The organism is Kitasatospora sp. NPDC058218, assembly GCF_042882445.1.
In the GTDB taxonomy this organism is placed as follows: Bacteria; Actinomycetota; Actinomycetes; order Streptomycetales; family Streptomycetaceae; genus Kitasatospora.
In genome coordinates this window covers 1-57,671 of sequence record NZ_JBHVWC010000015.1, presented here as the reverse complement: position 1 = coordinate 57,671, position 57,671 = coordinate 1, and the positions used below count along the sequence as shown (strand labels likewise).

At 73.4% G+C, this 57,671-nt stretch carries 47 protein-coding genes (1 of these 47 running past the window's edge); 34 read left to right on the top strand and 13 right to left on the bottom strand.

Annotation, left to right across the window (positions count from 1 at the left end):
- A protein-coding gene (locus ACFVYI_RS11915; RefSeq protein WP_387883777.1) for an alpha/beta fold hydrolase crosses the window boundary here: on the bottom strand, positions 1-1,178 show its 5' portion. The gene continues 136 nt to the left of window position 1, outside the view; the window shows 1,178 of its 1,314 coding nt (coding positions 1-1,178); its start codon is at positions 1,176-1,178; its stop codon lies off the left edge, out of view.
- Positions 1,179-1,956: 778 nt separating this feature from the next.
- Between ACFVYI_RS11915 and ACFVYI_RS11910 the strand changes: the two genes are divergently transcribed.
- The 7 genes from ACFVYI_RS11910 (at position 1,957) to ACFVYI_RS11880 (ending at position 12,395) form a co-directional block, all read left to right on the top strand.
- Entirely contained in the window at positions 1,957-4,110 is a 2,154-nt protein-coding gene (locus ACFVYI_RS11910; protein WP_387883935.1) for a glycogen debranching N-terminal domain-containing protein, read from the top strand.
- Between the two features lie 132 nt (positions 4,111-4,242).
- A complete protein-coding gene (locus ACFVYI_RS11905) occupies positions 4,243-5,001 on the top strand; it encodes an NUDIX domain-containing protein (protein WP_387883775.1) in 759 nt (252 codons plus the stop codon).
- A 334-nt stretch (positions 5,002-5,335) separates the two neighbouring features.
- Positions 5,336-6,958: an ATP-binding cassette domain-containing protein gene (locus ACFVYI_RS11900; RefSeq protein ID WP_387883772.1), complete on the top strand. Its 1,623-nt coding sequence runs from the start codon at positions 5,336-5,338 to the stop codon at positions 6,956-6,958.
- A gap of 3 nt (positions 6,959-6,961) precedes the next feature.
- On the top strand, positions 6,962-7,867 hold the full coding sequence (locus tag ACFVYI_RS11895; RefSeq protein WP_387883770.1) for a hypothetical protein: 906 nt from the start codon (positions 6,962-6,964) through the stop codon (positions 7,865-7,867).
- A 274-nt stretch (positions 7,868-8,141) separates the two neighbouring features.
- The gene (locus tag ACFVYI_RS11890) at positions 8,142-9,020 is read left to right on the top strand and encodes a FadR/GntR family transcriptional regulator (protein ID WP_387883768.1); all 879 of its coding nucleotides are present in this window, start codon (positions 8,142-8,144) and stop codon (positions 9,018-9,020) included.
- A 564-nt stretch (positions 9,021-9,584) separates the two neighbouring features.
- A complete protein-coding gene (locus tag ACFVYI_RS11885; RefSeq protein ID WP_387883766.1) occupies positions 9,585-11,234 on the top strand; it encodes an RNA polymerase sigma factor in 1,650 nt (549 codons plus the stop codon).
- A gap of 330 nt (positions 11,235-11,564) precedes the next feature.
- Complete coding sequence (locus ACFVYI_RS11880) at positions 11,565-12,395, top strand: S1 family peptidase (protein ID WP_387883933.1); 831 nt, start codon at positions 11,565-11,567, stop codon at positions 12,393-12,395.
- A gap of 228 nt (positions 12,396-12,623) precedes the next feature.
- Here ACFVYI_RS11880 and ACFVYI_RS11875 read toward each other — a convergent pair whose 3' ends face one another.
- Positions 12,624-12,857, bottom strand: a complete 234-nt coding sequence (locus ACFVYI_RS11875) for a hypothetical protein (protein ID WP_387883763.1) — start codon at positions 12,855-12,857, stop codon at positions 12,624-12,626.
- 538 nt (positions 12,858-13,395) lie between these two features.
- On the opposite strand from ACFVYI_RS11875, the gene ACFVYI_RS11870 reads away from it, so the two are divergent.
- The 6 genes from ACFVYI_RS11870 to ACFVYI_RS11845 all read left to right on the top strand — a co-directional run bounded on the left by ACFVYI_RS11870 (position 13,396) and on the right by ACFVYI_RS11845 (position 20,421).
- A complete protein-coding gene (locus tag ACFVYI_RS11870; protein ID WP_387883762.1) occupies positions 13,396-15,507 on the top strand; it encodes a type IIA DNA topoisomerase subunit B in 2,112 nt (703 codons plus the stop codon).
- 154 nt (positions 15,508-15,661) lie between these two features.
- Positions 15,662-16,147 carry a DUF1453 domain-containing protein gene (locus tag ACFVYI_RS11865; RefSeq protein ID WP_387883760.1) on the top strand — a complete coding sequence of 162 codons (486 nt, stop codon included), beginning with the start codon at positions 15,662-15,664 and terminating at the stop codon, positions 16,145-16,147.
- A 42-nt stretch (positions 16,148-16,189) separates the two neighbouring features.
- Positions 16,190-17,350 carry a sensor histidine kinase gene (locus ACFVYI_RS11860; protein ID WP_387883758.1) on the top strand — a complete coding sequence of 387 codons (1,161 nt, stop codon included), beginning with the start codon at positions 16,190-16,192 and terminating at the stop codon, positions 17,348-17,350.
- Positions 17,347-18,078, top strand: coding sequence for a response regulator (locus tag ACFVYI_RS11855; protein ID WP_387883757.1), 732 nt, complete (start codon positions 17,347-17,349; stop codon positions 18,076-18,078). Before ACFVYI_RS11860 ends, ACFVYI_RS11855 begins: the two co-directional genes overlap by 4 nt.
- Positions 18,079-18,355: 277 nt before the next feature.
- Positions 18,356-18,754 (top strand): DUF485 domain-containing protein, encoded by a 399-nt coding sequence (locus ACFVYI_RS11850; RefSeq protein ID WP_387883754.1) that lies wholly within the window; start codon positions 18,356-18,358, stop codon positions 18,752-18,754.
- Complete coding sequence (locus tag ACFVYI_RS11845) at positions 18,751-20,421, top strand: cation acetate symporter (protein WP_387883752.1); 1,671 nt, start codon at positions 18,751-18,753, stop codon at positions 20,419-20,421. The genes ACFVYI_RS11850 and ACFVYI_RS11845 overlap by 4 nt, the downstream gene beginning before the upstream one ends.
- Before the next feature lie 126 nt (positions 20,422-20,547).
- On the opposite strand, the gene ACFVYI_RS11840 is transcribed toward ACFVYI_RS11845, so the two are convergent.
- Positions 20,548-21,237: a response regulator gene (locus ACFVYI_RS11840; protein ID WP_360630137.1), complete on the bottom strand. Its 690-nt coding sequence runs from the start codon at positions 21,235-21,237 to the stop codon at positions 20,548-20,550.
- A complete protein-coding gene (locus ACFVYI_RS11835) occupies positions 21,237-22,889 on the bottom strand; it encodes an ATP-binding protein (RefSeq protein ID WP_387883749.1) in 1,653 nt (550 codons plus the stop codon). The genes ACFVYI_RS11840 and ACFVYI_RS11835 overlap by 1 nt, the downstream gene beginning before the upstream one ends.
- A 393-nt stretch (positions 22,890-23,282) precedes the next feature.
- On the opposite strand from ACFVYI_RS11835, the gene ACFVYI_RS11830 reads away from it, so the two are divergent.
- Genes ACFVYI_RS11830 through ACFVYI_RS11820 form a run of 3 tightly spaced genes read left to right on the top strand, consistent with a single transcriptional unit; the run spans position 23,283 to position 26,093 of the window.
- Positions 23,283-24,116 (top strand): ABC transporter ATP-binding protein, encoded by an 834-nt coding sequence (locus ACFVYI_RS11830; protein WP_387883746.1) that lies wholly within the window; start codon positions 23,283-23,285, stop codon positions 24,114-24,116.
- A 4-nt stretch (positions 24,117-24,120) separates the two neighbouring features.
- Positions 24,121-24,978 carry an ABC transporter permease gene (locus ACFVYI_RS11825; protein WP_387883930.1) on the top strand — a complete coding sequence of 286 codons (858 nt, stop codon included), beginning with the start codon at positions 24,121-24,123 and terminating at the stop codon, positions 24,976-24,978.
- Between the two features lie 38 nt (positions 24,979-25,016).
- Positions 25,017-26,093, top strand: a complete 1,077-nt coding sequence (locus ACFVYI_RS11820) for an ABC transporter substrate-binding protein (RefSeq protein ID WP_387883744.1) — start codon at positions 25,017-25,019, stop codon at positions 26,091-26,093.
- A 45-nt stretch (positions 26,094-26,138) separates the two neighbouring features.
- On the opposite strand, the gene ACFVYI_RS11815 is transcribed toward ACFVYI_RS11820, so the two are convergent.
- Positions 26,139-27,041 carry a sucrase ferredoxin gene (locus ACFVYI_RS11815; protein WP_387883742.1) on the bottom strand — a complete coding sequence of 301 codons (903 nt, stop codon included), beginning with the start codon at positions 27,039-27,041 and terminating at the stop codon, positions 26,139-26,141.
- 183 nt (positions 27,042-27,224) lie between these two features.
- Positions 27,225-29,675, bottom strand: a complete 2,451-nt coding sequence (locus ACFVYI_RS11810; protein ID WP_387883739.1) for a DNA topoisomerase (ATP-hydrolyzing) subunit A — start codon at positions 29,673-29,675, stop codon at positions 27,225-27,227.
- A gap of 270 nt (positions 29,676-29,945) precedes the next feature.
- On the opposite strand from ACFVYI_RS11810, the gene ACFVYI_RS11805 reads away from it, so the two are divergent.
- The 3 genes from ACFVYI_RS11805 to ACFVYI_RS11795 all read left to right on the top strand — a co-directional run bounded on the left by ACFVYI_RS11805 (position 29,946) and on the right by ACFVYI_RS11795 (position 34,192).
- On the top strand, positions 29,946-31,319 hold the full coding sequence (locus ACFVYI_RS11805; protein ID WP_360630155.1) for a pitrilysin family protein: 1,374 nt from the start codon (positions 29,946-29,948) through the stop codon (positions 31,317-31,319).
- Positions 31,316-32,707 (top strand): M16 family metallopeptidase, encoded by a 1,392-nt coding sequence (locus ACFVYI_RS11800; protein WP_387883736.1) that lies wholly within the window; start codon positions 31,316-31,318, stop codon positions 32,705-32,707. Before ACFVYI_RS11805 ends, ACFVYI_RS11800 begins: the two co-directional genes overlap by 4 nt.
- Before the next feature lie 291 nt (positions 32,708-32,998).
- Complete coding sequence (locus ACFVYI_RS11795) at positions 32,999-34,192, top strand: RtcB family protein (protein ID WP_387883733.1); 1,194 nt, start codon at positions 32,999-33,001, stop codon at positions 34,190-34,192.
- Between the two features lie 73 nt (positions 34,193-34,265).
- On the opposite strand, the gene ACFVYI_RS11790 is transcribed toward ACFVYI_RS11795, so the two are convergent.
- The gene (locus ACFVYI_RS11790; RefSeq protein ID WP_380575344.1) at positions 34,266-34,547 is read right to left on the bottom strand and encodes an HPr family phosphocarrier protein; all 282 of its coding nucleotides are present in this window, start codon (positions 34,545-34,547) and stop codon (positions 34,266-34,268) included.
- 219 nt (positions 34,548-34,766) lie between these two features.
- Here ACFVYI_RS11790 and ACFVYI_RS11785 point away from each other — a divergent pair, with 219 nt between their 5' ends.
- The 4 genes from ACFVYI_RS11785 to ACFVYI_RS11770 all read left to right on the top strand — a co-directional run bounded on the left by ACFVYI_RS11785 (position 34,767) and on the right by ACFVYI_RS11770 (position 40,238).
- Complete coding sequence (locus ACFVYI_RS11785) at positions 34,767-37,631, top strand: GNAT family N-acetyltransferase (RefSeq protein WP_387883731.1); 2,865 nt, start codon at positions 34,767-34,769, stop codon at positions 37,629-37,631.
- Between the two features lie 94 nt (positions 37,632-37,725).
- A complete protein-coding gene (locus tag ACFVYI_RS11780) occupies positions 37,726-38,325 on the top strand; it encodes a DUF5998 family protein (RefSeq protein WP_329489885.1) in 600 nt (199 codons plus the stop codon).
- A gap of 38 nt (positions 38,326-38,363) precedes the next feature.
- Positions 38,364-39,548, top strand: coding sequence for an alkaline phosphatase family protein (locus tag ACFVYI_RS11775; RefSeq protein WP_387883728.1), 1,185 nt, complete (start codon positions 38,364-38,366; stop codon positions 39,546-39,548).
- A 33-nt stretch (positions 39,549-39,581) separates the two neighbouring features.
- The gene (locus tag ACFVYI_RS11770) at positions 39,582-40,238 is read left to right on the top strand and encodes a thymidine kinase (RefSeq protein WP_360630170.1); all 657 of its coding nucleotides are present in this window, start codon (positions 39,582-39,584) and stop codon (positions 40,236-40,238) included.
- A gap of 65 nt (positions 40,239-40,303) precedes the next feature.
- On the opposite strand, the gene ACFVYI_RS11765 is transcribed toward ACFVYI_RS11770, so the two are convergent.
- Positions 40,304-41,059, bottom strand: coding sequence for a VOC family protein (locus tag ACFVYI_RS11765; protein ID WP_387883726.1), 756 nt, complete (start codon positions 41,057-41,059; stop codon positions 40,304-40,306).
- A 155-nt stretch (positions 41,060-41,214) separates the two neighbouring features.
- Here ACFVYI_RS11765 and ACFVYI_RS11760 point away from each other — a divergent pair, with 155 nt between their 5' ends.
- A complete protein-coding gene (locus ACFVYI_RS11760; RefSeq protein ID WP_387883723.1) occupies positions 41,215-42,075 on the top strand; it encodes a sulfurtransferase in 861 nt (286 codons plus the stop codon).
- A gap of 106 nt (positions 42,076-42,181) precedes the next feature.
- On the opposite strand, the gene sepH is transcribed toward ACFVYI_RS11760, so the two are convergent.
- Complete coding sequence (sepH, locus tag ACFVYI_RS11755; RefSeq protein WP_387883721.1) at positions 42,182-43,258, bottom strand: septation protein SepH; 1,077 nt, start codon at positions 43,256-43,258, stop codon at positions 42,182-42,184.
- A 517-nt stretch (positions 43,259-43,775) separates the two neighbouring features.
- On the opposite strand from sepH, the gene ACFVYI_RS11750 reads away from it, so the two are divergent.
- On the top strand, positions 43,776-44,675 hold the full coding sequence (locus ACFVYI_RS11750; protein ID WP_387883719.1) for a hypothetical protein: 900 nt from the start codon (positions 43,776-43,778) through the stop codon (positions 44,673-44,675).
- A 53-nt stretch (positions 44,676-44,728) separates the two neighbouring features.
- Here the strand turns inward: ACFVYI_RS11750 and ACFVYI_RS11745 are convergent, their stop codons facing one another.
- Both ACFVYI_RS11745 and ACFVYI_RS11740 read right to left on the bottom strand, forming a co-directional pair.
- The gene (locus ACFVYI_RS11745; protein WP_387883717.1) at positions 44,729-46,051 is read right to left on the bottom strand and encodes a D-arabinono-1,4-lactone oxidase; all 1,323 of its coding nucleotides are present in this window, start codon (positions 46,049-46,051) and stop codon (positions 44,729-44,731) included.
- A 113-nt stretch (positions 46,052-46,164) separates the two neighbouring features.
- Positions 46,165-47,421, bottom strand: a complete 1,257-nt coding sequence (locus tag ACFVYI_RS11740) for an MFS transporter (RefSeq protein WP_387883715.1) — start codon at positions 47,419-47,421, stop codon at positions 46,165-46,167.
- Between the two features lie 128 nt (positions 47,422-47,549).
- Between ACFVYI_RS11740 and ACFVYI_RS11735 the strand changes: the two genes are divergently transcribed.
- Both ACFVYI_RS11735 and ACFVYI_RS11730 read left to right on the top strand, forming a co-directional pair.
- The gene (locus ACFVYI_RS11735) at positions 47,550-48,692 is read left to right on the top strand and encodes a ferrochelatase (RefSeq protein ID WP_387883712.1); all 1,143 of its coding nucleotides are present in this window, start codon (positions 47,550-47,552) and stop codon (positions 48,690-48,692) included.
- Between the two features lie 35 nt (positions 48,693-48,727).
- Entirely contained in the window at positions 48,728-49,564 is an 837-nt protein-coding gene (locus ACFVYI_RS11730) for an inositol monophosphatase family protein (protein WP_387883928.1), read from the top strand.
- A 198-nt stretch (positions 49,565-49,762) separates the two neighbouring features.
- Here the strand turns inward: ACFVYI_RS11730 and ACFVYI_RS11725 are convergent, their stop codons facing one another.
- The gene (locus ACFVYI_RS11725) at positions 49,763-49,948 is read right to left on the bottom strand and encodes a hypothetical protein (RefSeq protein ID WP_030301315.1); all 186 of its coding nucleotides are present in this window, start codon (positions 49,946-49,948) and stop codon (positions 49,763-49,765) included.
- 468 nt (positions 49,949-50,416) lie between these two features.
- Here ACFVYI_RS11725 and ACFVYI_RS11720 point away from each other — a divergent pair, with 468 nt between their 5' ends.
- From ACFVYI_RS11720 to ACFVYI_RS11705, 4 genes are all read left to right on the top strand, one after another.
- Positions 50,417-51,070 carry a response regulator transcription factor gene (locus ACFVYI_RS11720; RefSeq protein ID WP_329489897.1) on the top strand — a complete coding sequence of 218 codons (654 nt, stop codon included), beginning with the start codon at positions 50,417-50,419 and terminating at the stop codon, positions 51,068-51,070.
- 104 nt (positions 51,071-51,174) lie between these two features.
- The gene (locus tag ACFVYI_RS11715) at positions 51,175-52,488 is read left to right on the top strand and encodes a sensor histidine kinase (RefSeq protein ID WP_387883710.1); all 1,314 of its coding nucleotides are present in this window, start codon (positions 51,175-51,177) and stop codon (positions 52,486-52,488) included.
- Between the two features lie 255 nt (positions 52,489-52,743).
- Complete coding sequence (locus tag ACFVYI_RS11710) at positions 52,744-53,727, top strand: acyl-ACP desaturase (protein ID WP_387883707.1); 984 nt, start codon at positions 52,744-52,746, stop codon at positions 53,725-53,727.
- A 503-nt stretch (positions 53,728-54,230) separates the two neighbouring features.
- Positions 54,231-54,530, top strand: a complete 300-nt coding sequence (locus ACFVYI_RS11705) for a DUF4193 domain-containing protein (RefSeq protein WP_280668631.1) — start codon at positions 54,231-54,233, stop codon at positions 54,528-54,530.
- Between the two features lie 371 nt (positions 54,531-54,901).
- On the opposite strand, the gene ACFVYI_RS11700 is transcribed toward ACFVYI_RS11705, so the two are convergent.
- The gene (locus ACFVYI_RS11700; RefSeq protein ID WP_387883704.1) at positions 54,902-55,351 is read right to left on the bottom strand and encodes a DUF3093 domain-containing protein; all 450 of its coding nucleotides are present in this window, start codon (positions 55,349-55,351) and stop codon (positions 54,902-54,904) included.
- Positions 55,352-55,486: 135 nt separating this feature from the next.
- Between ACFVYI_RS11700 and ACFVYI_RS11695 the strand changes: the two genes are divergently transcribed.
- From ACFVYI_RS11695 to ACFVYI_RS11685, 3 genes are all read left to right on the top strand, one after another.
- Entirely contained in the window at positions 55,487-56,065 is a 579-nt protein-coding gene (locus tag ACFVYI_RS11695; RefSeq protein WP_387883926.1) for a PaaI family thioesterase, read from the top strand.
- Positions 56,062-56,529 (top strand): dUTP diphosphatase, encoded by a 468-nt coding sequence (dut, locus tag ACFVYI_RS11690; RefSeq protein WP_387883701.1) that lies wholly within the window; start codon positions 56,062-56,064, stop codon positions 56,527-56,529. Before ACFVYI_RS11695 ends, dut begins: the two co-directional genes overlap by 4 nt.
- A gap of 69 nt (positions 56,530-56,598) precedes the next feature.
- Positions 56,599-57,405, top strand: a complete 807-nt coding sequence (locus ACFVYI_RS11685; protein WP_387883699.1) for a DUF3710 domain-containing protein — start codon at positions 56,599-56,601, stop codon at positions 57,403-57,405.
- The last annotated feature ends 266 nt before the right edge of the window (positions 57,406-57,671 follow it).

Genomic DNA, 57,671 nt, shown 5'->3' with positions numbered 1-57,671 from the left:
GCGGTGTCGACGTACATGTCGTCGTGGTAGACCGCCGCCACCACGGGCACCTCGTTGGCGGCCAGTCGGGCCGGGTCGTACAGGTCGGGCCAGTCGGTGCGGGCCGCGAGCAGCTCCGCCGTCTCCTTCAGCGGGCGAAGCGCCGGGTCGGTGTCGAACATCCAGGGGTAGATCATCTCTCCGGTGAACAGCACCGGAGCCCCGGACTCCAACGCCGCCCGGGCGTCGAACTCGGGGAACTCCTTGCGGACGCGCTCGGCCGACCAGGCGGTACCCGCCCGGTCCACGGACTGCTGGCCGTAGATCGGCTCGTGCAGTACGGCGTACAGCGGCCCCTCGGCGAAGGAGACCTTCGCCTGGACGCCGGCCAGGAAGGTGTCGGACAGCTCGGGCCCGTCGGGGCCCTCCACCCAGGCCTCCTCCAGGAGGTAGTGCAGGCTCCCGGAGCCGCTGCCGCCGCCGAGCATCAGGCCGAGGGCCTGGAACGCCTCGACGCTGAGCAGTCCGCCGTCGGGCAGGGTCGCGGGCGAGGCCGCCAGGTGAGCGGCGATCCCCCGGACGACCTCGACGTCCTGCGGGAACCGGGCGTAGTGCTCCTCGTTCTTGCGGACGACCCGGGGGTAGGCCGCCCGGTAGACATCGTCGGCCGAGCTGCGCAGACCCGCGAGGCCACCGGTGATGAAGGCCTCGTGCAGCCCCCCGGGCGCGATCGAGAGGTAGGTGAGGAGGCAGAAGCCGCCGAAGCTCTGTCCGAGCACGCTCCAGCGCCGGTCGTCGCCGAGCAGCCGGCGGCGGATCAGCTCGGCGTCCCGCACGATCGAGTCCGCGCGGAAGTACGCCAGGTAGTCCGCCTGTTCCGGGGCGCCGCCGCGCCGGGCGAGGGTCTGCCGGGTCGCGGGCGTGGACCGCCCGGTGCCGCGCTGGTCGAGCAGGAGCACCCGGTAGTCGTCGAGGGCGCGCTCCAGCCAGCCGTCCCGGCCGAGCGGGCGCCCCGCCTTTCCGCCCGGTCCGCCCTGGAGGAAGAGCAGCCAGGGCAGGTCGTCCTTCTCACGGCGCGCGGCCACCACCTCGCGGGCGTACACCTCGATCTGCTCGCCCTGCGGGGCGGTGTGGTCGAGAGGCAGGCGGAAGACGTGGTCGGTCGTGACAATCCCGGGCAGCCGGCTGGCGGTGGACATACAACTCCTCGGTATGTGTCTGGTTCACAGCGTCACGTCGCCGCTCACGGTGTTGCCGGTGCGGGCGCCGCAACCCCCGCACCGTATCCTGACGGCGGTCGGACACGGGTTCGACGGTTGCCGTTCACGACCGTCCGCCCGAGGAGCCGCGCGAGGCTGTAAGACGGCCGCGGCACACGCGGTTCGGCCCGGAGCACCGCCGGCCCGGAGCCGCGGCGGCCCGGCGGTGGCGGCGGCACGACTGCCCGGTCCTCCGGCGTGGCAGGCCGAAGCAACAGATCGAGCGTTACCTGCGGCCGGTCGGCGGCGTTCAACCCGGGGGCACTGTGCCCGGACGGACACCGGGCTCCCGGCGACGGGCTGCGCCGTGGCGAGCCGAGTCCCGCGCCGCGGCACGGCGGCGGCCGGGAGACCGGACGGCGGGGCGATCGGCGCACCACCCGCCCGGCCGACGGGCGGCCGACAGGTTGCGGCCGTTCCGCACCCGTCGACGGCGGGTTCGGGGCGCCGATCTGGACACGGTGTCACCGGTGCCACCGAACGAGGGCCATGACGAAGTGCCGGGCGCCACGGCGTGCCCGGAAGAGGCGGGCCCGGTACCCCAGCGGTACCGGGCGTCGCATGGCACGGCCCGGCGACGGGTACGGCCAGACACGGCAGAAACGCCGACGGGAACCCCCGTCGGCCAGGCATCATCAGCACGCGATCGAGCATGCTCGCGGCCCACCGGCCCCACCGGCCACCGGACCGCCGAGGGGAGGAGAGTCCGGTGACCGCCATGAGGCCACCACAGGCCATGCCGGCCGAGAGCGTGGTCGGTGCGCCGAGACCGGTCGGCCGTTCCGACCAGGTACCGCCGGGCGCGCCCGGCGGCCCGGCCCGGTCGACGGCGCCGCCGCGCCCGCAGCCCGCCGCCGTCCACCACGCGGTGCTCTGCGTCAACGCCCCCGCCATGGCCGCCTCCGGTCCGGACGGGCAGCTGCGCGGTCACGGCCTCCACGGCTTCTACCGGTCCGGCGTCCGGGTACTGGCCCGGATGGAGCTGCGGATCGGCGGCATGGAGCCGCTGCCGCTCCAGGGCACCCTGACCACGGCGGCGCAGGCCCGCTTCCTCGGTGCTGTCCGGATCCCCGGCGACCTCGACCCCGATCCGGCGCTCACCGTCGAGCGCCTGCGCCATGCCGACGGGGTCGAGACCGTCACCGTCCGGAACACCGGCAGCCGGCCCGCCCGGCTGCCGCTGGAGATCGCCCTCGGCACGGACCTCGGCCCGGTCGGCGAGATCGCCGCCGGACACCGGCCCCCGGACCTGCCCGGACAGGTGCAGTCCGCCGGGCTGCGCTGGGCCGGCCCCACCCACAGTGCCGTCGTCAGCGCCAAGCCGTCGCCGCACGCCGTCCTGGCCGGTGCCGGGGTGCTGCGCTGGGACCTGGAGGTGCAGCCCGGCGCCCGCTGGTCGGTCGAACTGCGCACCGAACTGGAGAGCACCGCCCCCGGCCCGCGGCCGCCGGGTGGCCGGGGCACCGGAGTGCCGCTGCCCTGGGCGGAGCCGGAGGTCCGCAGCGACGACCACCGGGTCGAGCTCCTGGTGCCCCGCGCGCTGGACGCCCTCGGCGGCCTGCTGTTCGCGGACCCGGACCGCCCGACCGACCTCTACCCGGCCTCCGGCGCGCCCTGGCGCTTCGGTCTCGCCCCGGCCGACGCGCTCTGGGCGGCCCGTCTGACGCTCCCGCTGGGCACCCGTCTGGCGGCCGGCACCCTGCGGGCGCTGGCCCGCCGTCAGCAGCTCGGGCTCGCCGCCGGTCAGGGCGGACCGGGCCAGCAGGCGCCCGGTCAGCCCGGCCGTCGCCCCGAGGGGCTGCTGCCCGGGGCGCTGCGGCACGGCGGCCCGGAGCTGCCGCCCACCTGCACGGCCACCGAGGCGACGCTGCTGTTCGTCACGGTGCTGGCCGAGGCCTGGCGCTGGGGCCTGCCCCGGCACGAGGTCGCCGAGCTGCTGCCGGCCGCCGAGCGGGCGCTCGGGGCGCTCCGGGAGGGCCTGGTCGACGGCTTCGTCACCGACCTGAGCCGTCCGGTGGAGGAGCGTGCCGCCCACCCGGTGGCGGCCCGGGCCGAGGTCCAGGCCCAGGCACACCGGGCGGCGCTGCACGGCGCCGAGCTGTTGGAGGCCTTCGGCCGCCCCGGCGCCGAGGAGTGGCGCGGCTGGGCGGCCGCGCTGCGGGGGCGCTTCCGCGAGCGGTTCTGGATCGACGACCTCTCCGGCGGGCGTCCGGCGGCGGGCCTCCTGCCAGGCGGCCAGCCGCTTCCCGCCGTCGCCTCCTCCTTCGTCCACCTCCTCGACCCGGGTCTGTGCGCCGACGGTGGCCGGCACGAGAGCCTGCTCGACCGCGAGCAGACCAGGTTGCTCGCCCAGCGCCTGGCCGCGCCCGAGCTGGACAGCGGCTGGGGACTGCGCACGCTCAGCGCCAAGTCGCCCCGGTTCAATCCGCTGGGTCACCGCAGCGGGGCGGTGCGCGTGCACGAGACCGCCCTCGCGATCGCCGGGCTGGCCGAGGCCGGTCACGAGAACGAGGCCGGCGCGCTGCTGGAGGGCCTGCTCGGCGCGGCCGCCCACTTCGAGGGCCGACTGCCCGAGATGTACGCGGGGGAGCAGCGCGCCCCCGGTTGCCCGCCCGTGCCGCACCCGGCCGCCTGCCACCCGGCAGCGGTCTCGGCGGCCGGAGCCGTGCACGCGGTGTTCGCCCTCGCCGGGGTCCGCCCCGACGTCCCGGGTGGGCGGGTGCTGGTCCGGCCGGCCAGTACGGCGCCGCTCGGCGAGCTGCAGCTGACCGGGCTGCGGGTCGCGGGCGAACCGTTCTCGGTGCGGGTGAGCCGGATCGGCGTCGCGATGGTCGAGGAGGCGTCCGCGGAGCTCCAGCTGGTCGCCCGCTGAGGTGCCCGAGCCGTGCCCCGGTCGGGCGGAGCCGCCCGCCCTGCCCGACCGGCCGTAGGGCCGCGTACGGTCGCGGCACGCTTCGTGCGCGGGCCTGTGCTTATCGTCAGAGAGACGACTATGATCGTCGCCATGTCGCGTTATGACCCGTCGGCCTTCCCCCCGTTCGCTGTCACGGTTGACCTGGTGGTGCTGACGGTGCGGGACCACGCGCTGTGCGCCCTGCTGGTCCGGCGGGGCGAGCCTCCCTTCCAGGGCTACTGGGCCCTGCCCGGCGGCTTCGTCCGCCCGGACGAGGGCCTGGCCGAGGCGGCCTCCCGGGAACTGGCCGAGGAGACCGGTCTGCGCGCCTACTCCGCTCCGGGGCACGACGCGGCGAGCTCCGGTACGGCCGGCGCGCACCTGGAACAGCTCGCGACCTACGGTCACCCGCAGCGCGACCCCCGGATGCGGGTGGTCAGCGTGGCCTACCTCGTCCTGGCACCGGACCTGCCGACTCCCCGGGCCGGTGGCGACGCCAGCGGTGCCCGCTGGGCACCGGTCGCCGAACTGCTCGGGCAGAGCCCGGTCGACGGTGTCCCGCTCGCCTTCGACCACGGGCTGATCCTGGCCGACGGCGTCGAGCGAGCCCGCTCCAAGATCGAATACTCCTCGCTGGCGACGGCCTTCTGCCCCACCGAGTTCACCGTCGGTGAACTGCGCCGGGTCTACGAGGCGGTGTGGGGCGTGGTGCTCGACCCGAGGAACTTCCACCGCAAGGTCACCGGCACCCCCGGCTTCCTGCTGCCCTCCGGCGGCACGACCACTCGCCAGGGCGGCCGTCCGGCACAGCTGTTCACCGCCGGCGGGGCCACCGTGCTCAACCCGCCGATGCTGCGCCCGGAGTCCTGAGACGCCGCGCCCGTCCGACCACCGCCCGCTCCCGCGCCGGGAGCAGCGGGCCGGGGCCCGTGCGCCGGAACTCCGGCGCCGGAACCCCCGCGCACCCGAACCCCGGCACCGGAACCCCGGCACCCGAAGTCCCGCGCCCGATCGGCACCCCCGTGGCTCCGTCGCAGGATCGGATTGTCCCCTGATCGGGTGAGGTGCGCGGGCGGTGGGCCCGTGCCGCTCCCGTAATGCCCGGAATCGCCGCTCCGGCCCCCTAATGTGCTGGCGCGGGGCCGTGCGGGCACGGTCCGCGCCGCGCAGACCAGGTCGGCCGAGGGCACGGGAGCAGCCAGCGATGATCCAGATCACCGGACTGACCAAGGTCTACCGCAGGGGCGGTCCGCCGGCGGTGCTCGATCTGACCTTCGACGCCCGGCCGGGCGCGGTGACGGTCCTGTTGGGCCCCGAGGAGGCGGGCAAGTCCACCGCGCTGCGGCTGATGCTCGAACTCGAACGGGGCCAGGGCGTCACGCTCTTCGGCGGCCGCACCTACCGCCGGCTCCGGCGCCCGGAGCGTGAGGTCGGCGTCCTGCTGCCCGGCGCCGGCGGAGCCGGGGGAGCGATCGCGGGGCACCCCGGTCGAAAGGCCGTCAGCCACCTCAGGATGCTGGCGGCGGCCGCCGGAGTCCCCGCCCGCCGGGCCGACGAACTGCTGGAGCAGACCCGGCTGGCCGCCGTGGCCGGGCAGCGGCTGCGGGCCTTCTCGCCCGGCATGCACCGGCGGCTGGCCCTCGCCACGGCACTGCTCGGGGACCCGGGCACCCTGATCCTCGACGCACCCACCGAGGGGCTGTCACCGCGCAACGTGGAGTGGTTCCACTCCTTCCTGCGCTCGTTCGGGGTCGCGGGCGGCACGGTCCTGGTGACCACCCGTACGCCGCAGGAGGCCGCCCTGTTCGCGGACCGTGTGATCACGCTCGACCAGGGCCGCCTGGTGGCCGATCAACCGGTGGCGGAGTTCTGCCGTACCCGGCTCAGTCCGGAGGTCGCCGTGCGCGGACCGCAGATGGCCCGGCTGGCCGACCTGTTGTCGGGCCAGGGCGCGGCGGTGCGCCGCGACGGCGGGGCCGGCCTGGCGGTGTCGGGGATCGGCCGCACCGAGATCGGTGAACTCGCCTACCGCCACGGCATCCTGCTGCACGAGCTCGCCGACCGGGTGGTCGAGCAGCCCGCGCCTCGCGCCACCCTGCCCACGGCCTCGGGGCGTTCGGGGCGGCTCCACGTCACGTCGACGCCGGGTGAGCCCCGCCCGGCCGGGTCCATGTCCGCTCGGGTGACCGAGCCCCGCCCGGCCGAGGCCCGTTCCGTGAAGCCGCAGCCGCAGCCGCAGCCGCAGCCGCAGCCGCAGCCGGAGAGGGTGGCGGGCTCGGAGCCGGCGACGGGTGCACCGGAGGCCGAGCCGACGGCGGAGCCCCGGGAGCCCCGGCCGGCCGGGGCGGCACCGGGAACGGGCGCTCTGCCGGTCCTCGCGCTGCCTTCCTCGTCAGCCGTGGCCGCGGCTGCCGGCACCGTCGCCGTCGCGGCCGCGACGGCGCTGTCGGCGGTCACGGCCCGCGCCGCCCGGCCCGCGCCCCAGCAGGACCAGCAGCCCCGGCCGGATCGGCACCCCACCCGGCCCCGCCGGCCCGAACCGGGGGCCACCGGGACCACCGGCAGCATCGGGACCACCGGCACCGGCGAGGACCTCGAGTCCGCGGACACCTCTCCGAGCGTCGCCGTGGACCGCCTGTTCCGGGACGGCCTGCGCGGACTCGTCCGGTCCGGCGGCAGCCCGGCCCCCGAGCCCCGCACCCGGCACGAGGAGGCGGCCGCCGGTGACCTGCTGACCACCGACACCGTTCGCCTCGGCCGCCTGGACCCGGCGGCCACCCCCGCCACCCCCGCCACCCCCGCTGTCCCCGACCACCGGAGCGAGTGAACCGTGCGTGTACTGGCCTACGAGCTGCGCCGGCTGCGCGGCCTCCGCTCCACCTGGCTGCTCCTCGCCGCCGTGCTGCTCTGCGACGCCGTGGTGGCCGCGGTGCTGGCCGCCCAGACTCCCGCCGGCCCGCTGGCCGGGTCGGCGGGAGTGCGGCTGCTGACGGCGACCGTGCCGCTGATCCCGCTGCCGTTCGCGGCGCTCGGCGCCGGCGTGCTGGGCGCGCTCTCCTACGGCCACGAGGTGCGGCACCCGGGGCTGGCCGCCTCGCAGGTGTCGTACCTGCGCCGGGTGCGGCTGCTGCTCGCCAAGCTGGTGGTGATCGGCCCGGTGGCCGCGCTGTTGGCGCTGGCCACCCTGCTGGTCGACACGGTGGCCGTGCACTTCGCGCTGCCGGGCGGCGTGGAGGTGGCCGCCTGGTCGGACCCGGCCGCCCTGTCGGGTCAGGTGTCCGAGGCGCTGTCCTCGGCCGGTCTCACCGGGCTCGCCGACCTGCCGGGGGCGTTCTCCCCGGCGGCGCTCGTGGTCGGTCACGGTGCGCCGGCCGCCCTGTTGGCCTTCGTCCTGCTGGTGGTCGTGGCGGGCTGGACCGGGGTGCTGACGGCCTCGCTGACCCGCAGCGCCGCCGCCGGGGTGCTGCTGCTCTGCGCGCTGCCGCCGCTGTTGGAGTCCGGAGTGGCACTGCTGTTGCGGCAGACGGGTACGGCCTGGCCGGCCCGCGCGACGGAGTTGCTGCCGTTCCAGTCCGGCGTCGAGTGGGCGTACGGATGGGTGTATGGCGGGGACCGCCGGGTTGCGGAGAGCGGTTCGGTGCTGACCGACCCGGCGCTGCTGGCGGCGGTGACGGCGCCCGCGTTCGTGCTGCTGCTCGCCTCCCTGCTGGTCCAGGCCCGGCGCCGGGCACTCTGAGGCCACGGACGGGTGTCCGGAGGCGCCCTGGCGCCACTCCTGCGGGGCTCCCGTCGGAGGTCGTCGAAAGACTCGCCGAAGGCCGGGAGGGGCACCGGAAGGCCCTTGCGCGGCCGGGGCCTTCACTGACGGTCCGCCAAGATCGACCAGCAGTGGCCGTAATGTGCGGTTCTTCCTGATAAGAAGTCAATTATCCAGTCACGGTCGATCACCCTTTCGTGTGCTTTTCACGAGAATTCTCAAGCTGCGCCCGCCGATCGCCGACAAAGGACCTGTGAGTACCCTTGCGCACCCCACCATGACCCCCGCCCGTTCCGCCGAAGGTGCCATCCCCGGCGCCGGCGATCTGGACCGCTTCTCGTACGCCGACCGGCCGACCCCGCCGGCGCCCCGCTGGGAGGGCGCCGAGTCGGATCTGGCCCGGGTCGGCCGCAAGACCACCAGCAGTCGCGGCCGAGGCCTGCACGGCCAGCTCGTGCAGCAGCTCGGTCAGATGATCGTCTCGGGCGACCTCGGCGCCGACCGCCCGCTCGTCCCCGAGGAGATCGGCCAGCGTTTCGAGGTCTCCCGCACCGTCGTCCGCGAGTCGCTGCGGGTGCTGGAGGCCAAGGGCCTGGTCAGCGCCCGGCCGAACGTCGGCACCCGGGTCCGCCCGGTCGGCGACTGGAACCTGCTCGACCCGGACATCATCGAGTGGCGCGCCTTCGGCCCGCAGCGCGACGAGCAGCGCCGGGAGCTGTTCGAGCTCCGCTGGGCGATCGAGCCGCTGGCCGCCCGCCTCGCCGCCGGCCACGGCCGCGAGGACGTCCAGCAGCGGCTGGTCGAGCTGATCGAGATCATGGGCCACGCCTCCGCCCAGGCCGACCTCTCCACGTTCTCGCGGGCCGACGCCGAGCTGCACGCCCTGGTCCTGCAGATGGCGGGGAACCGGATGCTGGAGCACCTCTCCGGGATCGTCTCCTGCGCGCTGCAGGTGTCCGGCGGCCCGGCCACCGCCTGCGAGCGGCCCTCGGAGGCCTCGGTCAGCCTGCACGCCCGGCTGGTGGACGCCCTCGGCACGGGTGACGGCACCGCCGGCGAGGCCGCCGTGCGGGCGCTGCTCACCGTCCACCCCGAGATCGAGCCGTCCGTTCCCGCCCCTCGGGAGCACTGAGTCGCCCACCCGGCGACCGAGCGACCCCGCGAACCACCCGGCCCTCCGGCTGCACCGCACGGCGCAGCCGGAGGGCTTCTTCGCGCCCGCCGGGCCCCGCCGGGCCGCCGCCCCGCCCGCGGGCAGCCGCGAGCCCCGGCCGCTCCCGGCCACCCGGCCGCCTCGACCTCCGCAGCCGCGCCGCCGACCCGTCGTGATCTTCCGGATCGTCACGCCCCGCGGAAGCCGCGGGCCCGCAATGTCCTGCCCATGCCAAGAGCTTTCCCGCGAGTGAGGGATGATGGAAGCCGGCCCCGGGCCGCGGACGCCGAGTGGTGTGACCCGCGACACGAAGGCCATGCGTAACACTTGACGAGTAGCAGCGATGTGTCCTGAGCGGAAGCAGCTCCGGAATACCCCAACATGTCAGAATGCTGTGTTGGTCTGCGGCGCTGCTGCCGTCCTGCAAACCCAGTCCTCAAGCCCGAGTCGGTCGGAATCGACACCGCGCGTCCGATGCGCGATTTCCTTCCCCGCCCGCTCGGGCGGCCGGTACGGGTTCGAGTCCACTCATCGTCCGAGAGGTTGTTCGTGTCGGCCAGCACATCCCGTTCACTTCCCCCCGAGATCGCCGAGTCCGCGGCTCTGCTGGCGCTCATCGAGCGGGGCAAGGCCCAGGGGCAGATCGCCGGTGACGACGTGCGCCAGGCGTTCGAGGCGGACCAGATCCCGGTCACCAAGTGGAAGAACGTCATGCGCAGCCTCAACCAGGTTCTGATTGAGGAGGGGGTGGACCTTATGGTCAGCGCGGCCGAGCCGGCCGGTGCCAAGCGCAAGAGCGTCGCTGCCAAGAGCCCCACCAAGCGCACTGCCACCAAGGCGGTCACCACCCGGAACCCGGCCGCTCCGGCGGCCCCGACCAAGCCCCCCGTGCGCATCGCGCCCGGTGCCACCATCTCCGCTCCGGCGGTCGCGGCTGCCGCCGCCCCGCTCGGCACGGTGTCCGCCGAGATCACCACCGAGGGGACGGGCACGCTCTCCGCCGAGGCGAAGGCGCCTGCGGCGAAGAAGGCCGTCCCGGCGAAGAAGGCGGCCGCCAAGAAGACCGCCGCGCCGGCCAAGAAGACCGCCGCCAAGAAGACCGCCGGTACCAAGACGGGCAAGGGCGACGAGGAGCTCGGCGGCGAGGAAGAGCTGCTCGAGGACGCCGCGCTGCCCGGCGACAAGGCGGGCGAGGAGGCGGAGCCCGAGGAGGAGTCGCAGGGGTTCGTCCTCTCCGACGACGACGAGGACGACGCTCCGGCCCAGCAGGTCGCCGTCGCCGGCGCCACCGCCGACCCGGTCAAGGACTACCTGAAGCAGATCGGCAAGGTCCCGCTGCTCAACGCCGAGCAGGAGGTCGAGCTCGCCAAGCGCATCGAGGCCGGTCTGTTCGCCGAGGACAAGCTCTCGGCCGCCGACAAGCTGGCTCCGAAGCTCAAGCGCGAGCTGGAGATCATCGCCGAGGACGGCCGCCGCGCCAAGAACCACCTGCTGGAGGCCAACCTCCGCCTGGTCGTCTCGCTGGCCAAGCGCTACACCGGCCGCGGCATGCTCTTCCTGGACCTGATCCAGGAGGGCAACCTCGGTCTGATCCGTGCGGTCGAGAAGTTCGACTACACCAAGGGCTACAAGTTCTCCACGTACGCCACGTGGTGGATCCGCCAGGCGATCACCCGCGCGATGGCCGACCAGGCCCGCACCATCCGTATCCCGGTGCACATGGTCGAGGTCATCAACAAGCTGGCCCGCGTCCAGCGCCAGATGCTCCAGGACCTGGGCCGCGAGCCCACTCCGGAGGAGCTGGCCAAGGAACTCGACATGACCCCGGAGAAGGTCATCGAGGTCCAGAAGTACGGCCGCGAGCCCATCTCGCTGCACACCCCGCTGGGTGAGGACGGCGACAGCGAGTTCGGTGACCTGATCGAGGACTCCGAGGCGGTCGTGCCGGCCGACGCGGTGTCCTTCACCCTGCTCCAGGAGCAGCTGCACTCGGTGCTGGACACCCTGTCCGAGCGTGAGGCGGGCGTCGTCTCGATGCGCTTCGGCCTGACGGACGGTCAGCCGAAGACGCTGGACGAGATCGGCAAGGTGTACGGGGTCACCCGTGAGCGCATCCGCCAGATCGAGTCCAAGACCATGTCGAAGCTGCGCCACCCGTCGCGCTCCCAGGTGCTGCGCGACTACCTGGACTGATCCGCGACCAGCGGGGCCTGCGCCGGACCGAACGGTCCGGTCGGGTCCGGCGATCCGCATCGTGAGAAGGCCCGGAGCCCTGTGCTCCGGGCCTTCTCGCGCGTCCGGTCGCTCGCTCGGCGGCCGGGTGCGTCAGCGTCCGGGTGGCGGTTGTCCCTCGTCCGGGTGGCGGTGCGGCGGGATCCGGTCGCAGGCCGTAGTCGATCACCTACGCTGTGCCGGTTGCCTGCTGCCGAGCCAACTGGAGACACGGTGCTGCCCAACCCGGATCGCGCGGACCTGCCGACCGTCGCCTCGCCACCCGGACGAGCGGCGACCGCCACCTCGCCGGTGCGCCTCCGCCGCCGGGTCGCCGTCCTGGGCCTGCTCGCGGCGCTGCCCGTGACGCTGGTCGCGTTCGGCCCGGCGGCCGCACCGGCGCAGGCCCAACGGCGGATCGTCGGCGGCGCCGCCGCGAGCACCGCCGACCATCCGTGGATGGTGGCGGTCGCCAGTCGCCAGCAGTTCGGCAACGGCCGCTCGGGGCAGTTCTGCGGCGGCGCGCTCGTCACCCCGACCAAGGTCGTGACGGCCGCACACTGCTTCTACGACGAGTCCAAGGGCCAGCGGGTGGAGCGGCCGGGGCTGAAGGTCGTGGTCGGGAGGGACGATCTGCGCGGCTCGGCCGGCCGTGAGGTGCCCGTCCAGACGGTCTGGATCCACCCCGACTACGCCTTCGCCGCCAACATGAACGACGTGGCGGTGCTCACCCTCTCCGAGTCGCAGGGCGTCCGGCCCGTGATCGACCTGGTCGGCCAGGGGGAGACGGAGTCGTACCGCGCGGGCAACCGGGCGCAGGTCTACGGCTGGGGGGACACCTCCGGCACGGCCAACTACTCGCCCACGCTCCGTGGCGTCGATGTGGCGATCATCCCGGACCAGACCTGTGCGCAGGCCTACCCCGGTGGCTCGGACGGGCGCTTCGACGCCCGGGGCATGGTCTGTGCCGGTGAGGAGAAGGGCGGGAAGGACGCCTGCCAGGGCGACAGCGGCGGCCCGCTGGTCGTCGGCGGCCGGCTCGCCGGACTGGTGTCCTGGGGCACGGGCTGCGCGGAGGCGGCCCACCCGGGCGTCTACACCCGCATCGGCACGGTCTCCGACGCGGTACGCTCCGCCCTGTAGTCGAGCGGTCACGTTCTGACGCGGTGTCGTCCGATCCGGCGGCGGTGCGTCGGGTCGGACCGGGCGGTGGACGTGTGGCGCGGTCCGACCGACGGCGGCAGTCGCGGCCGAAGAAACAGCAGAGCCGGGCGACCGGCCCCCGAAGGGGACCTGCCGCCCGGCTCACCGGTCGCGCGTGGTGCGCGCCCGGACACAGCTCGTGGCCTGCTGCTGCTGTGGCGCCCGGTATCAGCGCTCTTCGTCGGCGGCCGTGGCGTTGGTGGTGTTGCTGAGCCGGCCGCTCTCGTCCTGTATCTCCACGGCGATCTTCTTGAGCTCGGGCTCGAACTTCCGGCCGTGGTGGGCGCAGAAGAGCAGCTCTCCGCCGCTGGCGAGTACGACGCGCAGGTAAGCCTGGGCGCCGCAGCGGTCGCAGCGGTCAGCCGCGGTGAGCGGGCTCGCAGGGGTCAGAACAGTAGTCACGTCGCCTCTTCTCTAGCTCGACGAGCTGTCGTACCAGGGTCAACATCCAACCAGGCCGAAAACGTTCCCGCTCGTGGCTTTTCTTCTTTGAGGATTCTGCTGTGTTGATGAGGACGTGCCCCGGGGGCCGGTGGTTCATGCGTACCGAGTCCCAGGATCCGCCTGTCCCTCGAACGCCCGATCGGGACGGGGTGCGAGGTCCGCGTAGCATAATCCTCTGCTGGGTTGGAGCATAAGCCCCGTCCTGGGCCCCGGTAGCCTGCATAACGGCAGTTCCGGAGCCTGCGCCCGGTCCCACGATCCGCCAGGACCGCTGGTACCGGGAGGAGATGGCGCTCCCGTGCGCGGAATCCGGCGCGGTGCTTGTTCGCGCAGCGCGTACAAGCTGCGCGGGACCGGCCCGCCGTGCTGCGCACCCAGCGGAGCGGCGTGCGCACGCGGTGGAACGGCTGTCGGTGCGGTGTGCTGCACTGGCGGACGTTCCGGCTCGTGCCCGGATGTGACCGATGAGACAGAACTTCACCGAGGAGAGTGCCGCGTGAGTGCCGAGACAACCGTGCCGTCCGCACTGCTGGCCGGGGACGACGGCTCCAACTACACCGCTCGGCACCTGCTCGTCCTGGAGGGTCTGGAGGCGGTCCGCAAGCGCCCCGGCATGTACATCGGCTCCACCGACAGCCGGGGCCTGATGCACTGCCTCTGGGAGATCATCGACAACTCCGTCGACGAGGCCCTCGGCGGCCACTGCGACCGCATCGACGTCGTCCTGCACGACGACTCCTCGGTGGAGGTGCGCGACAACGGCCGCGGCATCCCGGTGGACGTCGAGCCCAAGACCGGGCTCTCCGGTGTCGAGGTCGTGATGACCAAGCTGCACGCCGGCGGCAAGTTCGGCGGCGGCTCCTACGCGGCCTCCGGCGGCCTGCACGGCGTCGGCGCGTCCGTCGTCAACGCCCTCTCGGCCCGACTGGACGTGGAGGTCGACCGCAGCGGCCACACCCATGCGATCAGCTTCCGCCGGGGCACCCCCGGCATCTTCACCGAGGGCGGCCCGGACGCCCCCTTCGAGCCGGCCAACGGCCTCAGCAAGGTTCGCAAGGCGCCGAAGACCCGCACCGGCACCCGGATCCGCTACTGGGCCGACCGGCAGATCTTCCTCAAGGACGCCAAGCTCTCCCTGGAGCACCTGCACAACCGGGCCCGGCAGACCGCCTTCCTCGTCCCCGGCCTGACCATCGTCGTCCGTGACGAGCGGCTGACCGAGAGCGACCAGGTCGAGGAGTCGACCTTCCGCTTCGACGGCGGCATCGCCGAGTTCTGCGAGTTCCTCGCGCCTGACAAGCCGGTCTGCGACGTCCTGCGGCTGCACGGCGAGGGCACCTTCAAGGAGACCGTCCCCGTCCTGGACGAGGTGGGCCACATGACGCCCACCGAGGTCACCCGCACCCTCGGGGTGGACATCGCGCTGCGCTGGGGCGCCGGCTACGACACCACCCTGCGCTCCTTCGTCAACATCATCGCCACCCCCAAGGGCGGCACCCACGTCACCGGCTTCGAGCGCTCGCTCGCCAAGACCGTCAACGAGGCGCTGCGCACCGCCAAGGTGCTGCGCGTCGCCGAGGACGACATCACCAAGGACGACGCCACGGAGGGCCTCACCGCCGTGGTCACCGTCCGGCTCGCGGAGCCGCAGTTCGAGGGCCAGACCAAGGAGGTGCTGGGTACCTCGGCCGCCAACCGGATCGTCGCCGCGGTGGTCGCCAAGGAGCTCAAGGCCTTCCTGACCTCCGCCAAGAAGGACGAGAAGGTCCAGGCCAGGGCCGTCCTGGACAAGGTCGTCGCGGCCGCCCGCACCCGGGTCGCCGCCCGCCAGCACAAGGAGGCCCAGCGCCGGAAGACGGCGCTGGAGACCAGCTCGCTGCCGGCCAAGCTGGCCGACTGCCGCAGCGACGACGTCGAGCGCAGCGAACTCTTCATCGTCGAGGGGGACTCCGCCCTCGGTACCGCCAAGCTGGCCCGCAACTCCGAGTTCCAGGCGCTGCTGCCGATCCGCGGCAAGATCCTCAACGTGCAGAAGGCGTCCGTGAGCGACATGCTCAAGAACACCGAGTGCGCCGCGATCATCCAGGTGATAGGGGCCGGTTCGGGCCGCACCTTCGACATCGACCAGGCCCGCTACGGCCGGGTCATCTTCATGGCCGACGCCGACGTCGACGGCTCGCACATCCGCTGCCTGCTGCTGACGCTCTTTCAGCGGTACATGCGGCCCATGGTCGAGCAGGGCCGGGTCTTCGCGGCCGTGCCGCCGCTGCACCGGATCGAGCTCACGAGCCCCAAGCGCGGCCAGGACAAGTACCACTACACCTACTCCGACGCCGAGCTGCGCTCCACCCTGCTGGAGTTCCAGCGCAAGGGCATGCGCTGGAAGGACCCGGTCCAGCGCTACAAGGGTCTCGGCGAGATGGACGCCGACCAGCTGGCCGAGACCACCATGGACCCGCGCCACCGCACGCTGCGCCGGATCAACCTGGGCGACCTGGAGCAGGCCGAGAAGATCTTCGACCTGCTGATGGGCAACGACGTCGCCCCCCGCAAGGAGTTCATCGTCGACTCGGCGGCCACCCTGGACCGCTCCCGCATCGACGCCTGAGCACACCGCTCCGCCGCCGGGCCCTCCACCCTCGGGTGGAGGGCCCGCGCCGTGCCGGTCCACCCCCGGTCCACCCCGGCGCCGATCATCGGGCGGCGCCGGATCCGTAGCGTCGGAGAGGTCAGCAGAACCCCCTGTCGGGACGGAGAGTCCGATGACCGGCCTCGTCAACATCCTTGTGATCATCGTGGTGGTCGCCCTGGTGGTGCGCCGCCAACTGCGCCCGCAGCGACTCGACACCGAGCGCCGGTTCTGGGTGCTGCCGCTGGTCCTCGCCGTGCTCGCGCTGCGTGATCCGGGCCTGGTCGACGGGGCCCACCGGGCGCTCTCGATCGGGCTGACCGCCACCTCGCTGCTGGTGGTGCTGGCGATGGGCTGCGTCTGGGGCTGGACCGTCCGGATCTGGCGCGGCGCGGACGGCGCGCTCTGGACCCGGGCCACCAGGGCGACCGCGGCGGCCTGGGCCGGCATGATCGCCGTCCGGATCGGCCTGTACGGCCTCGGTGCGGCGCTGCACGTCCACCAGAGCGGCAGCGGGTTCATGCTCGGCCTCGCCGCGCTGCTGGTGGTCCGGACCGTCGTGGTGAACTGGAGGGCGCGGAGCCTGGAGAGCCCGTACCGCGCCGGCGTGGCCGGCTGAGCGGCCGGCCCGCACATGAGCACGCCGAGGAGGGGGACACCCGTGTCCGGATGGAGCTGGACCAGCTGGCCGTCCCGCGAGGGCCTGGAGCGGGACGCGGAGAGCCCGGCCCGGCGGGCCCTGACGCTGATCGGCCGGACGGTGCTGCTCGTCACCGTGGTCTGGGGGACGTACTCGCGCGGCGGGTACGCCGGCTGGGGCTCGGTGGCGGCGGCCGCCGGGCTGGCCGCGGCGGTCCTGCTGGCGGCGGCCTTCCTGCGGGTCAGCCGGGCGCAGCTGCTGCGGCCCGCCCTCCTCCTCGCCGCCGCCCTGATCTGCGGAGCCTGGCTCGCCGAGTGGGGGCGGGCGTACGTGCTGGCGGACTTCGTCTGGGGCGGGCTGGCGGTGACCGCGCTGGTCCGGCTGCCGGCCGGCCCCGCCCTGGCCACGGCGGTGGCCGCCTTCGGCTGCTACACGGCCGCCAGCTGGGAGAGCCGGCTGGCGATCGCGGCCACGGTCGGCGGGCTCGCCCTGCTCGGTTACCTGCTGCGACTGGACACCGAGGCGCGTGGCACCGCCCGGCGGCTGCTGGCCCAGGAGCGGGCCGCGCGGGCCGCCGAGGCGGAGAGCGCGGCGCTCGCCGAACGGGCCAGGATCGCCCGGGAGATCCACGACGTCCTGGCGCACAGCCTGTCCGCGCAGCTCGTCCACCTGGAGGCGGCCCGGCTGATGCTGGACGCGGGCACCGACCGGGAGCAGGTCCGCGAACGGGTGGTGGCCGCCCGGCGGATGGCGCTGGACGGCCTGACCGAGACCCGGCAGGCGCTCTCCGCCCTGCGCGGGGAGTTCACCCCGGTCGGCGAGTTCCTGGTGGAGTTGACCGGGCGTGACCGGGTGGCGCTCTCCGTCACCGGGACGCCGCGTCCGCTCCCCGCCGAGGCGGGGCTCGCGGTACGGCGCACAGCGCAGGAGGCGCTGACCAATGTGCGCAAACACGCCCCCGGCGCACGCTGCACGCTCGAACTGCGCTACCTGCCCGACACGGTGGAGCTGGAGGTGCGCAACACCCGCTCGGGGCGCGGTGAGTCGGCCGGTGGTCTGGCGGCCAGCGGCAGCGGGTACGGTCTGTTGGGGATGCGCGAACGCGCGGAACTGCTCGACGGCACCCTGCTGGCGGGCCCGGACGAGGGAGGGTGGCGCGTGCTGCTGCGGGTGCCGGCGTGAACGGGGCGAGTCCGACCAGGGTGCTGGTGGCGGACGACCAGACGGTGGTGCGCGAGGGCATCGTGATGCTGCTCGGCCTGCTGCCCGGCATCGAGGTGGTCGGCGCCGCCGCCGACGGCGAGGAGGCCGTCGCGCTGGTCGAGCGGCACCGCCCGGACGTCGTCCTGATGGACCTGCGGATGCCGCGCTGCGACGGCGTCGAGGCCACCCGCCGGATCCGGGCGGCGCACCCGGAGACCGAGGTTGTCGTGCTGACCACCTACGCCGACGACGACTCGCTCTTCCCCGCGCTGCAGGCCGGGGCGCGCGGCTACCTCACCAAGGACGCGGGCGGCGAGGAGATCGCCCGGGCCGTCGCGGACGTCCGCTCGGGGGCGGCCGGGCTCTCACCGCAGGTGCAACTGCGCCTGCTGGAGCGGCTGGCGGACGGTGCGGCGCAGGCCACCGAGCCGGGCGCGGCCCCCGGCGGCACGGGCCGGCCCGGCGCGACCGGGCCCGGAGCGGGTCGGCCGGGGGAGCTGCCGGACGGACTGACCGCCCGCGAGGCCGAGGTGCTGGCCCTGATCGCGGAGGGCCTCTCCAACACCGAGATCGCCCGGCGGCTGTTCGTCAGCCCGGCCACCGTGAAGACGCACATCAACAATCTGTTCGCCAAAACCGCGGTCCGGGACCGGGCCCAGGCGGTCGCCTACGCCTTCCGCCACGGAATCACCGGTACGCAGCAGTAGTCGGATGAGCGTCTGTCGGATGATCGATCACCTCATCGAGTGAACGTATCTGCAATGGGAGTTGGCGGGCTCCGCGGGCCTCCATCATGGGTTCGGTCAGAGCCCCGCCGGTCCAGGAGCAGCAGTGCCACAGCAGCAGACGAGCAGACCCGGACAGGGGCAGCGATTCGACTGGTGGGCCGCTCCCGCCGCGGCCCCCCAACCCGGTCGGCCCGCGCCCCCGACGCCGCCGCCGGCCCGGACTGAGGCCGAGGCGCCCGCCCGGCCGCTCCCGCCGGTGCCCGCGCCGCCGGCGCCCGTCCAGCCGGTGCCCGTGCGGTCGGTGCCCGCGCCGTCGGTGGAGGCCCCGCCGGCCGTCGACACCAGCAGCGAGGTCTACCGCGCCGTCCAGGGCAGCGAGGCGTTCCAGGAGATCAAGCGCAGCTACCGGGCCTTCGTCCTCCCCGTCAGCGGGGCGTTCCTCGGCTGGTACCTGCTGTACGTCGCCGCCCAGGCCGCCGCTCCCGGGGTGATGCGCAGCCCGGTCGCGGGCCCGGTCAACGTGGCCTGGGTGCTGGGCCTGCTGCAGTTCGTCTCGACCTTCGTGCTCACCTGGCTCTACGCCCGCAACGCCCGGACCAAGCGGGACCGGGCCGCGCTGGGGCTCCGCTGGGACACCCAGGACCAGCTGCGATGAGGACCGCGACCCCGCCCCCCGTCGCCCCGGCCGGCGACCACCACGACCTGGCCATCGTGCTCTTCGCCGTCATCGTCCTGGTCACCCTGGGCATCACCCTCTGGGTGGGCCGCCGGGGCAGCGCCGCCGAGGACTTCTACGCCGGCGGCCGTGACTTCACCCCGCTGCAGAACGGCTTCGCGCTCTCCGGCGACTACCTCTCCGCCGCCTCCTTCCTCGGCGTCGCCGGGCTGATCGCGCTGTACGGCTACGACGGCGTGCTCTACAGCATCGGCTTCCTGGTCGCCTGGCTGGTGGTGCTGATGCTGGTCGCCGAGTTGGTCCGCAACGCCGGCCGGTACACCCTCGCCGACGTGCTGGCGCTGCGGCTGCGGCGGCGCAAGGTCCGGGCGGCGGCCGGCGGTGCCAGCGTCGTCGTCACCCTGCTCTACCTGGTCGCCCAGATGGTCGGCGCGGGCAGCCTGGTCGCCCTGCTGCTGGGCACCAGCAGCGGCCAGGCCCGGACCTGGACCATCGTGGCGGTGGGCGGTCTGATGATCGTCTACGTCACGGTCGGCGGAATGCGGGCCACCACCTGGATCCAGATCGTCAAGGCCTTCCTGCTGATCGCGGGCTCGGTGCTGCTCACCGTGCTGCTGATGGTCCGCTTCCACGGGGACGTCGCGGAGCTGATGCGGCAGGCCGCCCAGCACAGCGGCGCCGGGCAGCGGTACCTGGAGCCGGGGCTCAAGTACGGGGCCAGCTTCACCAGCCGGCTGGACTTCTTCAGCCTCGGCCTCGCGCTGGTGCTGGGCACGGCGGGCCTGCCGCACATCCTCTCCCGCTTCTACACCGTGCCCACCGCGCGGGCCGCCCGGCGCTCCACGATGTGGGCGATCGGGCTGGTCGGCGGCTTCTACCTGATGGCCATCGCGCTCGGCCTGGGCGCCACCGCGCTGGTCGGCTCGGCCGAGGTCCGGCACGCCAACGCGGCCGGAAACACCGCCGTCCCGCTGCTGGCCCTCGTCCTCGGCGGCGGCAACGGCAGCACGGGCGGGGTGGTGCTGTTCGCACTGATCTCGGCGATCGCCTTCGCCACCATCCTCGCCGTGGTCGCCGGGCTGACGCTCGCCTCGTCGGCCGCCTTCGCCCACGACATCTGGGCGGGTGCCTGGCGGGGCCGCCCGCGCCGCCGGCGGGGCGGTGTCCCGGCCTCCCGGCGGGCCCGCCGGGAGGCCTCCGAGCGCGAGGAGGTCGGCGTCGCCCGGATCGCGGCGGTGGGGATCGGGGCGGTCGCGATCGCGCTCAGCCTCTTCGCGCAGCAGCTGAACGTCGCCTTCCTGGTCGGTCTGGCCTTCGCCGTCGCGGCCTCGGCCAATCTGCCGGTGCTGCTCTACACGCTGTTCTGGCGGCGGTTCACGGCGCGCGGCGCGGTCTGGTCGGTGTACGGCGGGCTGATTCCGGCGATCGTGCTGGTGACCTTCTCGCCGGTGGTCTCCGGCAGCAAGGTGGCGCTCTTCCCGGGGGTGGACTTCCACTGGTTCCCGCTGGAGAACCCGGGCATCATCTCCATCCCGCTGGGCTTCCTGGCCGGCTGGATCGGCACCCTCACCTCGCCCGAGCAGACCGACCCGGACCGCTACGCCGAGCTGGAGGTCCGCTCCCTCACCGGCGCCGGCGCGGCCTGAGCCGCGGCCCCGCGCCACAGCCGGAACCCCGACGGGCCTGGGACCCGCCGGGGTTCCGCCATGACCGCCCGGACCCGGCCTCCGGAGGTTCCGGCGCCGGCCCGCCGCGCCGGTCGGGGGCTGCCGTCAGGCCCGTACGGCCAGGACGTAGCGGTGTTCGGGCCGACCGGTGTCGCCGTACCGCAGGGTGAGCCGCAGCCGGCTGTCCCGCTCCAGCTGCTTGAGGTAGCGCTGCGCGGTGGAGCGGCTCAGCCCGGTGGCGTCCGCCACCTCCTGGGCTGAGAGCGGCCGTCCGGCGCGGCGCAGCACCCCGAGCACCAGGTCGGTGGTGGGCGCCGAGTGGCCCTTGGGCAGGGCGAGGGCCGGGGCCGCCGTGCTGCGCAGGGTGGCGAAGAGCCGGTCCACCTCGTCCTGGCCGGCCTCGCGGGCGGCCGGTCCGGCCAGCGCGTGCCGCAGCTGCGCGTACGCGACCAGCTTCTCCCGCAGCCCGGCGAAGGTGAACGGCTTGACCAGGTACTGCAGGGCGCCGTGCTGCATCGCGGCGTGCACCGTGGAGACGTCCCGGGCGGCCGTCACCATCATCACGTCGCAGGCCACCTGCCGTTCGCGCAGGCGCCGCACCAGGGCGAGTCCGGTCTCGTCCGGCAGGTGCTGGTCGAGCAGCAGGAGGTCCACCGGGCGGCGCTCCAGCGCGGCCAGCGCCTCGCCGGCCGAGTGCGCGGTGCCGGTGACCCGGAAGCCGGGCACCTTGGCCACGTACGCGGCGTGCACGTCGGCGACCCGGAAGTCGTCGTCCACCACGAGTACGTCGATCATCAGGCCTCCACGAGTGGTGCGGCGGGCAGTGCGGCGGCGGGTGGAGCCGGGGCGGGCAGCTCGGGCGTGGCCGGGGCGTCCCCGTGCAGCGCCTCGGGCAGCTCGACGGTGAACCGGGCACCGCCGAGCGGCCCGGTGTCCAGCACGATCCGGCCGCCGGTCCGTTCGACCAGCCGCCGCACCATCGCCAGCCCCAGCCCGCGCGGCCGGTGCGCGGGCGCCTCCTTGCTGGTCCACCCCTCCTCGAAGACCTGCTCGCGCAGGCCTGTCGGCACGCCCGGGCCGCTGTCCGCGACCTCGACCAGCAGGGTCGAGCCGGCCGCCGCCAGGGTCACCGCCACCTGGCCGCCGCCCGGGGCGACCGCGTCGACGGCGTTGTCGATCAGGTTGCCGAGCACGGTGACCAGCGTCCTGGCGTCCACCACCGCGTCCGGCAGGTGCGCCGCCGGGGCGACCGCCAGCCGGACCCCGCGCTCGCCCGCCACCGCCGCCTTGCCGGCCAGGAGCGCCGCGACGTGCGGGTCCTGCACCTGCTCGGCGATCCGGGCGGCGACCGCCGCGTGCGAACCCGACTGCTCGGAGATGAACGCCACCGCCTGCTCGTGCCGGCCGAGCTCCAGCAGCCCGAGGAGGGTGTGCAGCCGGTTGGCGTGCTCGTGGTCCTGGGCCCGCAGGGCCTCGGTGAGGCTACGGGTGGTGTCGAGCTCGCGGACCAGGGACTCCAGCTCGGTGCGGTCGCGCAGGGTCACCACCGCGCCGCCCTCGGCCGTCGCCATCCGGTTCACCACCAGCACCCGGTCGTCCCGGACGGCCGGCAGGTCGGTGCCGGTGATCCGCCCGGTCAGCACGTCGGCCAGCCGGCCCGGTGGCAGCACCTCGTCGATCGGCCGGCCGGCGCACTCCTCGGGCAGGCCCAGCAGGCGCACCGCCTCGTCGTTGGCCAGCCGGATCCGGCCGCGCTCGTCCAGGGCCACCATGCCCTCGCGGATTCCGTGCAGCATCGCCTCCCGCTCCACCAGCAGCGCCGAGATGTCGGCCAGCGCGATGTTGTGGGTGCGGCGCTTCAGCCGGCGGGCCAGCGCCAGCGTGGCGACGGTGCCCGCGGCCAGGCCGGCGCCCGCACAGAGCAGGATGCCGGTGAGCATCTTCAACAGCCGCCGCCGGATCGAGTCGTCGCTGATGCCCACCGAGACCTCGCCGACGATCCGCCCGTCGGCGACCCGCAGCGGTACCTTGCCGCGCGCGGTGCGGCCCAGGGTGCCCTCCTGGATGGCGGTGACGCTGCGCCCGCTGAGGGCCGGTTCGGGGTCGGTGGAGACCCGCTGGCCGATCCGGCCCGGATCGGTGTGCGAGAGCCGGATGCCGTCCAGGTCGGTGACCACGACGAAGCTGGCGCCGGTGGCCGTGCGGATCTGCTCGGCGTTGCGCTGCGCGGTGGCGGCGTCGCGGGCGTCGGCGGCCCGGGCGATCACCTCGTCGCTGGCGGTGGCCTGGGCGATCGACAGCGCGCGCTGCATCGCGTCGTGGTCCAGCTCGGAGCTGACCGGGGCCAGGAACAGGCCGGCGGTGACGACCGTGACGCCGACGGTCACCACGGTCTGGCTCAGCAGCAGCTGGGCGAAGACCCGGCGGGGCCAGTGGGGGTGCTTCATCCGGGCCTCCTCTCGGGGGGCGGCCGCCCGGCCGGGGCCGACGGGGTGGGTCGACGGGGCGGGTCGACGGGGGCCGACGGCCGGAGCCGACGGGCACGGGCGGGGGTCGGCCGGGCGGCGAAGACGTCGGGGCGGGTCGGGGCGGGATCAGGGCGGGGGCGAGGTGGATCGGGTCGGCTCGGACGGAATCGGGCGGGGTGACGGGGCAGCGGTCGGCGCACCCTATGTTTCCGAGGTGTTTCTGTCAGCCGTGCCCCCGTTGTTGTAGCCGAAGCAAAACGAGCAGAACAGCCCTCAACGCGGAGAACCCGCAGTTCGCCGAGAAGCCTCCCGCCGCCAGCCCCGCCGCTCCTAGCCTCCCGGGGCAAGCACAGACGAAACCCGGGAGGTCTCATGAGCACAACCCCGGCGACCGGGCCGGCGCCGGCCCCGGCGATCGAGTTGACCGGCGCCACCAAGCGCTTCCGCACCCCGTCCGGGGCCCTGCACACCGCCGTCCGCGACCTCGACCTGACCGTCGCCGAGGGCGAGTTCGTCGCCGTCGTCGGGCCCACGGGCTGCGGCAAGTCCACCACGCTGACCCTGGTCAGCGGCCTGGAGGAGCCCACCGAGGGCGAGGTCCGGGTGTACGGCGAGCCGGTCGACGGAATCGACCCGCAGGTCGGCTTCGTGTTCCAGCAGGACGCCGTCTTCCCCTGGCGCACCGTGCTGTCCAATGTCACGGCCGGCCCGCGCTTTCGCGGTGTCCCGGCCGCCGAGGCCCGGGAGCGGGCCCGCGACTGGCTGGCCCGGGTGGGCCTCGGCGCGTTCGAGGACCGCTACCCGCACCAGCTGTCCGGCGGCATGCGCAAGCGCGTCGCGCTCGCCCAGACCTTCGTCAACGACCCCAGGATCCTGCTGATGGACGAGCCGTTCTCGGCGCTGGACGTGCAGACCCGTGCCCTGATGTCCGACCAGCTGCTGGAGTTGTGGGCCGGTACGGGCTCGTCCGTGGTCTTCGTGACCCACGACCTGGACGAGGCGATCGCGCTGGCCGACCGGGTCGTGGTGATGACGGCCGGCCCGGCCACCGTCAAGGAGATCTTCACCGTCGACCTGCCCCGCCCGCGCACCGTGGAGGCCGTCCGGCTGGAGCCGAGGTTCGTCGAGTTGTACCGCGAGATCTGGGCTTCGCTCGGCGAAGAGGTGCGCATCACCCGTGAGAGAGGAGCGGGTCGTGCCGCTTGAGACCGTGCCGGCCGTCGCCGGAAAGCCCGAAGCGGCCACCGAGACCAGGACGCAGGCCCGTGAACGGGCTGCCCGCAAGCGGAAGTTGGGCATCTTCGGGGCCCGGGTCGCGGTGCTCCTGGCCTTCCTCGGGCTCTGGGAGCTGTGTGCCCGGACGGACGTCATCGACCCGTTCAACTTCTCCCAGCCGTCGAGGATCTGGGCACAGATCTGGCAGTGGATCACCCACGGCACGGCCCAGGGCTCGCTCGGCGAGCAGATCGGCTACACCCTCTACGAGGCCCTCACCGGCTGGGTGATCGGCGTCACCGGCGGGGTGCTGCTGGGCATCGCACTGGGCCGGATCCGCTTCCTGGCCGATGTGTTCGGGCCCTACATCAAGGTGCTGAACGCCATCCCGCGCATCGTGCTGGCCCCGATCTTCCTGATCTGGTTCGGCCTCGGCCCGGCCTCCAAGGTGGCCTCGGCGGTGGTGCTGGTGTTCTTCCCGGTCTTCTTCAACGCCTTCCAGGGCGCCCGCGAGGTCGACCGCAACCTGGTCGCCAACGCCCGCATCCTGGGCGCCGACAACCGCAGGGTCACCCTGCAGGTGGTCATCCCCGCCGCCACCACCTGGATCTTCACCAGCCTCCACGTCAGCTTCGGCTTCGCACTGATCGGCGCCATCGTCGGTGAGTACATCGGCGCCACCAAGGGCCTCGGCCTGCTGGTCGCCGCCGCCCAGGGCACCTTCAACGCGGCCGGCGTGTACGCCGCGATGACCATCCTCGCCGTCGTCGCGCTGTTCACCGAGGGCCTGCTGACTTTCGCCGAGAAGAAGCTGTTCCGCTGGAAGCCCGCCGAATCCGGCGACGGCCGCTGACCCCCACCCCGTTCCGTAGCAGAGAGGCACCCCCACCCATGCGTCCGAACCCGACCGGCAGAGCTGCCGCCGCCGCCCTCGCCGCCGTCCTGCTGTTCCCGCTCGCCGCCTGTGCCAACGACGCCGCCTCGGTGTCCCACAGCGGGGCCGCCCCGGCCGGGCAGAAGGTCGACGGCCCCAAGGTCAAGATCATGGTCGGTGGCCTGGACAAGGTCATCTACCTGCCCGCCATGCTCACCCAGCGCCTCGGGTTCTTCGCCGAGGCCGGTGTCAACGTCGAGCTGATGAGCGAGCCGGCCGGCGTCAACGCCACCACCGCGCTGCTCGCCGGGGACGTCCAGGGCGCGGTCGGCTTCTACGACCACACCATCGACCTCCAGGCCAAGGGCAAGAACGTCGAGTCGGTGGTGCAGTTCTCCCAGGCGCCGGGCGAGGTCGAGATCGTCTCCACCAAGCAGGCCGGCGCCATCACCTCCGGCGCCGACTTCAAGGGCAGGAAGCTAGGGGTCACCAGCGTCGGCTCCTCCACCGACTTCCTCACCAAGTACCTCGCCGTCAAGAACGGCACCGCGGTGAGCGAGTTCAGCCCGATCGCGGTCGGCGCCGGCCAGACCTTCATCGCCGCGCTCCAGCAGGGCAGCATCGACGCCGGCATGACCACGGACCCGACCGTGGCCACCATCCTCGACAAGGGCCTCGGCAAGATCCTCTACGACATGCGCACCCCCGAGGGTTCGCGTGCCGCGCTCGGCGGGCTCTACCCCTCGTCCTCGCTCTACATGAACACCGACTGGGTGGAGAAGAACAAGGACACCACCCAGAAGCTCGCCAACGCCTTCGTCAGGACGTTGAAGTGGATGTCCACCCACAGCCCCGAGGAGATCGCCGCGAAGATGCCCGCCGACTACGCGCAGGGCGGCGCCGAGCAGTACGCGGCGGCGATCAAGGCGACCCTGCCGATGTTCACCGCGGACGGGGTGATGCCCGCCGACGGACCGAGGACCGTCCTCGCGGTGCTCGCCGCCTTCCACCCCGACGTCAAGGGCAAGGAGGGCTCCATCGACCTCGCCCGCACCTACACCACCGAGTTCGTCGACAAGGCCGCCACCGGCTGACCCCTCGCCGACGGTCCCGCGCCCACCCCCACGGGCGCGGGGCCGTCACAGCTCCCGGACCGCCGTCACGTCCATCCGCGACGGCGTGCCCGCCGCCTTGCCGCAGCTCTCCGGGCGGGCCGGCTCGCTCGCACCCTCGACCACGTCCACCTCCCAGGCCCGGCCGTCCCGGTGCCGCACGGTCACCAGCCAGCGCCCGGCGCCGGCGGACCGCTGGGTCAGGGTCAGCGCGTCCACCTCGGTCTCGTCGACGGCCAACCGCACCGCGTGGTCGGCCGCCTGGCCCGGCCGCTCCCAGCCCGAGCAGCCCCGCGACCACTCCGGCACCATGTGCCCGGCCGCCGTCGCCGCCAGCACTTCCTTGGCGCTCTCCGCCGTCAGCCGCCCGTACGCGAAGCCGTGCGGCAGCACCAGCATGGTGGGGGAGAAGCGGTGCCCGCCCAGGTGCGTCACCTCCCACACCTCGCTGTGCCCGGCCGCGGCCAGCTGGGCCGCCAGCGGTCGGCCCAGCAGCGCGCAGCAGCGGTCCCGCCGGCCGTTGGTGCACACCAGGGCCACCGGTCCGCCGACGTGCTCCACGCCGAACCCGCCGTGCTCACCCGCCCCCAGCGCCCCGAAGTCCAGCCCGAGCAGCTCCGCCGGATCCGCCACGTCCGCCCGGCGCACCCAGCCGCGGCCCGGCACGGTGTGTGCCACGAACACCTCGTGCCGCGCGGTCGGCAGACAGTCCGCGTGCCGGCCCGGCCGCCGGATCAGCGCCACCCGCACGCCCGTTCCGGCGGCGGCCGCCTCCAGGGCCCGCCCCACCGCGGCGTCGAGATGGCTCTCCGCGAGCGCCTTCACCCCCCACGGCCCGGTCTGCTCGATCAGCAGCCAGGTGGTGGCGGTGGCCGCCGTGGCGGCCAGCGGCTCCAACAGTTCACGCGACAGCGTCGCACAGGTGCTCACGCAGGCAAGGCTACCCTTGGCCCCTTCCGCGACAGCGGTCTTGGCACCGGCTTGGCTCCCTCGGACACCTCCGCGCCCGGCCCGCGGCTTCCCGGGGGGCCCGGTACGGCCGGTTCCGCGCCGGCCCCGACGCAAGGAGGGGCACCGGGACTCCGGTACCCCTCCCCCTGCGACCGGCAGCCGTTACACCGGGCCGGCCACCACACCGATCGGCGCTGTCACCGGCGTACCCGAACCGTCGCGGCGCGGGTCGCGCTCCGGCAGATCGACCGGAGCCCCCTTCGCCGTCGCGGCGCGGGCCGGCGCGACGCCCGCCCACGCGAAGGCCAGCGCGTCCTCGCCGCGCAGGAAGCGCTGGCAGCGGACGCCACCGGTGGCCCGGCCCTTGCGCGGGTACTGCTCGAACGGAGTGACCTTCCAGGAGCTCTGCTCCTCGCCGGTCAGCGTGCCCGACGTACCGGCCACCGAGACCACCACCGCGTCCGCGGCCGGATCCACGGCGGTGAACGACAGCACCCGGGCACCGTCCGACAGCTTGATGCCCGCCATGCCACCGGCCGGGCGGCCCTGCGGGCGCACCTGACCCGCCGGGTAGCGCAGCAACTGGGCGTCGGAGGCGATGAAGACCAAGTCCTCCTCGCCGGTGCGCAGCTCGACCGCGCCGACCACCTCGTCACCCTCCTTGAGGGCGATCACCTCGAACTCGTCCTTGTTCGCCGGCCACTCCGGCACCACCCGCTTCACCACACCCTGCGCCGTGCCCAGCGCCAGACCCGGCGAGGACTCGTCCAGCGTGGTCAGCGCCAGCGCCCGCTCGCCCGTCTCCAGCCGCAGGAACTCGCCCACCGCGGCGCCGCCCGCCAGCGTCGGCGAGGGCGTCGGCGGCAGCGCCGGCAGGTCGATCACCGGCAGTCGCAGCACCCGGCCCGCCGACGTCACCACACCGATGTCCGCACGTGCCGTGGCCGGCACCGCCGAGACGATCACATCGTGCTTGGACCGCTTCTCCGACACCTCGAACGGCTCGCCGTCCGCCGTCCGCGCCAGCAGGCCCGCCGAGGAGAGCAGCACCCGGCACGGGTCGTCCGCCACCTCCAGCGGAACGGACAGCGCCGCCGACGGAGCCGCCCCCGCCTCCAGCAGGACCGTGCGCCGCTCGGTGCCGAACTGCTTGGACACCGCGCCCAGTTCGCTCGACACCACATTGCGCAGCCGGGTGTCCGACTCCAGGATCTCGGTCAGCTCCGCGATCTCGGAGTTGAGCTTCGCCTGCTCCTCCTCCAACTCCACCCGGTCGAACCGGGTGAGCCGGCGCAGCGGCGTGTCCAGGATGTACGCGGTCTGCGTCTCCGACAGCGAGAAACGCTCCATCAGGCGCTCCTTCGCCTGCGCCGCGTTGTCGCTCGACCGGATGATCGCGATGACCTCGTCGATGTCGACCAGCGCCACCAGCAGGCCCTCGACCAGGTGCAGCCGCTCCTGGCGCTTGCGCCGACGGAAGTCGCTGCGCCGGCGCACCACCTCGAAGCGGTGGTCGACGTAGACCTCCAGCAGCTCCTTCAGACCCAGCGTCAGCGGCTGGCCGTCCACCAGCGCCACGTTGTTGATGCCGAAGGTCTCCTCCATCGGCGTCAGCTTGTAGAGCTGCTCCAGCAGCGCCTCCGGCACGAAGCCGTTCTTCACCTCGATCACCAGCCGCAGCCCGTGCTCGCGGTCGGTGAGGTCCTTGACGTCCGCGATGCCCTGCAGCTTCTTCGCGTTGACCAGGTCCTTGATCTTCGAGATCACCTTCTCCGGGCCGACGTTGTACGGCAGCTCGGTGACCACGATGCCCTTGCGGCGGGCCGTCACGCTCTCGATCGACGTCGTCGCACGGATCTTGAAGGTGCCACGGCCCGACTCGTACGCGTCCCGGATGCCCGACAGGCCGACGATCCGGCCGCCCGTCGGCAGGTCCGGCCCGGGCACGAACCGCATCAGCGTGTCCAGGTCCGCGTTCGGGTGCTTGATCAGGTGACGGGCCGCCGCCACCACCTCGGACAGGTTGTGCGGGGGCATGTTGGTCGCCATCCCGACCGCGATCCCCGTCGCACCGTTCACCAGCAGGTTCGGGAACGCGGCCGGCAGCGCCAGCGGCTCCTGCTCGCTGCCGTCGTAGTTCGGCCCGAAGTCGACGGTGTCCTCGTGGATCGACTCCACCATCGCCATCGACGCCGCCGTCAACCGCGACTCGGTGTAGCGCATCGCGGCCGGCGGGTCGTCGTTGCCCAGCGAACCGAAGTTCCCGTGCCCGTCGATCAGCGGCAGCCGCATCGAGAACGGCTGCGCCATCCGGACGACCGAGTCGTAGATCGACGCGTCACCGTGCGGGTGAAGCCGGCCCATCACCTCGCCCACCACCCGGGCGCACTTCACGTGCGCGCGGTCCGGCCGCAGGCCCATCTCGTTGGCCTGGTACAGGATCCGCCGGTGCACCGGCTTCAGACCGTCCCGCGCGTCGGGAAGCGCACGCGAGTAGATCACCGAGTAGGCGTACTCCAGGAAGGAGCCCTGCATCTCGTCCACGACGTCGACGTCGAGGATCCGCTCCTCGAAATCTCCGGGCGGCGGGGTCTGCGAACTGCGGCGGGCCATCGCGGCGGGGCTCCCTTACGTCTCGCTTGCGTCTCGTCTGCGTCAGTCGTCGTCTGCGTCTGCCGTCGTGTGCTGTCCTCGTCGGCTGTCGTCAACAGGGCCCAGCGCCCCCATTGTGGACCCTCACGCCGACACTCCAAGCCAGCGCCCCTCTTCCGCCCCTGGCGAACGCCCGGTCCGCGCGGACACATCCGAGCCCTCCCCGCGTTGCACCACAATGGGGGACGCCACACGAACCCCCGACATCGACGACGGGAAGGACCCGAGCGCATGGCCAACCCGGCCCCCGCATCCGCCTCCACCGGAGGAACTGGCGCTGCCATCGCCATCACCGAGCACCGCCTGGCCAACGGCCTGCGCGTCGTCCTCTCCGAGGACCACCTCACCCCGGTCGCCGCCGTCTGCCTCTGGTACGACGTGGGCTCCCGCCACGAGGTGAAGGGCCGCACCGGTCTGGCCCACCTGTTCGAGCACCTCATGTTCCAGGGCTCGGCCAACGTCTCGAACAACGGCCACTTCGAGCTCGTCCAGGGCGCCGGCGGCTCGCTCAACGGCACCACCAGCTTCGAGCGCACCAACTACTTCGAGACCATGCCCGCCCACCAGCTGGAGCTCGCCCTCTGGCTGGAGGCCGACCGGATGGGCTCGCTGCTCGCCGCCCTGGACGAGACGTCCATGGAGAACCAGCGCGACGTCGTCAAGAACGAGCGCCGCCAGCGCTACGACAACGTCCCCTACGGCACGGCCTTCGAGAAGCTCACCGCCCTCTCCTTCCCCGACGGCCACCCGTACCACCACACCCCCATCGGCTCCATGGCCGACCTCGACGCCGCCACGCTGGCGGACGCCCGGGCGTTCTTCAGCACCTACTACGCGCCGAACAACGCCGTCCTCTCCGTCGTCGGCGACATCGACCCCGAGCAGACCATCGCCTGGGTCGAGAAGTACTTCGGCTCCATCCCCGGCCACGACGGCAAGCAGCCGCCGCGCGACGGCACCCTCCCCGACACCTTCGGCCGGGAGATCCGCGAGCACATCCACGAGGACGTCCCGTCCCGCGCCCTGATGGCCGCCTACCGCCTCCCGCACGACGGCACCCGCGAGGCCGACGCCGCCGACCTGGCCCTCACCATCCTCGGCAGCGGCGAGTCCAGCCGCCTCTACAACCGCCTCGTCCGCCGCGACCGCACCGCCGTCGCCGCCGGATTCGGCCTGCTCCGCCTCGCCGGCGCCCCCAGCCTCGGCTGGCTCGACGTCAAGACCTCCGGCGACGCCACCATCGAGCAGATCGACGCCGCCGTCGACGAGGAGCTGGCCCGCTTCGCCGCGGAGGGCCCGACCGCCGCCGAACTGGAGCGCGCCCAGGCCCAGATCGAGCGCGAGTGGCTCGACCGGCTCACCACCGTCTCCGGCCGTGCCGACGAACTCTGCCGCTACGCCGTCCTGTTCGGCGACCCGAAGCTGCTGGGCAGCGCCCTCTCCAAGGTGCTCGACGTCACCGCCGAGGAGGTGCAGGCCGTCGCCCAGGCCCGACTGCACCCCCGGAACCGGGCCGTCCTGGTCTACGAGCCCACCACCGCCGACGACACCGACGCCGACGAGACCGCCACCGCCGCCACCGAAGAGGAGGGCGCTGCCGCATGAGCACCGACTACGTCCCCGCCATGACGTTCCACCCCCAGCCCGAGCCCGGCACCGCCAGCCCGTGGGCGTTCCCCGCCCCCGAGCGCGCCGCCCTCGGCAACGGCATCACCGTCCTGCACTGCCACCGCCCCGGCCAGCAGCTCGTCGCGGTCGAGGTGCAGCTCGACGTCCCGCTCGCCGCCGAGCCCGAGGGCCTCGACGGCATCGCCAACATCCTCGCCCGCGCGTTCAACGAGGGCACCGACACCCTCACCGCCGAGGAGTTCGCCGCCGAACTGGAGCGCGCCGGCGCCACCCTCGACGCCCACGCCGACCACCCCGGCCTGCGGGTCTCCCTGGAGGTCCCGGCCTCCCGGCTCCAGCGCGGCCTCGGGCTGCTCGCCGACGCGCTGCGCGCGCCCGCCCTGCCCGAGGACGAGATCGAGCGCCTGGTCGCCAACCGGCTCGACGAGCTCGTCCACGAGCAGGCCAACCCCGCCCGCCGCGCCGCCAAGGCCCTCTACGCCGAGCTCTTCGACGGCGCCGACCGCCTCTCGCGCCCCCGCGGCGGCACCGCCGACACGGTCAAGTCCATCGACCGGGCCGCGGTCAAGGCCTTCTACGAGGCCCACGTCCGGCCCGCCACCACCACCGTCGTGGTGGTCGGCGACCTCACCGGCACCGACCTGCCCGCGCTCCTGGAGGCCACCCTCGGCGCTTGGACCGGCACCACCGCCGAGCCCACCGTCCACGCCCCGGTCGCCGCCGACGACACCGGCCGCGTGGTCATCGTGGACCGGCCCGGCTCGGTCCAGACCCAGCTGCTCATCGGCCGCATCGGCCCCGACCGCCACGACTCCGCCTGGGCCGCCCAGATCCTCGGCACCTACTGCCTCGGCGGCACCCTCACCTCCCGCCTGGACCGCGTCCTGCGCGAGGAGAAGGGCTACACCTACGGCGTCCGGGCCTTCGCCCAGCCGCTGCGCTCCGCCGCGGACGGCTCCGGCCGCGCGCTGATCGCGATCAGCGGCTCGGTGGACACCGCGTCCACCGCCCCGGCGCTCGCCGACACCTGGACCATCCTGCGCACCCTCGCCGCCGAGGGCCTCACCGACGCCGAGCGCGACGAGGCCGTGCAGTTCCTGGTCGGCGTGGCCCCGCTGAAGTACGAGACCGCGGGCTCGGTCGCCGGCACCCTGGCCGACCAGGTCGAGCAGAGCCTGCCGGACGACTACCAGGCCGAGGTCTACCGCAAGCTCGCCGAGCTGTCGACGGCCACCGCCACCGAGGCCGTCGTCGCGGCCTTCCCGTCGGACCGCCTGGTCACCGTCCTGGTCGGCGACGCCGCCACGATCGCCGACCCGGTGCGCGCGCTGGGCATCGGCGAGGTCACGGTGGTCACCGCCTGATCCCCCCGGTGGGCAGGGCCCGGTGGAGCACTCCGCTCCGCCGGGCCCTTCGTCGTTAATCCCCTTGCGGGCGCCGGACGCCGCGTGGGTAGATGTCCCCAGGCACACACGTACGAGAGGAGGCGGTCACCATGCGGGTCGAGCGAACCACACGACGCTCCCCAAGGCCGTCCTCCCTCTGTGCCGCGGGCGTCTGAGCCCCACCCCAGAACTTCCCCGAGCCGCACCGGGACTCTTCGCGCGGCACCCCACCTAGGCTTGATCCAGCCGACCTTTGGAGGTCGTTCCACCATGTCGTACACCGAGGTACCCGGCGTCCGCGTCCCGATCCGGATGTGGACCGACCCGGCCACCGTCGAGGGCCAGGCCATGCAGCAGCTGCGCAACATCAGCTCGCTGCCCTGGCTGCACGGCCTGGCCGTGATGCCCGACGTCCACCTGGGCAAGGGCGCCACGGTCGGCTCCGTGATCGCGATGAAGGGCGCCGTCTGCCCGGCGGCGGTGGGCGTCGACATCGGCTGCGGGATGAGCGCGGTGAAGACGTCGCTGACCGCGAAGGACCTGCCCGACGACCTCTCGCGCCTGCGCGCCAAGATCGAGCAGGCCATCCCGGTCGGCCGCGGCCTGCACACCGACCCGGTCGACCCGACGAAGCTCCACGGCTTCGCCACGGCGGGCTGGGACGACTTCTGGCAGCGCTTCGACGGGGTGGCCCACGAGGTCAAGTGGCGCCGCGAGCGGGCCATGCAGCAGATGGCAACGCTGGGTGGAGGAAACCATTTCATCGAACTGTGTGTCGATAGCACCGGAGTTGTGTGGCTGATGCTGCACTCCGGTTCCCGGAACATCGGCAAGGAGCTGGCCGAGCACCACATGGGCGTCGCGCGCTCCCTGCCGCACAACCAGGGGCTGGTCGACCACGATCTCGCGGTGTTCATCGCCGACACCCCGCAGATGGCCGCCTACCGTGAGGACCTCTTCTGGGCGCAGGAATACGCCAAGCGGAACCGCGCGGTGATGATGGCGCTCTTCCAGGACGTCGTCCGCCGGGAGTTCCCCAAGGCGAAGGTCGCCTTCGACGAGGTCATCAGCTGCCACCACAACTACGTGGCGGAGGAGCAGTACGACGGCGTCGACCTGCTGGTGACCCGCAAGGGCGCGATCAAGGCCGGCTCCGGGGACTTCGGCATCATCCCCGGCTCGATGGGGACGGGTTCCTACATCGTCCGCGGCCTCGGCAACGAGGCGGCGTTCAACTCCGCGTCGCACGGCGCCGGCCGGAAGATGAGCCGCAACGCCGCGAAGAAGCGGTTCACCACGCAGGACCTGGTCGAGCAGACCAAGGGCGTGGAGTGCCGCAAGGACAGCGGCGTCGTGGACGAGATCCCCGGTGCGTACAAGTCGATCGAGAAGGTCATCGAGCAGCAGAAGGACCTCGTCGAGGTCGTGGCCCACCTGAAGCAGGTCGTCTGCGTCAAGGGCTGACGGGCTGCCCGAGCACCCCGATCACGCAGAAGGGGGGCACCGCCACGGCGGTGCCCCCCTTTCGCGACGGTGCTCAGGCAGCGGCCGGCAGCTCGTCGAGGCCCTCCTGGACCAGCTTGGCGAGGCGGTCCAGGGCCTCGTCGGCACCCTCGGCGTCGGAGGCGAGGATGACCTCTTCGCCGCCCTGGGCGCCGAGGCCGAGCAGGCCGAGCATGGAGGCGGCGTTGATCGGGTTGCCGCCGGGCTTGGCGATGGTGATCGGCACGCCGGTGGCCGTGACGGCCCGGACGAAGACGGAGGCGGGACGGGCGTGCAGGCCCTCGGCCCAACCGATGGTGACGCGGCGCTCAGCCATGAGACGTGCCTTTCCGGTGAAGCTGGTCATGGCCGGGCTAGGGGGGTGCGGCCATGTTGTCTAGACCAGTGTTGCACGCAGGCAACCCCTTCGAGCCGCCGCGTTCAGGACTTGTGATTGTTTCTTTCGGGGGCATAACCCCCGGCCAGTGGCCGTGTCCACCCTGCCGCGAGGACACGTCCGGCGCCATTCGGCTCGCCGCCGGATAACCTGACGAATGTGGACGACTCCGCGGTACCGCACCCCGAGCAGGACCCGCAGAACCAGCCGGATCCGCAGCGTCGGCCCGACCAGGACGCGGACTACCCGCAGCACTGGGAGGCCGACATCCTGCTGCGTGACGGCGGCACGGCCCGGATCCGGCCGATCACGCCCGCCGACGCCGGCCGGCTGGTCGAGTTCTACGAGCAGGTCTCGGACCAGTCCAAGTACTTCCGCTTCTTCGCGCCCTATCCGCGGCTCTCCGACAAGGACGTCCGCCGCTTCACCCATCACGACTTCGTGAACCGGGTCGGCCTCGCCGTGGTGATCCGCGACCACTTCATCGCCACCGTCCGCTACGACCGGATCGACGCCGACGGCCGCCCCAGCGAGACCGGCACCGACGCCGAGGTGGCGTTCCTGGTGCAGGACGCCCACCAGGGCCGCGGGGTCGCCTCCGCGCTGCTGGAGCACATCGCCGCGGTCGCCCAGGAGCGCGGCATCCGCCGCTTCCAGGCCGAGGTGCTGCCGGAGAACCGCAAGATGGTGAAGGTCTTCACCGACGCCGGCTACACCCAGCACCGCAGTTTCGCGGACGGCGTGGTCCACCTGGAGTTCGACCTGGAGCCGACCGCCGCCTCGCTCGCCGTGATGCGGGCGCGTGAGCACCGGGCCGAGGCGCGCTCCGTCCAGCGGCTGCTCACCCCGCGCTCGGTCGCCGTGCTCGGCGTCTCCCGCCATCCGCAGACCGTCGGCCGGGCGATCCTGCGCGACCTGCTCGGCGGACTGCCCCGCGGTGACGACCGCCGCGTCTACGCGGTGAACCGCAACGCCCCGCCCGGCACCGAGCTGGACGGGGTCCCGGTGCACCGTTCGGTCCTGGAGATTCCCGGCCCGGTGGACCTCGCCGTGATCGCCGTCCCGGCCGCCGCCGTCCCCGCCGCCGTCGCCGACTGCGGCGCGCACGGCGTGCAGGGCCTGGTGGTGGTCACCGCCGGGTACGCCGAGACCGGTCCGGAGGGCCGCGACCGCCAGCGGGCACTGGTCCGCCAGGCCCGGGCGGCCGGGATGCGGGTGATCGGTCCGAACGCCTTCGGTCTGATCAACACCGACCCCGATCTCCCGCTCAACGCCTCACTCGCACCCGTCCTGCCGCGGCGCGGCGGCTTCGGCATCTTCTGCCAGTCCGGCGCGATCGGCGTCGCCCTGCTGGAGGCCGCCCACCGGCGGGGCCTCGGCATCTCCTCCTTCGCCTCGGTCGGCAACCGCTCCGACGTCTCGGGCAACGACTTCCTCCAGTACTGGGCGGAGGACCCGGCCACCGACGTGGTGCTGCTCTACCTGGAGTCCTTCGGCAATCCCCGCAAGTTCACCCGGATCGCCCGCCGGCTCGCCGCCGCCAAGCCGATCGTGGTGGTCAAGGGCGCCCGCCACACCGGCAGCCTGCCGCCCGGCCACGCCGTCCCGGTCACCGCCAGCGGGCTGCGCGACGCCACCGTGGACGCCCTCTTCCAGCAGGCCGGCGTCACCCGGGTGGAGACCATCACCGAGCTGTACGACACCGGTGAACTGCTCGCCCTCCAGCCGCTGCCGCCCGGCGACCGGGTCGCCGTGGTCGGCAACTCCGACTCGCTCGGCCTGCTCACCCACGACGCCTGCCTCAGTGCGGGCCTGCGCCCCCGCACCCCCGTCGACCTCACCACCGCCGCCACCGGCGAGAACTTCCGGATCGCGCTGGACGTGGCGCTCGACGACCCGGCCGTGGACGCGGTGATCGCCGTCGCCATTCCGCCCATCGGCACCTCCGCCCATGCGTTCATGGGTGGCCGGCTGACCGGCCCGGACGACCCGGAGGTGGGCTCCGACGACCCCGAGATCGCCGAAGCCCTGCTCGAAGCGGGCGAGCGCGCACGGGAGTTGGGCAAGCCGCTGGTGCTCGCCCACCTGGCGCTGACCGATCTGCCGAGCAGGCTGCGCCCGGGGGGCATCCCCGCCTACCCCGCGCCGGAGCGGGCCGTCCGGGCCCTCGCGCACGCCGTCCACTACGCCGGGTGGCGCCGCCGGACGGCCGCGGCCGAGGAGACCGCCCGCGTCCCGGAGCTGGACCGGATCGACGAGGGTGCCGCCCGCGACCTGGTCGAGGCCGCGCTCAGCACCCGCACCGCCATCGCCGCCCGCACCCAGCCCGGCGGCGCGCGGATCACGCTGGTGGAGGCCGACACCACCGCGCTGCTCGCCCACTACGGCATCGACGTCTCCCCGACCCTGCCCGCGCCCGGGGAGGAGGCCGCCGTCCGCGCCGCCGCGTCGCTCGGCTACCCGGTGGCGCTCAAGGCGACCGCCCCGCACCTGCGCCACCGCCCCGACCTCGGCAGCGTCCGCCTCGACCTGACCGGCGAACCGGGCCTGCGCCGGGCCCACCGCGAGCTGGACGTGCTGCTCGGCGGGGCCGCCCAGGCCGAGCTGGTGGTGCAGCGGCTGGCCCCGCGCGGCGTGGACACCGTGATCGGCGCCACCGTCGACCCGGCGGTGGGCGCGATCCTCTCCTTCGGCCTGGCCGGTGCCCCCGCCGAACTGCTCGGTGACGTCGCCCACCGGCTCGTCCCCGCCACCGACCAGGATGTCGCCGGACTGATCCGCGAGGTCCGGGCGGCGCCGCTGCTGTTCGGCTGGCGCGGGGCCGAGGCGGTGGACACCGGCGCGCTGGAGGAGCTGCTGCTGCGGGTGTCGCGGATGGTCGACGACCTTCCGGAGGTCGCCTCGGTGGACCTCGAACCCGTGGTCGTCGCCCCGCACGGACTGGCGATCCTGGGGGCGCGAGTGCGGATCGCGCCCCTGCCCGTCCGCAGTGATCTGGGCCCGCGCGCGATGAGCACGCTGTAACCTTCCTTGGTTGCGCCCTGCCCGGGGGCGCTGTTGTCCGGAAGCTCGGCGCCGCGCCGCCCGCTTCGTCGGCGGACCATGCCAGGATGGAGTTATGGCGAAGACCGGTACCACCACCACTCAGGACCTGCGCTCGGCGATCGAGCGCAGCGGCTACTACCCGGCCCTGGTGTCCGAGGCGGTCGAGTCCGCGGTGGGCCCCGAGCCGATCAGCTCCTACCTGGTGCACCAGGAGACCACCTTCGACGCCAACGAGGTGCGCCGGCACGTCACGGTGCTGGTGCTGACCCCGACCCGCTTCGTGGTGAGCCACACCGACGAGCAGTCCGGTGGCGAGGCCGGCCCGGCGGTGCCCTACGCGACCACCTCCACCGAGAGCGTCCGGCTCGACCGGATCGGCTCGGTCGTGGTGAGCCGGATGGTCGCCAACCCGGAGACCTACACCCCCGGCACGCTGCCGCGCGAGGTCGTGCTGACCATCGGCTGGGGTGCCGTGCAGCGCCTGGACCTGGAGCCGGCCGGCTGTTCGGACCCGAACTGCGAGGCCGACCACGGCTACACCGGTTCGGCCACCGCTGACGACCTGTCACTTCGGGTCAGCGAGGCGGGCGACGGTCCGGAGACGGTCGCCCAGGCGCTGGTGTTCGCCCGCGCGCTGTCCGACGCCACGATCAGCAACGGCCCGCGGGTCTGAGCGGACGCACCGGAAGCCAGGAAGTCAGCCTCTCAGCCATGTCCTTCGCACCTCACGGCCACGACGCCTTCGAGATCCTCGACCCCGCCACCGCCCCGGCGCCCCCGTACGGCGGTGGCTCGCTCTGCGACCTGCTGCCCTCGGTGGCGGCCGGGCTCGGCGTACCCGGGTTCACCGCCACGCTGCCGATCGAACCGGCCGACCGGGTGGTGGTGTTCCTGGTCGACGGCCTCGGCTGGGAGCTGCTGCTGCGCCACCCCGAGTACGCGCCGTTCCTCTCCTCGTTGGCCGGCAGCTCGCTCGGCGGCACCGGTCGCCCGCTGACCGCCGGCTTCCCGTCCACCACCGCGACCTCGCTGGCCTCGGTGGGCACCGGGACCCCGCCGGGCCTGCACGGTCTGGTCGGCTACACGGTGGCGGTGCCGGGCGCCGGCCACCTGATGAACCAGCTGCGCTGGCAGCCGCCGGTCGACCCGGGCACCTGGCAGCCGTACCCGACGGTGTTCGAGCAGACGCACGCCGCCGGGGTGGCGACCGCCCAGGTCTCCTCGCCCCTGTTCGCGCAGACCCCGCTGACCAGGGTGGCGCTGTCGGGCGGCTCCTTCCTCGGCCGCACCACCGGTGAGGAGCGGATGGACCGGGCGGCCCGCTGGCTGGCCGAGCACGACCGGGCCCTCGTCTACACCTACGTGAGCGAGCTGGACGGCGCGGGGCACCGGTTCGGGGTGGACTCCGACGACTGGCGGATGACGCTGGACGCGGTGGACCGCCTCGCCCGGCGCCTGGCCGAGCAGCTGCCGCCGCGCTCGGCGATGTACGTCACCGCCGACCACGGCATGATCGACATCGCTCCGGAGGACCGGATCGACTTCGACGAGGACTGGGAGCTGGGCGCCGGTGTCGCCCTGCTCGGCGGTGAGGGCCGGGCGCGGCACGTGTACGCGGTGCCCGGCGCCGCCGCCGACGTGTACACGGTCTGGAGCGAGGTGCTCGGCGACCGGATGTGGGTGGCCACCCGGGACGAGGCGATCGCCGCCGGCTGGTTCGGCCCCTCGGTGGACGAGCGGGTCTACCTGCGGATCGGCGACGTGGTCGCCGCCGCCCGGGACGACATCGCCGTCGTCGCCTCCCGCAACGAGCCCGGCGAGTCCGCGATGATCGGGCTGCACGGCTCGATGACCCCGGTCGAGCAGTTCGTGCCCCTGCTCGAAGTCCGCGCGTGAACCTCCCCGATGTGAAAGGCCTTTGCACCACCCATGGCTGAACTGGTGTTCTTCTCGGGCACGATGGACTGCGGGAAGTCGACGCTCGCGCTCCAGATGGACCACAACCACGCCGCCCGCGGCCGGCAGGGGATCATCCTCACCCGCAACGACCGGGCCGGCGCGGCCACCGTCTCCAGCCGGCTCGGCCTGCGCACCGAGGCGGTCGAGGTGACGGACGACTTCGACTTCCACGCCCACGTCGTGCACCGGCTCTCGGCCGGCGGCCGGGTGGACTACCTGATCTGTGACGAGGCCCAGTTCTTCGCCGCCGAGCAGGTCGACCAGCTGGCCCGGGTGGTGGACGAACTCGGCATCGACGTCTTCACGTTCGGCATCACCACCGACTTCCGCACCCGGCTGTTCCCCGGCTCCCAGCGGCTGATCGAACTGGCCGACCGGGTCGAGGTGCTGCAGGTCGAGGCCCTCTGCTGGTGCGGCGCGCGGGCCACCCACAACGCCCGCACGGTGGGCGGCGTGATGGTGGTCGAGGGCGCCCAGGTCGTGATCGGCGACATCTCGGTACGCGAGGACGAGGTCGGCTACGAGGTGCTCTGCCGCCGCCACCACCGCCGTCGGCTGACCGCCGCCACCGCCCGCGTCTCGGTGCTCTCCCCGGACGTGCTGCCCTTCGAGGAGCAGCAGGCCTGACGGCGCCCGGGCCCTGTCCGGCCGGTCCTGCCGGGTGCGCGGCGCCGAGAGCGACCGGGCAGGACCTAGCCGAGCCCCGTCTGCAGCACCGAGAAGTGCCCGCCCTGCGGGTCGGCCAGCCGTGCCACCGGGCCGCGCCCGCTGTCGTGCGGCTCCACCAGTACCCGGCCGCCGAGGCCGAGTGCCCGACGGGCGGTCAGTTCGACGTCCCGGACGGCGAAGTGGACCCGCCAGCGCGGCGGGTGGCCGCGCAGCTCGGCGCCGCGCCGGATGCCCGCCACCGGGCGGCCGTTCACCAGCAGCGCGGACTCGGCGCCGGCGGGTGCCACCGGCCGGCCGAGCACCGCGCCGTAGAACACCGCGGCGCCCGCCTCGTCCGGGGTGAGCAGTTCGGCCCAGGCCGGCCCGCCGGGCTCCGGGCCGGCCTCGCGGCCGAGGTGCTCCTCGCCCTGCCAGAGGCCGAAGACCGCGCCGGAGACGTCGGCCGCGATCGCGAGCCGGCCGGCGCGCTCGGCCTGGAGCGGTCCGACCGCCACCGTTCCGCCGCACTCGCGCACCAGTTGGGTGGTCCGGTCGGCGCTGTCGACCGCGAAGTAGGTGGTCCACTGCACGGGGAAGCCGGGCACCGCGGAGACACCGAGGCCGGCGACCGGGGCACCGCCCGACTCGGCCCGGACGTAGGCGCCGAGCTCTGTGGGGCCGGGGGTGTACGTCCAGTCGAGCAGCTCGCCGTAGAACGCGCGGGCGCCGGCCAGGTCGTCGGTCATCAGGCTGACCCAGCACGGTGTGCCCTGGGCCAGCCGGAGTGTCACCGCAGGCATGCGGGCCTCCTCACGGGGCGGTCGGCGCACGGAGCTGCGCACGTGAGGGTGATGGTTCCACCCTGGCGCGCGTCGAACCCTCGGGCCGCGCGGAAAGTCCGGCAAAGACCGCACAAAGAGCGTCGAGTTGGCGGTGCTGCGCGAGAATGACCGCCATGACGACCTCTCACGATGACTCCCCGCTGGTTTCGGTGACCGGCCTGCAGGAGGCGCTCTCCTCGGAGCGCCCGCCGGTGCTGCTCGATGTGCGCTGGCAGCTCGGCGGCCCGCCGGGGATCGAGGACTACGCGGCCGGCCATCTGCCCGGCGCGGGCTTCGTCGCGTTGGACACCGACCTCGCCGCCCCGGCCGGGCCGCCCGGCCGCGGCGGTCGTCACCCGCTGCCCGACCCGGAGGAGTTCGGGGCCGCGCTGCGGCGTCTCGGGGTCCGCGCCGACCGCCCGGTGGTGGTGTACGACGGTGCGACCTCGCTGGCCGCGGCCCGCGCCTGGTGGTTGCTGCGCTGGGCCGGCCACCCGGAGGTGCGGGTGCTGGACGGCGGGTTCGCCGCCTGGCGGGCGGCCGGGTTGCCGGTGACCACCGAGGTCGAGGCGCCGGAGCCGGGCGACTTCAAGCCGGTGCCCGGGCAGTTGCCGACGGTCGACGGGGACGGTGCGGCCGCGCTGGCCCGCACCGGTCTGCTGTTGGACGCGAGGGCGGGGGAGCGCTACCGCGGCGAGAGCGAGCCGATCGATTCGCGGGCCGGTCACGTCCCGGGGGCGCTCTCCGCGCCGACCACCGAGAACGTCGGCCCGGACGGGCGGTTCCGGCCGGCCGCCGAACTGGCCGAGCGGTTCCGCGCGCTGGGTGCGGGGGAGCGGGAGACCGCGGTGTACTGCGGCTCGGGGGTGACGGCGGCCCATCAGATCCTCGCCCTGACGGTGGCCGGGTTGCCGGCCGCGCTGTACCCGGGCTCGTGGAGCGAGTGGTCCGGCGACGCGAGCCGCCCGGTGGCGGTCACCGAGCAGCCGGGCTGATCCCGGGCGGAACCGGGCGGAACTGTGCGGAACGACGGAGGAGGGGCGGGCGGCCGACCGGCCTCCTGCCCCTCCTCCGACACCCTGCGGCCCTACGGCCGTGGGCCTACTCCTGCTTCTTGCGCCGGCTGCCGAAGACGATCTCGTCCCAGCTCGGCACGGTGGCGCGGCGCCCGGGCCGGACACCGTCCGCCTCGGCCTGCCGGTCCGTGGTGCCGACCAGCCGCTCCCGGTGCGGGGCGACCGCGCGCGGCATCAGGATGTCCGCGTAGGCCGAGCCCGCGCCGACCGCGGGTGCGGCGGCGGCAGGCTCCTCCGTCTCCTCGGCGACCTCGGCGGGCAGCACCGGCTCGATCGGGGCGGGGCCCACCGCGAGGTCGCCCCGGAAGGCGGGGACGACGTCGAGCAGGCTGGTCAGCGAGTCGCGCGACTCGGCGGTGGCCTCACGGGACTCCCGAACCTCGCGGGAGGACATGATGCGGTCGGCCGAGGGCCGGTCGATCATCGGGCGCGGCGGGCGCTCCTGGGGGAGCCGGGCGATCCGCGGGATGAACGGGAAGACCGACTCCTCCTCGCGCTCGACGTTCTCGCCGATCAGCGCGCGGGCCTCGTCGTCGTTCGGCTGGACCAGGCGCCGCGGCGGGTCGTACGTCCAGGACGCGCTGCGGCCCTCGCCGTCGGCCCGGTAGTAGAGGATGACCTCCCACGTGCCGTCGTCGCGCCGCCAGGAGTCCCAGCGCTCGGTGTCCTTCTCGGCGCCGCGCAGGGCGAGCCGCTCGGCGACCGCCTCGCCCAACTGAGGTCCGGAGGACTCGCCGTGGCGGCGGATCGCGGTCTTGCGGGCCCGCTCGGCCATGAAGGCGCGCTCCGCGAGCACCGGCCCCTCGAAGCGGCGGACCCGGTCCACGGAGATGCCGGCCGCCTGCGCGACCTCCTCGGCGGAGGCACCGGCTCGTATCCGCGCCTGGATGTCCCGGGGGCGGAGGTGGCTCTCGACCTCGATCTCGATCTGGCCGAGGCGCGGACGGTCACCACGGATGGCGGCGCGCAGCCGCTCGTCGATGGGGAGGGTGTACTCCGTGCTGTCGGCGGCCTTGAGCACCAGCCGTGTGCCGTCGTTGCTGACGGCCACAACCCGCAGTTCGGGCACGGTTACCTCCCGGGTGGTGCCTGCCGACGTCACCTGCGTCGCTGCTCCCGTACTGAGTGTGGCCTGCCCGCTCGCGACTGGCCACAACCTTGCTGAGTTCCCCGGCGTGTCGGGCTTACGCCCGGTCACACCGCTGTGGCACGGTTGCCTTTTTGCCACGTCATCCGTCGACGTCGCGCCTGGGTGTCCCGGCCGTCCCTCGCACGCGCAGTGACGCGACGATCCGGGACGGGCGTCGCCGTGCGTGCCTGCGCCGTGGCTCTTTGTCAATCTGCCGGTTGATGGGCAGTCGACAAGTCGACCCAAGGCTCAGGCTTTACGAACAGTACTCCATTCGTGGCATCCAAAGGGGCGGCTCGCCGCTCAAGTCTCCCGCGATTCACGGGAATCTCAAGAGCGCGCACCCCCAATGGCCGACCGCCGGCCGAAGCACGGTGATCATCTTCACATATATCTCCCGCACAGAACCGCATTTTCGACCCTTGTGTCCTTCTTTGGGCAAGATGGAGTGACTTGTTCGAAGACCAGTCGTACTGACCGAGGGATGTCGATGCCGGAGCAGAAGCCCGCCGAGGAGGGCGACAAGGAAGGTCGCAGGCGAATTGATCTGAGTGTGGCTCAGGTCGCGGCGAGTGCGCTGGCCACCGTGGTGGGGGCCCTGCTCGCCTCCGAACTCGGCGTCTACGGAACCATTCTGGGTGCGGCGGTGGTCAGCGTCGGGGCGACCACCGGCGGTGCGGTGTTCCAGCACATCTTCCGGCGCACCGGAGAGCAGCTGCGCGAGGCGGTGGACCGCACCGGCCCCGGGCCGGCGGTGAACGGGTTGCGCCAGGTGCCGGATTCCGACACGCGGGCACCGGTGATCTCCCCGGAGTGGAACGAGCCGCAGGTGGTCCGGGCGCGTCGGCGCTGGACCTGGAAGTCGTACGCGGCGATGTCCGCGCTGGTCTTCGTGCTGGCGATGACGCCGATACTCGCCTTCGAGCTGGCGACCGGGCAGCCGGTGTCGGCGACGGTGAAGGGGGAGTCGGGCAGTGGCACGTCGCTGGGCGGCACGGTCGCTCCCAAGCCGTCGGACCGGCCGGCGGGCGATCCCCCGGGCGGGCCGGCCGGTGGTCCCTCGGGCGGGCCGTCGCAGGGCGCGGGCGGATCTTCACCCTCGCCGTCGGCCGGCAGCGGCGGGGCGGCCTCGGAGCCGGCCGCCCCGGGCGGGAGCCCGAGCGCGGGGAGCGGCGGCAAGGCCTCGCCCTCGGCGGGCCCGAGCGGCTCGCCGTCGGCGGATCCCTCGACCGGGCCGTCGACCGGGCCGTCCACCGAACCGACCACGCCGGCCGGGACCGCCTCGAAGCCCGCCGGGTCGGCGACCCCGCGGCCGCCGGCTCCGAGCGGAGCGCCGGCCGGGGCCTCCCCGGCGGCCGCCGCTCCGAGCGGGTCGTCGGCCGCCGGCTGACACCCGCCTCCTGACACCCGCCGCCCGCGCCGGCCCGGCGCGGACGGCGCCGGTCAGGCGCCCAGCACCCGCCGCAGGTAGTCGTTGCCGAAGACCCGCTGCGGGTCGACCTCGTCGCGCAGCGCGGTGAAGTCGGCGAAGTGCGGGTAGACCTCGGCGAGGTAGCCGGCGTCGCGGGTGTGCAGCTTGCCCCAGTGCGGGCGGCCCCGGTGGGCGGTCATCAGCTTCTCGACCTCGGTGAAGTAGCCCTGCTCGGCCGTGCCGCGGTAGAGGTGGACGGCGATGTAGGCGGTGTCCCGGCCGCTCGCGGTGGAGAGCCAGAGCTCGTCGGCGGGGGCGAACCGGACCTCGACCGGGAAGCTGATCCTCCAGTCGGAGCGCTCGATCATCGCCCTGAGCTCGCGCAGCACCTCGGCGAGCGCCGCGCGCGGCACCGCGTACTCCATCTCGATGAAGCGGACCTTGCGCGGGCTGGTGAACACCTTGTGGGCGGCATCGGTGTAGCTGCGGTCCGACCAGGCGCGGCTGGCCAGCGAGGCGATGGTCGGGACGCTGCGGGGGAAGTGCCGGCCGACCCGGCAGGCGCCCTCCCAGACCGTGTTGGAGAGGAAGTCGTCCTCCAGCCAGCCCTTGAACCGGGGCAGCGGGGCGGCCGGCCCCTGGCTGCGGTTGTTGCGCTTGGTGGAGCAGCGGTCGGTGTGCGGGAACCAGTAGAACTCGAAGTGCTCGTTCACCGCGGTGAGGTCGTCGAGCCGGTCGAGCACCTCGTCGAAGCGCATCGGCTGCTCGTGGGCGGTGAGCAGGAAGGCCGGTTCGACGGCGAGGGTCACCGCGGTGATCACACCGAGCGCGCCGAGGCCGAGCCGGGCGCCCGCGAAGAGCCCTGGGTCCTCGGTGGGCGAGCAGTGCCGGACGCTGCCGTCGGCGAGGACGATCTCCAGGGCCCGGATCTGGGCGGCGAGCGAGCCCGAGTCCCGGCCGGTGCCGTGGGTGCCGGTGCTGGTCGCGCCGGCCACGGTCTGCACCTCGATGTCGCCCATGTTGGTGAGCGAGAGTCCGGCCGCGGCCAGCAGGCGGTTGAGCCGGGCGAGCGGGAGGCCCGCCTCGACGGTGACCGTCCCGGCCTCGCGGTCGACGGAGCGGACGGCGGTCATCGCGTAGGGGCGGACCAGGACGCCGCCCTCGGCCGAGGCGATCGCGGTGAAGGAGTGGCCGGAGCCGACCGCCTTGACGGTGCGCCCCTGCTCCGCGGCCCGGGTGATCTCCTTGGCCAGTTCCTCCGCCGTGCCGGGCGTGACCACCTTGGCGGGGTGGGCGCTCTGGTTGCCGGCCCAGTTGGTCCAGCGGGTACGGGGTGCGGTACTGGCCTGGGGCATGCGGTGCCTCCTGCTCCGTGGCCGAACGTGTCGGCGCGCTCCGGGGCGGTGCGGCCGCCCCAGGTGTCCCTACCCGCGGGTAGGCCCCGCGAGTAGGGAGGAGAGTAGTCAGTTCACCGTTCGAGGTCTACGGTCCGGGCGGCCGGCTGCGCGGCCTCGGCGGCGGCCAGGCCCGTACGCAGCCGCCCCAGCCCGGTCAGTGCGGTGACCACCCCGAACGCCCCCGCGGTCAGCGGCACCCAGTAGCCGGCGGCCGCCCCGGCCGCGTCGACCACCCAGCCGCCGGTCGCGGACCCGGCTGCGACGCCGAGGGCCAGCCCGGTGGTCGTCCAGGTCATGCCCTCCGTCAGCAGCGCGGCCGGGACGAGCCGCTCGACCAGGGCCATCGCGGTGATCAGGGTGGGGGAGATGGCGACGCCGGCGACCAGCAGGGCGGCGCCGACCGCGACCAGCCCGCCGATCCCGCTCATCGATTCGGCGATCAGCAGCAGCGGCACCATGCTGACCGCCATGAACAGCACGCCGCCGACGAACCGGACGGCCATCGATCCGGTGAGCTTGAGGGTTCCGAACACCACCCCGGTCAGGCAGGAACCGAGCGCCCAGAGCGCCAGGATCACGCTGGAGACCGACTTGTGGCCCTGGGCGTCGGCGTAGGCGACGGTGACCACCTCCACTGAGCCGAAGATCGCACCGGTGGCGATGAAGGTCAGCACCAGCACGACCAGGCCGCCGTTGAGGATCGCGCTGCCGCCGGTGCGGGCGTGCGCCGGCTGGAGGGGCGGTTCGGTACGCCGCTGGGCGGTGAACAGCGAGACGCCGACGGCGAGGAAGACGCCGGCCAGCAGGAGGCCCGCCTCCGGGAAGACCGAGGTGGCGAGCCCGATGGCCAGGACCGGGCCGACGATGAAGCAGACCTCGTCGACCACGGCCTCGAAGGAGTAGGCGGTGTGCAGCTTCGGCGTCTCGTCGCGATAGAGGTGCGCCCAGCGCGCGCGGACCATGGCCCCGGTGCTCGGCATCACGCCCATGCCGATCGCGAAGACGAACAGCGTCCAGGTCGGGGCGTCGAAGTGGGCGCAGAGCAACAGCCCCGTCGCGGCGAGGATGGTCAGGCCGGCGGCCGGGAGGGCGACCCGGCGCTGTCCGTGGCGGTCCACCAGCCAGGCGACGAGCGGCCCCAGAACCGCCGCCGAGATCGCCAGCGAAGCCGACACCAGCCCCCCGATGCCGTACGAGCCTCTCAGCTCGGAGAGCATCGTGATGATGCCGATCCCTGTCATGGAGATCGGCAGGCGGGCTATGAACCCGGTGGACGAGAAGGCCAGACTGCCGGGGGCGGCGAATATCTGGCGGTAGCTGGACAGCACGGGAGCTCCGCGGGGGTAAGGAACGAGGCTGGACTACACAGCTTACGTACCTTGGCAAACAGTATTTTCCGGACACCCGGTGCGGCCCCGCCACCGTGCTCCGGCCCCTCAATGGCAGGATCGGTCGCATGTCCGACGTGCGCAATCCGTCCCCCTCCGGGGCCGCCCCCTATGACGCCCTGCTCCTGCTCTCCTTCGGCGGGCCCGAGGCCCCCGAGGACGTCGTCCCCTTCCTGGAGAACGTCACCAGGGGGCGCGGCATCCCGAAGGAGCGGCTCAAGGAGGTGGGCAAGCACTACTTCATGTTCGGCGGCGTGAGCCCGATCAACGAGCAGAACCGCGAGCTGCTGGCCGCGCTCCGCAAGGACTTCGCCGACCACGGGCTGGACCTCCCGGTCTACTGGGGCAACCGCAACTGGGCGCCCTACCTGACCGACGCCCTGCGCGAGCTCGCCGCCGACGGGCACCGCCGCGTCGCCGTCCTGGCCACCAGCGCCTACGCCGGCTACTCCGGCTGCCGGCAGTACCGGGAGAACCTCGCCGACGCGCTGGCCAGGCTGGCCGAGGAGGGGCTGCCGGAGCTGCGGGTCGACAAGCTCCGACACTTCTACAACCACCCCGGCTTCGTCGAGCCGATGATCGACGCCACCCTGGCCGCGCTGGCGCGGCTGCCCGAGGAGGTGCGGGCGGGCGCCCGGCTGGCGTTCACCACGCACTCCGTCCCGGACGCCATGGCGCAGACCTCCGGCGACCCGGACGATCCGGCCCGCGGCCGGCCCGGCGGCGCGTACGTCGCCCAGCACCTGGACGTCGCCCGGCTGATCGCGGCGGCCGTCGCTGAGCGGACCGGCGTCGCCGACCGGCCCTGGGAGCTGGTCTTCCAGAGCCGCAGCGGCGCCCCGCAGACCCCGTGGCTGGAACCCGACATCTGCGACCACCTGGAGGCGCAGCACGCGGACGGCGCGCCCGCCGTCGTGATGGTCCCGATCGGCTTCGTCTCCGACCACATGGAGGTCAAGTACGACCTGGACACCGAGGCGGTGGCCAAGGCCGCCGAACTCGGGCTGCCCGTCGCCCGCGCGGCCACCGTCGGTGCCGATCCCCGGTTCACCGCCGCCGTGCGGGAGCTGGTCCTGGAGCGGGCCGCCGCCGAGCGGGGCGCGCCGGTGACCCGCTGCGCCCTCGGCGCGCTCGGCCCCGGCCACGACGTGTGCGCGGTGGCCTGCTGCCCGAACCCGCGCGCCCCCCGCCCGGCCGCCGCCGAGCGCTGACCCCGCCCCGAGGAGATCCCGTGCCCAGCCCCGGACTGTCCGACGACCCCCGCGACGCCCTGCCCGCGGCCCCGTCCGACGCCCTGCTCGACGAACTGCTCGACGTCGCCCTGGACGCCGCCCGCCGGGCCGGTGCCCTGCTGCGCGACAAGCGGCCCGCCGACCTGGGCGTGGCGGGCACCAAGAGCAGCCCGGTCGACGTGGTCACCGAAATGGACCTCGCCTCCGAGAAGCTCGTCCTGGAACTGATCGGCACCCGCCGCCCGGACGACGGCTACCTCGGCGAGGAGGGGGCCGAGCGGCTCGGCACCAGCGGCGTCCGGTGGGTCGTCGACCCGCTCGACGGCACGGTCAACTACCTCTACGGACTGCCCTCCTGGGCCGTCAGCGTGGCCGCCGAGCTGGACGGCCGGGCGGTCGTCGGCGTGGTGTACGCCCCGGAGCGCGGTGAACTCTTCCACGCGGTGCTGGGGCGCGGCGCCCGGCTCGACGGCCGGCCGGTGACGGCCCGCCCGGCCCCGACGTGGGGGCAGGCGCTGATCGCCACCGGGTTCAACTACGTGCAGTCGGTGCGGGTCCGGCAGGCCGAGGTGCTGCTGGCGCTGATGCCGGAGGTCCGCGACGTCCGTCGGGGCGGGGCCGCCGCGGTGGACCTCTGCGACGTCGCGGCCGGGCGCCTGGACGGCTACTACGAGCGCGGGCTGGCCCCCTGGGACCGGGCGGCGGGCTGCCTGATCGCGACCGAGGCCGGCGCCCTGGTCGGCGGCCGCCCCGGTCGGGGGCCGGACGGCGAGCTGACCGTCGCGGCCGCGCCCGGCGTCTACGAGCCGCTCCAGGAGCGGCTGGCGCGACTGCGCGCCTGGGCCGACTGAAACACCGGTGGGCCGGGTTCCGTACGGAACCCGGCCCACCGGTGTTCGCGGCCCGGTGCCCGGAGGCGATCGCGCGAGAGCCTGTCCGGGCAGCGAAGAGCCCTGGCATACGGGGAGTGCCAGGGCTTGAGGTTTCGCACGGCCCCCGCAGGGCCGCTGGTGCCGGAGTCCGGCGTCGGGTCGGGCAGGTCGGGCGGATCAGGCAGCGGTGCGGTGGCGCTCCAGCACCGTGTCGACGCCGTGTTCGGCGGCGAGCCGGCGGAGGTCGTCCAGCTCGGACTGCTCCACCTCGGCGAGGAACTCGTCCCCGGCCTCGATCGCGCGGTGCAGGTCCTGCTCGGCGTTGGCTATGCGCTGCAGGATTCCGGCGGTGAAGGCGTCCATACGGGCCCCCTTACTGTGTCGGACGTGCACGTTCGTGCGTCCCCCGCCCCAGGATCGTGGTAGCCAGCGGAAGCGTCCGATCCGGTAGGTCGTGATCTCCGGACGGGCGCGGAGACGGCCCTCGGCCGCTCCCGGTGACGCCCCAGCCCCAGGGCCGGCGCGGATGATGAACGCACGGCGGGTGGGTGCGATCGGCCATCAGCCAGATCGCGGGTGTGCACCTGTCCTCCCCCGCCCCCGGGCGGGGAAACCTCTCCGGGCGAGAAAGTTGCCTGTGTCACAGTCCAAGCGGAGTGTTCCCGGCACGAATCGCGGGGGAGGCCGTCACCGGCGGCGGTGGCCGGGCACCCTCGCGGTCCTGCCTCCGGGGCAGCTTATCGCTGCTTTACCGCATGACCAGGCAGGATGGAGGCACCGTCGGAGCCGTGCGTCCGCTTCCGGGGCCGGCCTGGAGAAGGGACAACGACCGTGCGGGTTCTCGTCGTCGAGGACGAGCAGCTGCTCGCCGAGGCTGTCGCTACCGGCCTGCGCCGCGAGGCGATGGCCGTCGACGTGGTGTACGACGGGGAGGCCGCGCTCCAGCGCATCGCGGTCAACGACTACGACGTGGTCGTTCTCGACCGCGACCTGCCACTGGTCCACGGGGACGACGTCTGTCGCAGCGTGGTCGACCAGGGCCTGGCCACCCGGGTGATCATGCTGACCGCCTCCGGCGACATCAGCGACCGGGTCGAGGGCCTGGAGATCGGCGCGGACGACTACCTCCCCAAGCCGTTCGCTTTCAGCGAACTCGTCGCCCGCGTAAGGGCGCTGGGCCGCCGGGCGACCGTCCCGCTGCCGCCGGTCCTGGAGCGCGCCGGCATCTCGGTCGACCCCGGCCGCCGCGAGGTGATCCGCGACGGGCGGCCCGTCCAGCTCGCTCCCAAGGAGTTCGCCGTCCTGGAGGTGCTGATGCGGGCCGGCGGCGCCGTCGTCTCCGCCGAGCAGCTCCTGGAGAAGGCCTGGGACGAGCACACCGACCCGTTCACCAACGTCGTGCGCGTCACCGTGATGACGCTGCGCCGCAAGCTCGGCGACCCGCCGGTGATCGTCACCGTGCCGGGCTCCGGCTACCGGATCTGACCCGGGTCCGGCCGGATCCACGCGACCCCGCGGGCCCCGCGGGGCTCCGGCGGACCCCACCCACCACGCGCCCGCCCCGGCGGACGCGCCCCGAGAGGACGATCATGACCACCCCGCCCCCGGCCGGCGGGCCCTCCGGCGCGCCCGCCGGCGGCCCGCGCGCCGTGCCGCCCCGGTCCGTACCGCCGAAGCCCGTGGACCCGCCGCGCGAGCCCCGGCTGCACCACGCGTCGCACGACACCTACGTGCCCGGCGACGGGATGCTCGCCTGGCTGCCGTTCCGCCCGACCATCCGGATCCGCCTGACCCTGCTCTACGGCGGGATGTTCCTGATGGCCGGCGTCGTCCTGCTGCTGCTGATGTACTTCTTCGTCCGCCAGGCCCTGCACGACGTCCAGCCGCCGCCCTTCCTGTTCGGCAAGGACATCACCGTCAACGGCGTGCCGATGACCAGCGAGCAGTTCAACCAGTACCTCGCCAACCGGCACGACATCGCCTCCAACTCGGCGCTCAACACGTTGCTGCGCAAGGCCCTCACGGTGCTGGTCTGCCTCGCCGTGATCGCCTTCGCCGCCGGCTACGCGATGGCCGGCCGGGTGCTGCGCCCGCTCGGGCGGATCACCCGCACCGCCCGCGAGGTGGCCTCCTCCGACCTGCACCGGCGGATCGAGCTGGACGGGCCGGACGACGAGCTCAAGGAGCTCGCCGACACCTTCGACGACATGCTCGACCGGCTGGACCGCTCCTTCGACTCCCAGCGCCGCTTCGTCGCCAACGCCTCGCACGAGCTGCGCACCCCGCTGGCGATCAACCGGACCCTGCTGGAGGTCCAGCTCTCCGACCCCGGCGCCTCGCCCGACCTCCAGCAGCTCGGAAAGACCCTGCTGGCCACCAACGAGCGCAGCGAGCAGCTGGTGGAGGGCCTGCTGCTGCTCGCCCGCAGCGACAACGAACTCACCGACCGCCGTCCGGTGGAACTCTCCGAGGTCGCCACCCGGGCCCTGGTGCAGACCCGCGCCGAGGCCGATCGGCGCGAGGTCGACCTGCGCGCGACCCTGAACCCGGCCGTGGTCGCCGGCAACGGCGTGCTGCTGGAGCGGATCGCGCTCAACCTGCTGCAGAACGCCGTGCGCTACAACACCGCCGGCGGCTGGGTCGAGATCAGCACCGCGGAGGTGCCCGGCGGCGGCGAGCTGGTGGTGTCCAACACCGGCCCGGTGGTGCCCGGCTACGAGCTGGAGCACATCTTCGAACCGTTCCGCCGGGTCAAGGGCGCCGACCGCACCCGCAGCGACAAGGGGGTCGGGCTGGGCCTGTCCATCGTCCGCTCGGTGGTCCGGGCGCACGGAGGCACCATCGAGGCCACCCCGCGCTCCGGTGGCGGCCTCACCATGCGGGTCCGGATCCCGGGGGCCTGAGCACCCCCACAGGCCCCTCACGCCCCCGCCGCGCCGCTCGCACCGGCCGCGCTCCGTGCGCTGACCAACTCCGCCGCCCCCGCCAGGCCCGTCAAGACGACATAAGGCCTGGCGGGGGCGGCTTGTCATTTCCGGTCCGAGCAACTTACGGTGTCGTAAGTTACGCAACCGTAAGTGCGTCCCGACTTCGGTGTCCCCGACGTGCCCGCCCAACGCGCCCGCCCCGCGCGTGCCCGTCCCCCTGGAGCAAGACTCGTGACCATCGCCCCCGTGCAGCGCACCGCCCCGCTCGGTTCGAGCGCCTGGACCGACGCGCGGCTGATCATGGCCCTCGAAGAGGTGGTGGAGACCGAGCTCAACCGCCACCTGAAGGTCGCCAAGGACTGGATGCCGCACGAGTTCGTCCCGTGGAGCCAGGGCCGCGACTTCGACGGCGTGCTGGGCGGCGAGGCCTGGTCGGTGGAGCAGTCCCGGGTGACCCCGCTCGGCCGGGTGTCGCTGGTGGTCAACCTGCTGACCGAGGACAACCTCCCCAGCTACCACCACGAGATCGCGACCATGTTCGGCCGCGAGGGCGCCTGGGGCACCTGGGTGCACCGCTGGACGGCCGAGGAGGGCCGGCACGGCATAGCCATTCGCGACTACCTGCTCGCCACCCGGGCCGTCGACCCGAACGAGCTGGAGCGGGCTCGGATGAGCCACATGTCGGAGGGCTTCGAGTCCGACAACTCGCACAGCATGCTGCACTCGGTCGCCTACGTGGCCTTCCAGGAGCTGGCCACCCGGATCTCGCACCGCAACACCGGCCACTTCGCCGGCGACCCGCTCTGCGACCAGCTGCTCGCGAAGATCGCCAACGACGAGAACCTGCACATGGTCTTCTACCGGAACCTGCTGAAGGCCGCCCTGGAGATCGCCCCCGACCAGGCCATGCGCGCCATCGCCGACGTGGTCACCGACTTCCGGATGCCGGGCCACGGCATCCCCGGCTTCGAGCGGGCCGCCGCGCAGATCGCCATCGGCGGCGTCTACAACCTGCGCATCCACCACGACGACGTGCTGCAGCCGGTGCTGCGCCACCTCAAGGTCATGGAGGTCGGCGGGCTGGGCCCGGAGGGCCTGCGGGCCCAGGACGAGCTCGGCGCCTTCCTCGGTGGGCTGGACGCGCAGGCGACCAAGTTCGACGAGCGGCAGGCCGCGCTGCTGGCCCGCCGGGCCGCGCGGAAGGCCGCCCAGTAGGACCCGGACACGAACCGCAGGGCGCGCCGGGCGAGGGATCCGGCCGTTCCTGTTGGGTGGATTTTCCGTGGTTTGCCCCGGAAGATTCGGAACGTGAGCAAGGTCACACCGTGTCGCTCCGTGGGGTGGGGCGACCTCGGAGCGTGATCATGGTGAACGGTGCTTCGGTTGCAGTCCGTGATGAAGTTCGAGGCCGGAACCGTTCGCGCGGATTGACCGGGTCCCCTGGTGGGCAAGGGAACGGTCGAGTAACCGCAAGGCTTCCGATGACTGAGCGTGTCCGTCGAGCGGCCCCGATCGCAGGCCGGCGATGGCCCAGCGTGAGGCCTCCCGCGCCCGATCGGATCACCCCAACGGACCCCTGGCTGAGTGTCGATTGAGTAACAGGGCTTGAAGTAAGGCAAAATCTCCGCCTCGGGTCGGGCACAAGACCGACCCCCCATGCGTTACGTGCGCTGGAGATACCGCACACACCGCACAACCCGGAGGGGGAGAGCGAAAACATGGCAACTGACTACGACACCCCACGCAAGACCGATGACGACCTCAACGAGGACAGCATCGAGGAACTGAAGGCTCGGCGGAACGAGAAGAGCACCAGCTCCGTCGACGTCGACGAGTTCGATGCGGCGGAGGGCCTGGAGCTCCCCGGCGCCGACCTCTCGAACGAGGAGCTGTCGGTCCGGGTGCTGCCGCGCCAGGCCGACGAGTTCACCTGCATGAGCTGCTTCCTGGTCCACCACCGCAGCCAGCTGTACAGCGAGAAGAACGGCAACCCGATCTGCCGGGACTGCGGCGCCTGAGTATCAGGGCGGCCATGGGCCCGGGCCCGCGGAACCTCGCGGGACCGGCACACCGCCCCTTCCGGCCCCGGGCAGCGGGGCCGGACGGCAGTACCGGCGGCCGTCGAGGCGGACGCACCGGCAGTACTGCGTCGGCTCGTTCCGGCGCAGTACCGCGTACCGCGCGAAGTGGCAGCACCTCGTGCGGTACGGAGATATCTGGGACGGTCCCGCACTGCGGAACCGTCCCTCTCCGTTTTCCGCCCCCGTTGCCGGCGCAGTGCCGGAGCCGGGGGCCGCGCCGGGCTGCTCGCCGGCCCGCTCCGGACGTTCGTCCGGGCCGCCGCTCCGGCGACGGCCCGGTGGGATGGCCCGGGGCGACGGGCCGGGAGTCAGGCGCGGGCGCTGCGGCGGGCCTCGTCCAGGGCCTCGGCCAGCTTCATCGGCGAGCGGGTGGACAGATAGAGGTAGGGCGTCGGGTCGGCCGGGTCGCTGACCTCGACACGCAGCGCGGTCGGGACGTAGCTGCGCAGCAGCATGAAGGCGCGCGGATCGGCCTTCGGGCCGCGCCAGGCCACCGCCTCGGCGGGGCTGAGCGGGTGCGCGGCGCCGAGGGCGTCGACCGGGATACGGGCTTGGCCGGCCACCAGGGAGCCCTGCACCACGCGGATCCGGGCGGAGCCGTAGCTGCTGATCGCGGCCGCGCCGGCGGCGATGCCGACCACCAGCCCGACCAGCGCGCCCACCGCGCTGAGTCGCAGCAGGATCATCGCGAGCGTGAGCCCGATCGCGACCGGGAGCAACCACCAGGAGCGCGGCACGGTGAGGCGTTCGTCGTACATGCCCCCATTGTGGTCGCCGTTACGGGACGCCCGGGACGGCACCCCCGGGCCCAGACCGCCTACCGGTCGGTAGGGTTGGGCACCGTGACCGGTTCCGTAGCCCCAGCCTCCCCGTCCGCCCAGCCGGCGCCGACCGTGCCGCTGACGCCGACCACGCCCCCGCCGGGCGCCGTCCTGCCGCCGCGCGCCCCCCAGGCCCCGGCCCCGGGCACCCGGCTCGGCTCGCACTACGAGCACTGCTTCGGCTGCGGCCCGCAGCACCCCGGAGGCCTGCAGATCGACGCGGTGGCCGGCCAGGGGCTCGACGTCACCGCCGAGTTCACCGTCCGCTCCACCCACCAGGGCGGTCCCGGGCTCGCCCACGGCGGCCTGCTGACCACGGCGATGGACGAGACGCTCGGCACGCTGAACTGGCTGCTGCACGCCCCCGCCGTCACCGGCCGGCTGGAGACCGACTTCCTCTGCCCGGTACCGGTCGACTCCGTGCTGCACCTGCGCGCCTGGATCACCGGAGTGCACGGCCGGAAGATCTACAGCGCCGGCGAGGCGCGGATCGGTGGGCCCGCCGGCCCGGTCGCCGTCCGCGCCCAGGCACTCTTCATCCAGGTGAAGCTGGAACACTTCACCAAGAACGGTCGTCCCGAGGACATCGGGAAGGTCCTCGACGACCCGGATCTGATGAAGCGCGCCCGAGCCTTTGAGGTGAACCCTTGAGCAGTACCCCCCGCCCGCCGGTAGATGTCCTGATCAGGCGAATCGACACCGAGCTGCCGCTGCCCGCGTACGCGCAGCCCGGCGACGCGGGTGCCGACCTGCGGACCACCGTCGACGCCGAGTTGGCCCCCGGCGAGCGGGTCGTCCTGCCCACCGGCGTCGCCATCGCGCTGCCGGACGGCTACGCGGCGTTCGTCCACCCCCGCTCCGGGCTCGCAGCTCGTTGCGGAGTTGCTCTGGTGAACGCCCCAGGGACGGTCGATGCCGGGTACCGTGGAGAGATCAAGGTGATCGTCGTCAACTTGGACCCGCGCGAAGCCGTCAGCTTCCGCCGAGGGGACCGGATCGCCCAGCTGGTGATCCAGCAGGTCGAGAAGGCCCGCTTCCACGAGGTGGCCGAACTGCCCGGGTCGGCACGAGCCGAGGGCGGGTTCGGGTCGACCGGCGGCCACGCCGCGGTCTAGGCTGCCCGCGGCCTCGCAGGAAGCCGAGCAGGTATTCGCATCGGTCTTGGACCGGGAAGGACAGTGACCGTGTTCCGTCGTCGCCAGAAGAGCGAGGACGCTGTCGAGCAGCTCGCCGACGACGCCATCAGCGCCGACGAGACGGCCGATGACGTCGAAGGTTCCGCCGAGAGCGAGAACGTGACCGAGCTGGACCCGGCGGAGCGGGTCGGCCTGCCGCCGGCGCCGCGTCCGGACGGTCCGTGGGACCACTCCGAGCTGGAGCAGCCGGAGGAAGGCCGGGTCGACCTCGGGGGCCTGCTGGTCCCCGGTGTCGAGGGCATGGAACTGCGCGTCGAGGTGGCCGGGGACGCGATCGTGGCCGCGACGCTGGTCCTCGGCAACAGCGCCATCCAGCTGCAGGCCTTCGCGGCTCCCAAGTCCGAGGGCATCTGGGGTGAGGTCCGCGAGGAGATCGCCAACGGCATCACCTCGCAGGGCGGCCTCATCGAGGAGGAGGAGGGCCCGCTCGGCTGGCACCTCCGGGCCCAGGTCCCCGTGCAGCTGCCGGACGGCACGCAGGGCGTCCAGTTGGTGCGCTTCGTCGGTTGCGACGGGCCGCGCTGGTTCCTGCGCGGTGTGATCTCGGGCCAGGCCGCGGTGCAGCCGGAGATGGCCGGGATCCTGGAGCAGGTCTTCCAGCAGACGGTCGTCGTCCGTGGCGAGAGCCCGATGGCGCCGCGCGACCCGATCGTGCTGAAGCTCCCCGAGGACGCGCAGATGGTGGCCGACGGTGGCGGGGCAGCCGCCGCTGCCGGCGAGGGCGACAGCAGCCGCTTCGGCGGCGCCGCGCTCGACCCGTTCGCCCGCGGCCCGGAGATCACCGAGGTCCGCTGAGCAGGCCGACCGCTCTTCGATCGCCCCCGCCCGGATCCCCTGGCGGGGGCGATTTGCATGTGGCGGGCCGGTCCCCGTACAGTTCCGGAGTCGCACCGAGAGGGGCGGCGGAATGCGAATCCGATGAATGAAACTCCGGAAAACGGAGCGGAAAACATCTGATAAGCTTCAAACACGAAAGAACGAAGCGCCCGGAGGGCCCGCTGGAAGGCGGTCCGAAGGAAGTGTCCGTTCCTTGAGAACTCAACAGCGTGCCAAAAGTCAAC

Coding starts and splice junctions, on each gene's coding strand:
- ACFVYI_RS11905 (WP_387883775.1), top strand. CDS start 4,243: ATGTCGCGTTATGACCCGTCGGCCTTCCCCCCGTTCGCTGTCACGGTT.
- ACFVYI_RS11700 (WP_387883704.1), bottom strand. CDS start 55,351: ATGTACGACGAACGCCTCACCGTGCCGCGCTCCTGGTGGTTGCTCCCG.
- ACFVYI_RS11800 (WP_387883736.1), top strand. CDS start 31,316: ATGAGCACCGACTACGTCCCCGCCATGACGTTCCACCCCCAGCCCGAG.
- ACFVYI_RS11745 (WP_387883717.1), bottom strand. CDS start 46,051: ATGCCCCAGGCCAGTACCGCACCCCGTACCCGCTGGACCAACTGGGCC.
- ACFVYI_RS11780 (WP_329489885.1), top strand. CDS start 37,726: ATGGCGAAGACCGGTACCACCACCACTCAGGACCTGCGCTCGGCGATC.
- ACFVYI_RS11805 (WP_360630155.1), top strand. CDS start 29,946: ATGGCCAACCCGGCCCCCGCATCCGCCTCCACCGGAGGAACTGGCGCT.
- ACFVYI_RS11705 (WP_280668631.1), top strand. CDS start 54,231: ATGGCAACTGACTACGACACCCCACGCAAGACCGATGACGACCTCAAC.
- ACFVYI_RS11820 (WP_387883744.1), top strand. CDS start 25,017: ATGCGTCCGAACCCGACCGGCAGAGCTGCCGCCGCCGCCCTCGCCGCC.
- ACFVYI_RS11845 (WP_387883752.1), top strand. CDS start 18,751: ATGAGGACCGCGACCCCGCCCCCCGTCGCCCCGGCCGGCGACCACCAC.
- ACFVYI_RS11790 (WP_380575344.1), bottom strand. CDS start 34,547: ATGGCTGAGCGCCGCGTCACCATCGGTTGGGCCGAGGGCCTGCACGCC.
- ACFVYI_RS11865 (WP_387883760.1), top strand. CDS start 15,662: ATGACCGGCCTCGTCAACATCCTTGTGATCATCGTGGTGGTCGCCCTG.
- ACFVYI_RS11715 (WP_387883710.1), top strand. CDS start 51,175: ATGACCACCCCGCCCCCGGCCGGCGGGCCCTCCGGCGCGCCCGCCGGC.
- ACFVYI_RS11810 (WP_387883739.1), bottom strand. CDS start 29,675: ATGGCCCGCCGCAGTTCGCAGACCCCGCCGCCCGGAGATTTCGAGGAG.
- ACFVYI_RS11840 (WP_360630137.1), bottom strand. CDS start 21,237: ATGATCGACGTACTCGTGGTGGACGACGACTTCCGGGTCGCCGACGTG.
- ACFVYI_RS11775 (WP_387883728.1), top strand. CDS start 38,364: ATGTCCTTCGCACCTCACGGCCACGACGCCTTCGAGATCCTCGACCCC.
- ACFVYI_RS11765 (WP_387883726.1), bottom strand. CDS start 41,059: ATGCCTGCGGTGACACTCCGGCTGGCCCAGGGCACACCGTGCTGGGTC.
- ACFVYI_RS11750 (WP_387883719.1), top strand. CDS start 43,776: ATGCCGGAGCAGAAGCCCGCCGAGGAGGGCGACAAGGAAGGTCGCAGG.
- ACFVYI_RS11830 (WP_387883746.1), top strand. CDS start 23,283: ATGAGCACAACCCCGGCGACCGGGCCGGCGCCGGCCCCGGCGATCGAG.
- ACFVYI_RS11910 (WP_387883935.1), top strand. CDS start 1,957: ATGAGGCCACCACAGGCCATGCCGGCCGAGAGCGTGGTCGGTGCGCCG.
- ACFVYI_RS11900 (WP_387883772.1), top strand. CDS start 5,336: ATGATCCAGATCACCGGACTGACCAAGGTCTACCGCAGGGGCGGTCCG.
- ACFVYI_RS11760 (WP_387883723.1), top strand. CDS start 41,215: ATGACGACCTCTCACGATGACTCCCCGCTGGTTTCGGTGACCGGCCTG.
- ACFVYI_RS11835 (WP_387883749.1), bottom strand. CDS start 22,889: ATGAAGCACCCCCACTGGCCCCGCCGGGTCTTCGCCCAGCTGCTGCTG.
- ACFVYI_RS11735 (WP_387883712.1), top strand. CDS start 47,550: ATGTCCGACGTGCGCAATCCGTCCCCCTCCGGGGCCGCCCCCTATGAC.
- ACFVYI_RS11770 (WP_360630170.1), top strand. CDS start 39,582: ATGGCTGAACTGGTGTTCTTCTCGGGCACGATGGACTGCGGGAAGTCG.
- ACFVYI_RS11795 (WP_387883733.1), top strand. CDS start 32,999: ATGTCGTACACCGAGGTACCCGGCGTCCGCGTCCCGATCCGGATGTGG.
- ACFVYI_RS11725 (WP_030301315.1), bottom strand. CDS start 49,948: ATGGACGCCTTCACCGCCGGAATCCTGCAGCGCATAGCCAACGCCGAG.